The sequence below is a fragment of the Streptomyces sp. NPDC050636 genome (assembly GCF_040654775.1).
Lineage (GTDB): Bacteria > Actinomycetota > Actinomycetes > Streptomycetales > Streptomycetaceae > Streptomyces.
The window spans coordinates 1-57,671 of sequence record NZ_JBFAIP010000009.1; the positions used below are offsets into that span (position 1 = coordinate 1).

50 protein-coding genes and 1 pseudogene (1 of these 51 running past the window's edge) are annotated in these 57,671 nt (G+C 70.1%); 29 read left to right on the plus strand and 22 right to left on the minus strand.

Annotated features, from left to right (window positions below; translation table 11 throughout):
* Positions 1-361 precede the first annotated feature (361 nt).
* Positions 362-1,636 (plus strand): amidohydrolase family protein, encoded by a 1,275-nt coding sequence (locus tag AB0I10_RS11245; RefSeq protein ID WP_363152126.1) that lies wholly within the window; start codon positions 362-364, stop codon positions 1,634-1,636.
* A gap of 25 nt (positions 1,637-1,661) precedes the next feature.
* On the opposite strand, the gene AB0I10_RS11250 is transcribed toward AB0I10_RS11245, so the two are convergent.
* The 6 genes from AB0I10_RS11250 to AB0I10_RS11275 all read right to left on the minus strand — a co-directional run bounded on the left by AB0I10_RS11250 (position 1,662) and on the right by AB0I10_RS11275 (position 8,942).
* On the minus strand, positions 1,662-4,328 hold the full coding sequence (locus AB0I10_RS11250) for a SpoIIE family protein phosphatase (protein WP_363152258.1): 2,667 nt from the start codon (positions 4,326-4,328) through the stop codon (positions 1,662-1,664).
* Positions 4,329-4,498: 170 nt separating this feature from the next.
* A complete protein-coding gene (locus tag AB0I10_RS11255; RefSeq protein WP_363152259.1) occupies positions 4,499-4,885 on the minus strand; it encodes an ATP-binding protein in 387 nt (128 codons plus the stop codon).
* Positions 4,886-5,112: 227 nt separating this feature from the next.
* Entirely contained in the window at positions 5,113-5,535 is a 423-nt protein-coding gene (locus AB0I10_RS11260) for a (deoxy)nucleoside triphosphate pyrophosphohydrolase (RefSeq protein ID WP_363152127.1), read from the minus strand.
* A 181-nt stretch (positions 5,536-5,716) separates the two neighbouring features.
* A complete protein-coding gene (locus AB0I10_RS11265) occupies positions 5,717-5,896 on the minus strand; it encodes an SPOR domain-containing protein (RefSeq protein WP_363152128.1) in 180 nt (59 codons plus the stop codon).
* A 212-nt stretch (positions 5,897-6,108) separates the two neighbouring features.
* On the minus strand, positions 6,109-7,824 hold the full coding sequence (locus tag AB0I10_RS11270; protein ID WP_363152129.1) for an APC family permease: 1,716 nt from the start codon (positions 7,822-7,824) through the stop codon (positions 6,109-6,111).
* Between the two features lie 365 nt (positions 7,825-8,189).
* Positions 8,190-8,942, minus strand: coding sequence for a GntR family transcriptional regulator (locus AB0I10_RS11275; RefSeq protein ID WP_363152130.1), 753 nt, complete (start codon positions 8,940-8,942; stop codon positions 8,190-8,192).
* 279 nt (positions 8,943-9,221) lie between these two features.
* Here AB0I10_RS11275 and AB0I10_RS11280 point away from each other — a divergent pair, with 279 nt between their 5' ends.
* Complete coding sequence (locus tag AB0I10_RS11280; protein ID WP_363152131.1) at positions 9,222-9,989, plus strand: PIG-L deacetylase family protein; 768 nt, start codon at positions 9,222-9,224, stop codon at positions 9,987-9,989.
* Between the two features lie 135 nt (positions 9,990-10,124).
* The gene (locus tag AB0I10_RS11285; protein WP_363152132.1) at positions 10,125-10,700 is read left to right on the plus strand and encodes a carboxymuconolactone decarboxylase family protein; all 576 of its coding nucleotides are present in this window, start codon (positions 10,125-10,127) and stop codon (positions 10,698-10,700) included.
* A gap of 94 nt (positions 10,701-10,794) precedes the next feature.
* On the opposite strand, the gene AB0I10_RS11290 is transcribed toward AB0I10_RS11285, so the two are convergent.
* The 5 genes from AB0I10_RS11290 to ychF form a co-directional block, all read right to left on the minus strand.
* Entirely contained in the window at positions 10,795-11,802 is a 1,008-nt protein-coding gene (locus AB0I10_RS11290) for an alpha/beta hydrolase (protein WP_363152133.1), read from the minus strand.
* A 532-nt stretch (positions 11,803-12,334) separates the two neighbouring features.
* Entirely contained in the window at positions 12,335-13,702 is a 1,368-nt protein-coding gene (locus AB0I10_RS11295; protein ID WP_363152135.1) for a S8 family serine peptidase, read from the minus strand.
* Positions 13,703-13,792: 90 nt separating this feature from the next.
* A complete protein-coding gene (locus tag AB0I10_RS11300) occupies positions 13,793-15,373 on the minus strand; it encodes a hypothetical protein (protein ID WP_363152136.1) in 1,581 nt (526 codons plus the stop codon).
* A gap of 62 nt (positions 15,374-15,435) precedes the next feature.
* On the minus strand, positions 15,436-15,783 hold the full coding sequence (locus AB0I10_RS11305; RefSeq protein ID WP_363152137.1) for a hypothetical protein: 348 nt from the start codon (positions 15,781-15,783) through the stop codon (positions 15,436-15,438).
* Between the two features lie 386 nt (positions 15,784-16,169).
* A complete protein-coding gene (ychF, locus tag AB0I10_RS11310; RefSeq protein ID WP_363152138.1) occupies positions 16,170-17,258 on the minus strand; it encodes a redox-regulated ATPase YchF in 1,089 nt (362 codons plus the stop codon).
* A 495-nt stretch (positions 17,259-17,753) separates the two neighbouring features.
* On the opposite strand from ychF, the pseudogene AB0I10_RS11315 reads away from it, so the two are divergent.
* Positions 17,754-18,047, plus strand: a pseudogene (locus AB0I10_RS11315) (DUF6542 domain-containing protein); the annotation flags it as partial.
* A 58-nt stretch (positions 18,048-18,105) separates the two neighbouring features.
* Here AB0I10_RS11315 and ppgK read toward each other — a convergent pair.
* Positions 18,106-18,990, minus strand: a complete 885-nt coding sequence (gene ppgK, locus AB0I10_RS11320) for a polyphosphate--glucose phosphotransferase (protein WP_363152139.1) — start codon at positions 18,988-18,990, stop codon at positions 18,106-18,108.
* Positions 18,991-19,099: 109 nt separating this feature from the next.
* The gene (locus AB0I10_RS11325; RefSeq protein ID WP_363152140.1) at positions 19,100-20,101 is read right to left on the minus strand and encodes a 4-hydroxy-3-methylbut-2-enyl diphosphate reductase; all 1,002 of its coding nucleotides are present in this window, start codon (positions 20,099-20,101) and stop codon (positions 19,100-19,102) included.
* Between the two features lie 73 nt (positions 20,102-20,174).
* Between AB0I10_RS11325 and AB0I10_RS11330 the strand changes: the two genes are divergently transcribed.
* The 4 genes from AB0I10_RS11330 (at position 20,175) to AB0I10_RS11345 (ending at position 23,989) form a co-directional block, all read left to right on the plus strand.
* The gene (locus AB0I10_RS11330; RefSeq protein WP_363152141.1) at positions 20,175-21,587 is read left to right on the plus strand and encodes an APC family permease; all 1,413 of its coding nucleotides are present in this window, start codon (positions 20,175-20,177) and stop codon (positions 21,585-21,587) included.
* A 50-nt stretch (positions 21,588-21,637) separates the two neighbouring features.
* Positions 21,638-22,882, plus strand: a complete 1,245-nt coding sequence (xseA, locus tag AB0I10_RS11335) for an exodeoxyribonuclease VII large subunit (protein ID WP_363152142.1) — start codon at positions 21,638-21,640, stop codon at positions 22,880-22,882.
* A gap of 34 nt (positions 22,883-22,916) precedes the next feature.
* Positions 22,917-23,231: an exodeoxyribonuclease VII small subunit gene (locus AB0I10_RS11340; protein WP_363152260.1), complete on the plus strand. Its 315-nt coding sequence runs from the start codon at positions 22,917-22,919 to the stop codon at positions 23,229-23,231.
* Between the two features lie 164 nt (positions 23,232-23,395).
* Positions 23,396-23,989, plus strand: a complete 594-nt coding sequence (locus AB0I10_RS11345; protein ID WP_363152143.1) for a malonic semialdehyde reductase — start codon at positions 23,396-23,398, stop codon at positions 23,987-23,989.
* A gap of 104 nt (positions 23,990-24,093) precedes the next feature.
* Here AB0I10_RS11345 and AB0I10_RS11350 read toward each other — a convergent pair whose 3' ends face one another.
* Positions 24,094-24,648: a DUF4245 domain-containing protein gene (locus tag AB0I10_RS11350; protein ID WP_363152261.1), complete on the minus strand. Its 555-nt coding sequence runs from the start codon at positions 24,646-24,648 to the stop codon at positions 24,094-24,096.
* Between the two features lie 25 nt (positions 24,649-24,673).
* On the opposite strand from AB0I10_RS11350, the gene AB0I10_RS11355 reads away from it, so the two are divergent.
* Both AB0I10_RS11355 and glpX read left to right on the plus strand, forming a co-directional pair.
* Positions 24,674-24,865 carry a hypothetical protein gene (locus AB0I10_RS11355; protein WP_363152144.1) on the plus strand — a complete coding sequence of 64 codons (192 nt, stop codon included), beginning with the start codon at positions 24,674-24,676 and terminating at the stop codon, positions 24,863-24,865.
* Between the two features lie 133 nt (positions 24,866-24,998).
* Complete coding sequence (glpX, locus tag AB0I10_RS11360) at positions 24,999-26,030, plus strand: class II fructose-bisphosphatase (RefSeq protein ID WP_363152145.1); 1,032 nt, start codon at positions 24,999-25,001, stop codon at positions 26,028-26,030.
* A gap of 108 nt (positions 26,031-26,138) precedes the next feature.
* Here glpX and AB0I10_RS11365 read toward each other — a convergent pair whose 3' ends face one another.
* Complete coding sequence (locus AB0I10_RS11365; RefSeq protein WP_136743062.1) at positions 26,139-26,498, minus strand: WhiB family transcriptional regulator; 360 nt, start codon at positions 26,496-26,498, stop codon at positions 26,139-26,141.
* A gap of 265 nt (positions 26,499-26,763) precedes the next feature.
* On the minus strand, positions 26,764-27,438 hold the full coding sequence (locus AB0I10_RS11370; protein ID WP_363152262.1) for a DUF1707 domain-containing protein: 675 nt from the start codon (positions 27,436-27,438) through the stop codon (positions 26,764-26,766).
* A gap of 241 nt (positions 27,439-27,679) precedes the next feature.
* Here AB0I10_RS11370 and AB0I10_RS11375 point away from each other — a divergent pair, with 241 nt between their 5' ends.
* The gene (locus AB0I10_RS11375) at positions 27,680-29,374 is read left to right on the plus strand and encodes a fumarate hydratase (protein ID WP_363152146.1); all 1,695 of its coding nucleotides are present in this window, start codon (positions 27,680-27,682) and stop codon (positions 29,372-29,374) included.
* 123 nt (positions 29,375-29,497) lie between these two features.
* Here AB0I10_RS11375 and AB0I10_RS11380 read toward each other — a convergent pair whose 3' ends face one another.
* Together AB0I10_RS11380 and AB0I10_RS11385 are read right to left on the minus strand one after the other, a co-directional pair.
* Complete coding sequence (locus AB0I10_RS11380) at positions 29,498-29,692, minus strand: hypothetical protein (protein WP_363152147.1); 195 nt, start codon at positions 29,690-29,692, stop codon at positions 29,498-29,500.
* On the minus strand, positions 29,689-29,841 hold the full coding sequence (locus AB0I10_RS11385) for a hypothetical protein (protein ID WP_363152148.1): 153 nt from the start codon (positions 29,839-29,841) through the stop codon (positions 29,689-29,691). Before AB0I10_RS11385 ends, AB0I10_RS11380 begins: the two co-directional genes overlap by 4 nt.
* 280 nt (positions 29,842-30,121) lie before the next feature.
* Between AB0I10_RS11385 and AB0I10_RS11390 the strand changes: the two genes are divergently transcribed.
* The 3 genes from AB0I10_RS11390 to AB0I10_RS11400 all read left to right on the plus strand — a co-directional run bounded on the left by AB0I10_RS11390 (position 30,122) and on the right by AB0I10_RS11400 (position 31,444).
* Positions 30,122-31,066: a DUF5753 domain-containing protein gene (locus tag AB0I10_RS11390; RefSeq protein WP_363152149.1), complete on the plus strand. Its 945-nt coding sequence runs from the start codon at positions 30,122-30,124 to the stop codon at positions 31,064-31,066.
* Entirely contained in the window at positions 31,029-31,166 is a 138-nt protein-coding gene (locus tag AB0I10_RS11395) for a DUF397 domain-containing protein (RefSeq protein WP_363152150.1), read from the plus strand. Before AB0I10_RS11390 ends, AB0I10_RS11395 begins: the two co-directional genes overlap by 38 nt.
* 89 nt (positions 31,167-31,255) lie before the next feature.
* Positions 31,256-31,444 carry a DUF397 domain-containing protein gene (locus AB0I10_RS11400; protein WP_363152263.1) on the plus strand — a complete coding sequence of 63 codons (189 nt, stop codon included), beginning with the start codon at positions 31,256-31,258 and terminating at the stop codon, positions 31,442-31,444.
* A gap of 46 nt (positions 31,445-31,490) precedes the next feature.
* Here the strand turns inward: AB0I10_RS11400 and AB0I10_RS11405 are convergent, their stop codons facing one another.
* Both AB0I10_RS11405 and AB0I10_RS11410 read right to left on the minus strand, forming a co-directional pair.
* Positions 31,491-33,794, minus strand: coding sequence for a tetratricopeptide repeat protein (locus AB0I10_RS11405; RefSeq protein WP_363152151.1), 2,304 nt, complete (start codon positions 33,792-33,794; stop codon positions 31,491-31,493).
* The gene (locus AB0I10_RS11410) at positions 33,791-34,195 is read right to left on the minus strand and encodes a hypothetical protein (RefSeq protein ID WP_363152152.1); all 405 of its coding nucleotides are present in this window, start codon (positions 34,193-34,195) and stop codon (positions 33,791-33,793) included. Before AB0I10_RS11410 ends, AB0I10_RS11405 begins: the two co-directional genes overlap by 4 nt.
* A gap of 376 nt (positions 34,196-34,571) precedes the next feature.
* Here AB0I10_RS11410 and AB0I10_RS11415 point away from each other — a divergent pair, with 376 nt between their 5' ends.
* The 5 genes from AB0I10_RS11415 (at position 34,572) to AB0I10_RS11435 (ending at position 42,069) form a co-directional block, all read left to right on the plus strand.
* On the plus strand, positions 34,572-36,008 hold the full coding sequence (locus tag AB0I10_RS11415) for a class II fumarate hydratase (RefSeq protein ID WP_363152264.1): 1,437 nt from the start codon (positions 34,572-34,574) through the stop codon (positions 36,006-36,008).
* 131 nt (positions 36,009-36,139) lie between these two features.
* Positions 36,140-36,865 carry a DUF402 domain-containing protein gene (locus tag AB0I10_RS11420; RefSeq protein WP_363152153.1) on the plus strand — a complete coding sequence of 242 codons (726 nt, stop codon included), beginning with the start codon at positions 36,140-36,142 and terminating at the stop codon, positions 36,863-36,865.
* Positions 36,866-37,116: 251 nt separating this feature from the next.
* A complete protein-coding gene (locus AB0I10_RS11425) occupies positions 37,117-37,800 on the plus strand; it encodes a class I SAM-dependent methyltransferase (RefSeq protein ID WP_363152154.1) in 684 nt (227 codons plus the stop codon).
* A gap of 393 nt (positions 37,801-38,193) precedes the next feature.
* A complete protein-coding gene (locus tag AB0I10_RS11430) occupies positions 38,194-40,443 on the plus strand; it encodes a SpoIIE family protein phosphatase (RefSeq protein ID WP_363152265.1) in 2,250 nt (749 codons plus the stop codon).
* A 162-nt stretch (positions 40,444-40,605) separates the two neighbouring features.
* Positions 40,606-42,069 (plus strand): catalase, encoded by a 1,464-nt coding sequence (locus tag AB0I10_RS11435; RefSeq protein ID WP_363152155.1) that lies wholly within the window; start codon positions 40,606-40,608, stop codon positions 42,067-42,069.
* Between the two features lie 100 nt (positions 42,070-42,169).
* Here the strand turns inward: AB0I10_RS11435 and AB0I10_RS11440 are convergent, their stop codons facing one another.
* Entirely contained in the window at positions 42,170-44,449 is a 2,280-nt protein-coding gene (locus AB0I10_RS11440) for a transglycosylase domain-containing protein (protein WP_363152156.1), read from the minus strand.
* Between the two features lie 308 nt (positions 44,450-44,757).
* Between AB0I10_RS11440 and AB0I10_RS11445 the strand changes: the two genes are divergently transcribed.
* From AB0I10_RS11445 to AB0I10_RS11485, 9 genes are all read left to right on the plus strand, one after another.
* Positions 44,758-45,729 (plus strand): SPFH domain-containing protein, encoded by a 972-nt coding sequence (locus AB0I10_RS11445; RefSeq protein WP_363152157.1) that lies wholly within the window; start codon positions 44,758-44,760, stop codon positions 45,727-45,729.
* Entirely contained in the window at positions 45,726-46,001 is a 276-nt protein-coding gene (locus tag AB0I10_RS11450; protein WP_363152158.1) for a hypothetical protein, read from the plus strand. The genes AB0I10_RS11445 and AB0I10_RS11450 overlap by 4 nt, the downstream gene beginning before the upstream one ends.
* A 173-nt stretch (positions 46,002-46,174) precedes the next feature.
* A complete protein-coding gene (locus AB0I10_RS11455; protein WP_363152159.1) occupies positions 46,175-46,861 on the plus strand; it encodes an ABC transporter ATP-binding protein in 687 nt (228 codons plus the stop codon).
* Positions 46,858-49,275: an FtsX-like permease family protein gene (locus AB0I10_RS11460; RefSeq protein WP_363152160.1), complete on the plus strand. Its 2,418-nt coding sequence runs from the start codon at positions 46,858-46,860 to the stop codon at positions 49,273-49,275. The genes AB0I10_RS11455 and AB0I10_RS11460 overlap by 4 nt, the downstream gene beginning before the upstream one ends.
* Before the next feature lie 123 nt (positions 49,276-49,398).
* On the plus strand, positions 49,399-49,923 hold the full coding sequence (locus tag AB0I10_RS11465; protein ID WP_363152161.1) for a PadR family transcriptional regulator: 525 nt from the start codon (positions 49,399-49,401) through the stop codon (positions 49,921-49,923).
* Positions 49,920-50,609 carry an ABC transporter ATP-binding protein gene (locus AB0I10_RS11470; protein ID WP_363152162.1) on the plus strand — a complete coding sequence of 230 codons (690 nt, stop codon included), beginning with the start codon at positions 49,920-49,922 and terminating at the stop codon, positions 50,607-50,609. Before AB0I10_RS11465 ends, AB0I10_RS11470 begins: the two co-directional genes overlap by 4 nt.
* A complete protein-coding gene (locus tag AB0I10_RS11475) occupies positions 50,606-53,047 on the plus strand; it encodes an FtsX-like permease family protein (protein ID WP_363152163.1) in 2,442 nt (813 codons plus the stop codon). The genes AB0I10_RS11470 and AB0I10_RS11475 overlap by 4 nt, the downstream gene beginning before the upstream one ends.
* Positions 53,048-53,113: 66 nt before the next feature.
* Positions 53,114-55,513: an FtsX-like permease family protein gene (locus AB0I10_RS11480; RefSeq protein WP_363152165.1), complete on the plus strand. Its 2,400-nt coding sequence runs from the start codon at positions 53,114-53,116 to the stop codon at positions 55,511-55,513.
* 89 nt (positions 55,514-55,602) lie between these two features.
* Positions 55,603-56,178: a Uma2 family endonuclease gene (locus AB0I10_RS11485; protein WP_363152166.1), complete on the plus strand. Its 576-nt coding sequence runs from the start codon at positions 55,603-55,605 to the stop codon at positions 56,176-56,178.
* Between the two features lie 3 nt (positions 56,179-56,181).
* On the opposite strand, the gene AB0I10_RS11490 is transcribed toward AB0I10_RS11485, so the two are convergent.
* A complete protein-coding gene (locus tag AB0I10_RS11490; protein ID WP_363152167.1) occupies positions 56,182-57,141 on the minus strand; it encodes a hydrogen peroxide-inducible genes activator in 960 nt (319 codons plus the stop codon).
* 155 nt (positions 57,142-57,296) lie between these two features.
* Here AB0I10_RS11490 and AB0I10_RS11495 point away from each other — a divergent pair, with 155 nt between their 5' ends.
* A protein-coding gene (locus tag AB0I10_RS11495) for a peroxiredoxin (RefSeq protein ID WP_363152168.1) crosses the window boundary here: on the plus strand, positions 57,297-57,671 show its 5' portion. It continues 180 nt past the right edge of the window; the window shows 375 of its 555 coding nt (coding positions 1-375); the start codon lies at positions 57,297-57,299; the stop codon falls past the right edge of the window.

Here is a 57,671-nt window from a genome sequence, read left to right on the forward strand (position 1 = left end):
ATTCGAGGACGGTGCGGAGATACATCTCCGTGGTGTCGATCAGTCGGGACATCCCGTACGGGCCCGCAGCGCCCCACACCAATCCCTACCCGGAGGAATGAGATCGCTACCCGGAGGAGGATCCGGATTTCTTCGAAGCGGGTCCGGTTCAGCGATATGTGACGTTCCCTCAGTTGGCTTGAAGCCGCCTTGGGGCGTCGTCCCGAGGGCGCGGTATACAAACGGAATGAAGTTTCCGAGGATCAGCCGGCGCAAGGTGCTTGCGGGGATCGGGAGCGTTCCGTTGGCAGCGTGCGCGCCCGTCACGGGCCACGAGCGGCACGAGAGACCGGACCAGCCACCGGGCGGGAGACGAACGACGGTGCTCCGCGGTGCGGACCTCGTCCTCACCATGGACCCCGAGGTGGGCGCCGGGGAGCTGGGCACGTTGGAGGGCGGCGTCGATGTCCTGATGCGGGACGGCACCATCGCCGCCGTGGGACGCGGGCTGGCCGTGCCGCCCGGCGCCCGGGTGGTGGACGCCGGCGGCAAGCTCGTACTGCCGGGCTTCGTGGACCTGCACAACCACCTGTGGCAGTCCAGCATCCGCGGCGGCTGCTCCGCCCAGGACGTCAACGGCTGGCTGGCCGCCTGCAACCGTGCGAACCTGCCGAAGATCGACGCCCAGGACATGTACCGCTTCGTCCACCTCGCCGCCCTCGACGCCCTCCAGACGGGCGTCACCACCGTCGTCGACTGGGTGCACCCGGTCCCGTACGGCACCACCGAGCGCTATGTCCGCGCGCTGGACGACGCGGGGCTGCGGTTCGTCTACGCGATGGCGCAGAGCTCCGCCGACCGTGCCCTCGTCCCCCGGGCCAAGAAGGAGCTCCTGGACCCGCTGCCGCTGGCCTCGCTACAGGTGGCGGTGCATGCGGAGATGTCCACCGTCAAGCATCTGCGCCTGCTGTACGAGACCGCCCGCGACCTGGGCGTGATGCTCAACTCGCATGTCCTGGAACAGCGCGACGACCGCAAGGACGACCCGATCCGCGCGCTGCGCACCGTCGGCGCGTTCGGTCCCGGCCTGCTGATGAACCATGCGGTCCATCTCACCGACGACGAGATCGCGCTGACCGGCGAGCACGACGTACGGGTGGCGCACTGTCCGCTCAGCAATATGCGGCTGGCCTCCGGTATCGCGCCGCTGCCCGCGCTGCACCGGCGCGGGGTGCGGGCCGGGCTGGGCCACGACGGCGGGACGAACGACACCTCGGACATGTTCGGCCTGATGAAGGCGGCCGTCGGGCTCCAGCGGGCACGGCACGAGGACGCCGCGGTCCATCCGACGATCCCGGCGGTGCTGCGGATGGCGACGCTGGGCGGCGCGGAGTGCGTGGGGATGGCGGACCGGATCGGCTCGCTGACACCGGGCAAGCGCGCCGATGTCATCGTCCTCGACCCCGGCACCCTCAACTTCGCCCCGCGCTTCGACTGGACCAGTCAGATCGTGCTCAACGGCCAGCCGCCCAACGTGAGTGACGTCTTCGTCGACGGCCATGTGCGGAAGTCCCGCGGTGAGCTGGTGCATGTGGACACCGCGCGGGTGGTGCGCGAGGCGGAGCGGGCGGCGGCGCACCTGCGCGCCGCCGCCTGACCGGCCCCTGGGCGGGTGTCCCGCCTCAGAACATGCTCAGCAGCGCTTCCGCCGCGTCCACCGGCTCCGACTCGCCGTCCGGCAGGGCGAGTTCGAACCAGACGGTCTTGCCGCGCGGGGTGCGGCGGCTGCCCCAGCCCGCGCTGAGCAGACCGACCAGCTGAAGGCCGCGGCCGCCCTCGTCGGTGTCCCGGGCGCGGCGCCGGCGCGGCTGGGCGAGGTCGGCGTCCCACACCTCGCAGACCAGCGTCCGGTCCAGCAGCAGCCGCAGCCGGATCTCGCCGTGGCCGTGCCGCAGGGCATTGGTCACCAGCTCGCTGACCAGCAGTTCCGTGGTGTCGACCAACGCTTCCAGGCCCCAGTCGGTGAGCTGCTCACGGGCCAGCTCGCGGGCGCGGGAGACCGAGCGGGGCTCGGACACCAGGTTCCAGTCGCCCACCGCGTCCTTGGGCAGGCCGTGCACCCGGGCCATCAACAGCGCGATGTCGTCCTCGCCGTGCGAGGTGTCCAGGGCGCTGAGGACGTGGTCGCAGGCGTCCTCCAGAGGGCGGTCGGCGTCCGAGAGCGCCAGCCGGAACGCCTGCAGCCCCTCGTCCAGCGGATGGTCGCGGGACTCCACCAGGCCGTCGGTGTAGAGCGCGAGCAGCGCGCCGTCCGGCAGATCGACCTCGATCTCCTCGAAGGGTTCACCGCCGACGCCGAGCGGCATCCCCGGCGGTACGTCGAGCAGCAGCGCGTCCTCGCCGTCCTCGACCAGCACCGGCGGCAGATGCCCGGCATTGGCGAACGTACAGCGCCGGGTGACCGGGTCGTAGACGGCGTAGACGCAGGTGGCGAGGTAGACCTCGGAGAGGTCGGCGGTACGGGCCGAGCGGCCCGGCTCGGGGGGAGCGGCGGCGGCGCCGGGGCGGCTGCGCTGGCCCCGGGTCGTGCGGCCGTCGCCGGTGCCGCCGAGCCCGCGGGCGATCTCGTCCAGCGCCGAGAGCACCTCGGCGGGCTCCAGGTCCAGCAGCGCCAACGTCCTTACGGCGGTGCGGAGTTCGCCCATGGCGACGGCGGCGCGCAGTCCGCGGCCCATGACGTCGCCGACGACCAGCGCCGTGCGGTGGCCGGGCAGTTCGATGACGTCGAACCAGTCCCCGCCGACCTCGGTGGCGGTGGTGCCGGGCAGGTAGCGGCAGGCGATGTCGAGTCCGGCGGCCTCCGGGTCGCCGGGCGGGAGGAGGCTGCGCTGCAGGATCAGCGCGCGTTCGTGTTCGCGGCGGTAGAGGCGGGCGTTGTCGATGCAGACCGCGGCGCGCGCGGCCAGTTCGACGGCCAGCGCCGTGTCGCGCTCGCCGAACGGTTCGCTGCCCTTCGTGCGGGAGAACTGCACCAGGCCGACGACGGTGTCCCTGGCGACCATCGGGACGGCGAGGGTGGAGTGCACCACGGCGCCGAGCTCCGGTCCGTCGTCGCTCTCCCGGCCCGGGATTATCTGCGCCTGGGCGGTCCGGAGGGCGCCCGCGCAGGGGGAGTTGAAGGGGTAGCGGTGGACGGCGCCGACGGCGACGGGGCCCGGCCCGTCGTCGGGGACGCAGCAGGTGGAGGTGGCGAGCGGGGCGTCGGAGACGGCGCTGGCGAAGGCGACGCGGCGGAGCTCCGCGCTGCCGTCGGTCATGCCGGGCGGGGCTTCGTCGCCGGCCAGCAGGCCCTGGTAGAGGTCCACCGAGGCCAGGTCGCAGAACTGCGGGACGGCGACGTCCAGGAGGGTGCGGGCGGTGGTCTCCAGGTCGAGGGAGTTGCCTATCCGGGCGCCGGCCTCGTTGAGCAGCGCGAGGTTGCGGCGGGCGTTGGCGGCCTCGCGCTCGGCCCGGCGTCTGCCGGTCACGTCCGAGGCGAGGGCCGCGACGCCGATGGGGCGGCCGCTGGCGCCGTGCAGCCGGTAGAGCGACACGGACCAGCGGCGGCGGTCCTCCTCGTCGCCGGGCAGCAGACCGACCACCTGCATCTCGGTGACCGGCTGGCCGGTTTCCAGCACCCGGCGCAGCGCTGCGGTCATCCGCTCGGCCTCGGGGCGCGGCAGGAAGTCGTACGGGGTGCCGCCGCGGTACTTGGCGGCCGGGCCGCCGAAGACGGTGGCGAACCGTTCGTTGACGCGCAGCAGCTTCAGGTCCGTGCCGAACAGGGTGAATCCCATGGGGGATTGACCGAATACGGCCTGAGAGGCCGCCAGGTCGGTCTCGATGCCGCGCAGCGCCCGGACGTCGACGACGAGACAGACCGCGGCGCGCTCGCCGTCCTCCGTCTCGGACGGCATCACATAGATCTCGGCGAGTCCGTCGGCGGCGCCGCCCGCTTCCCTGCGGTAGGGCACCAGGCCGGTCCATTCCCGGCCGTCGAGGATCTCGGACACCTTGCGGCGTCCGGTCGCGCGGAGTTCACGGGGGACGAACGCCTCGATGGGGTCCTTGCCGATGGCGTAGCGGGCGGGGATGCCGAGCATCTCCGCGGCCCGCTCGCTCCATTGGTCGATCCGTCCGTCGGCGCCGAGCGAGAAGGAGGCGACGCGGATGTAGTCGTAGATCGATCCGGGCCGGCTGCTCTGCCAGACGGGCAGACCGTGCGGCCCGTGCGCGTTCCCTGGGTCACCAGGGCCGTCGGCACCGCCCTGACCATCGGACTGCGCGGGTCCTGCCCCGCCAGATGACATCTCGCTCACGAGCCCCGTCCCCTCCAGCTCATCGTGCCCGGACCGGACACGCCGAGTATCCAGCACCTCGGCTATCCGGAACACGGTCTTCACGATCACAGCACAGTCTCGATCGCAGTCCATCTACAAAATGTCGATGAAATGGCAACGATCAGGCCTCCACCCGTCTCCTAACCAGCCACCGACAGCTCGAACCACACTGTCTTGCCACTCTTTCCCCGGCGGGTGCCCCAGCGCCGCGAACTGCACGCCACCAGCTGCAATCCGCGGCCGCCCTCGTCATCGGGGGTGGCGTTACGTTCCTGCGGCGGATCGGGCAGCGGATCGGACACCTCGACGAGCAGCCCGCCGGTGCTGAGCAGCACCATACGGACGCCGATGGGGCCGCTGGCGTAGCGCAGGGAGTTGGTGACGAGTTCGCTGACGAGCAGGACGGCCACATCGACGGCGCCGTCGAGCCCCCAGTCGGACAGCACCTCGCGCACCCGGGAGCGGGCGGTGCGTACCGCGCCCGGATCGGCCGGAAAGCTCCATTCGGCGATGGGTGATCCGGAGATCCTGCCGCGCCGGCGGACTGCGCTGGAGGCCGACTCGGGGACCCCTGCCGCTGCGCTGTCGCTCACGCCGATCACTTCCCAGCCCGATGGGGTCCCCCGTCGATTAGCCGCTTCGAAAGGGGCTAATCAGGACATACCCGATAACGGGGCCCGAGTATCGCCTTCAAGCGTGCACTGTGGCACAAATGGAGCATCTCCGCGCTACGAGCGGTACAGGGCGGCGCGGCTCAGGGTCGCGCGCCCTCCACCCCCGCCGTCGCCGCCAGCCGGCGCATCACCTCGGCGACCGCCGGGCGGTCCTGATCGAGCCAGTCGACCTGCTGCTCCTCCTCGGGAAGCAGCCAGCGCAGCTCATCGTGATCCTGCAGCGGCCGCGGCACACCGGACACCAGCCGCGCCGTCCACACGCGCAGCACATAGCCGGGCCGCAGCACCCACTCCCCCGGAATCCGCTCCAGGGCTCCGGCTTCGACGCCCAGCTCCTCGCGCAGCTCGCGCACCAGCGCCTGCTCGGGCGTCTCCCCGTCCTCCACCTTGCCGCCGGGCAGTTCCCAGCGGCCGGCCAGGGCCGGCGGTGCGCTGCGCCGTGCGGCCAGCAGCCGCCCCCGGTCGAGCACCGCTCCGCCCACCACTACACGCATGGTCGTCATGCGCGGCAGCCTACGTCCCCCGCCCGCCTCGCGCTTCTCGCTCCCGGCCGCTCAGCCCGCCGGCCGACCGGCGCTCAACCCACCGCCCGGCGGCCTCAACCCACCACCCGGCAGCGCTCAACCCACCGCCCGACACCCCTCAACCCACCGCCCTACAGCCTCAACCCACCGCCCGACGGCCTCAACCCACCGCCCGCCCGACCTTCTCGACCACGTAAAGCTGCTGGTGGCTATGGGAATCCAGCCGGTCGGCCACCCGCTCCGCCTCCGCTCGGGTGGCATAACGGCCGACGCGGTAGCGGTTGCCGCCTTCGTCCTGGCGGATGACCAACCAGGGCAGGACGCCTCCACTGTCGGTCATCGGGCCCCTCCGTCCGCCGCGCAGCGCGCCGCTACGCGCCCTTCCTGTGCTGATGCCGAAATCGCAATCCGCATATGCCCGAGCGTACGCCCGACCTTCACTCACCGGATATGGATTTACACAAAGAGGTACTGAACCGGCCACCCGCGGAACCCGAATTACCGGGAGAGGCCCGCGAGTGGCCGGTTTGAAGCGGTTATGCGTCCGCCGGGTCAGGCCCCGACGGGTGCCTTGTCGTCGTCCGAGCGGCGGTCCGCCACCGGCTGCGCCGACTCGTCCGCGGCGTCGTCTGCGGCGGCCGCGATTTCCGCCTCGGCCTTGATCAGCGACGGGTTACGCCAGGAGCTGCGCACGCCCCAGTAGTAGAAGGCCAGGCCGATCAACGCGACCAGGAGGAGGTCCCAGCCCTGGGGCACATAGCCCCGGCCGCCGAACTCCTTGCCGCCCGCGTACGAAACAGCGGCCATGACCAGCAGATACGCCACCATCCAGGCACCGGCCTTGAGGTGCGGGGCCAGCTCGCCCCACGGCTTGCGGCCCTGGCTCAGCGGCTTGCCGATCTCGTACCAGGCCCAGACCGGCAGCCCGACGGCCATGATCAGGATGACCTTGCCGGTCAGCGGCCAGCGGCCCCAGTACAGGACCAGCGAACCGAAGATCATCGCGACCGGTGCGATGACCGGCATCGCCCGCAGCTTCACCGGGCGCTTGAGGTCCGGCGACAGCCGGCGCAGCGACATCACCGCGATCGGCCCGGTGATGTACGAGATCACCGTGGCGACCGAGACGATCTCGGCGAGCGAGCCCCAGCCGCGGAACACCGCGAGGAAGAGGAAGGCGATCGCGAGGTTGAGCAGCAGCGCCGGACGCGGCACACCGGTCTTCTTGTCGACGCGGCCGAAGACGCCGGGCAGATGGCCGTTCTCCTGCACACCGTGGATCATGCGCGAGGTGGTGGCGGCGTAGATCATGCCGGTGCCGGACGGCGAGACGAACGCGTCCGCGTACAGCAGCAGGGCCAGCCAGTTCAGGCCCCAGGCCACCGCGAGGTCGGCCAGCGGGGAGTTGTAGCCGAGCCCGGCCCAACCGGCGCTGCCCAGCTTGTCGCCGGGGACCGCCATCAGGAACGCGACCTGGAGGGCGACGTAGATGACCAGCGCGATCACGATCGACCAGATGACGGCCTTGGGCAGCGACTTGCCGGGGTTACGGGCCTCGCCGGCGAGGTTCAGCGGGGACTGGAAACCGTTGTAGGCCCAGACGATGCCGGAGACCGCGACGGCGGTGAAGACCGAGCTCCAGCCGTTGGGCGTGAAGCCGCCGTGGTCGGTGATGTTGCCGGTGTCGAAGTGCGCCAGCATCAGCGCGCCCGCGGTCATGACCGGGACGACGACCTTGAAGACCGTGATCGCGGTGTTGGTCTTCGCGAACAGCGAGATCGCGAACCAGTTCAGGAAGAAGTAGAAGACCAGCAGGACGCTGGCGAGTGCGACGCCGGTGCCGGTCAGCTCCTTGCCGTCGTACAGCTCCTGCGCCCAGCCGAACTTCCAGGAGCTCATGTACTGGACGGAGGCGGTGGCCTCGCCCGGGATGACCGAGACGATCGCGATCCAGTTGGCCCAGGCCGCGAGGTAGCCGGCCAGCGAGCCGTGCGAGTACTGGCCGTAGCGGACCATGCCGCCGGCCTTCGGGAACATCGAGCCGAGCTCGGTGTAGGTGAGCGCGATGGTGAGCGCGACCGCCGCGCCGATGACCCAGGCGAGGATCGCGGCCGGTCCGGCGATGGCGGCGGCCCGCTCGGCCCCGAAGAGCCAGCCGGAGCCGATGATGGACCCGAGACCCGTGGCGGTCAGGGCAATGGTCCCGAGGGACCGGCGGTAATTCGAATGCGAACCCTGCTCCGCATCCTGCGTTTTCGTCGTGCTCACGTGCTGGTCTCCTGGTCTTCCCCGGTCCGTGCACAAACTTCGCCATCGTAAGAGCGAATCCGAAGATCGCTTTCCCACCCGCGGCCAAAAGTCCCGCCCAGCTGAGGGTCTGTGAGGTTTCCAACATCAAGATCCGCATGCCATTCACGGAGAAATCCCCACAAATGGGACAGATGAGTGAGGGTTGCGATGGGTGCGGAATCATCCATACCGGGCGCGCAGAAGGCGGGGAGGTTGCCGGGATGGGGAGTTGGGGTGGCGGGTGGGAGACGACAGCGCGGCGCGTGGGAGACGAACGACCGCCGTACCCACTGCCGAGCGCCGGGCCCTCTCGGTTACCGGCTACGGACCGGCTACTCCACCGGCTACTTCACCGGCAGGTGATACGTCACCCGGTGGCGGTCCGCGAGCGTGACGACATCGGCCGTCTCGACGGGCCGTCCGCCGGCGAAGTACGTACGCGAGATGACCAGGACCGCATGCCCCGGCACCCCGCCCAGCGCCATGGCCTCCTCGGCCAGCCCGGGGCGCGCCCCGACCTCCTCGACGACGTTGTCCACCACGACATCGATGGCCGCCATCCGCTCGACCACCCCGCGCCCGGCCAGCGGCCCCTCCTCCGGCAGCATCACGGGGGTCCGCCCGGTGACCTCCAGCGGTTCCCAGGACGTGGAGAGCATCGACGGCTCACCCTCGGCGCGGAAGAGGTAGCGGGTGCGCATGACCCGGGCGCCCGCCGGGATGCGCAGCCGGGCCGCGAGCGCCGAACTGGCCGTCTCCTGCCCGCTGCTGGACTCCCAGGTGCCCTTCACCCGCTCGTCCGTCTGCTCCTGCCGGAACGGGGTGGAGGCGACGCCCGAGTGGTAGCCGGCGCGGGCGATACGGCGTGGGACGGGCTGGGCGCGTACGTAAGTACCGGAGCCCGAGCGGCCCTCGACCAGCCCTTCGGCCATCAGGACCTTGCGCGCTTCCAGGGCGACGGTGTCGGAGACGCCGTATTGCTCGCGGATGCGGGCCTGGGAGGGAAGGCGGGTGTGCGGTTGGAGCACCCCGTCGACGATCTTCTGACGCAGGTCGCCGGCGACGCGGAGGTACGCGGGCTGCTCACCGAAAGGCACGTGCCCCTCCCAACAGCTTGACAGTCAGCAACAGCGTGGCAACCGCGCGTTGTCGCCCGCAACCTTCGGCCAGTGATTCACCCGAAGTTACGAATCCCAGCTCAACCGATATACAGATCAAGGCAGGAGCGGGCGAAACCGCACCCGCCCCGCCCGCTCACGCCCCGCAGTCCGCGTTCCGTCCGCCCTCTGCGCCCCTTGCGCGCCCTTATGCGCCCTCGTATGCGCGGTCTTTCAGAACACCGGGTGTACGACCCGGGGACATGCCAAGATCGAAACATGCCCGAAGCATCCAGCACACCGCCGGCCGAGAGCCCGCTCTCCCCCATGCCCGAGGACTGGCAGCGCGCCCTCGCCGTCGTCGCCCACCCCGACGACCTCGAATACGGCGCCGCTGCGGCGATCGCCGAATGGACCGCCGCGGGGCGCGAGGTCAGCTATCTCCTGGTCACCCGCGGCGAAGCCGGCATCGACGGGCTCGCCCCCGCCGAGTGCGCCCCGATCCGCGAAGCCGAGCAGGTGGCCGGCTCGGCGCTCGTCGGCGTCGATACCGTCGAGTTCCTCGACCACCACGACGGCGTCATCGAGGCCGGTCCGGCGCTGCGCCGGGATCTCTCCGCGGCCATCCGCCGCCACCGCCCCGAGCTGCTGATCACCCTCAACCACCACGACACGTGGGGCGGCGTCAGCTGGAACAGCCCCGACCACCGGGCGGTCGGCCGCGCCGTCCTGGACGCGGCGGGCGACGCGGGCAACCGCTGGATCTTCCCCGAGCTCACCGACGAGCAGGGCCTGGAGCCCTGGAACGGCGTCCGCTGGGTGGCCGTGGCCGGCTCCCCCTACCCCACGCACGCCGCCGAGGTCGGCCCGGGAATCGACCGCGCGGTCGCCTCGCTCGCCGCGCACGAGGCGTACATCAAGGGCCTGGGCGCCGCCGAGCAGGACCCGCACACCTACGCCCGCAACTTCATCGAGCCGATGCTGCGGGCCGGCGGCGAACGCTACCGGGGACGCCCCGCCACGCTCTTCCAGCTCTTCCCCCGCTAGGGCCCCGCTAGGGCCTTTCCGATGGGTCGGGGCCGGGTCCGCGGCGCCGATGTCACATCTGTCGGTGCCTGCTCGTCAAGGGAGTGAGGCGGCTACCGAAGCCGCTCCGACCTGCTTGTACGAGGAGGCACTGCCATGGCACGGATTTCTCTCACCCCGCGGCGCACACTCACCCTGCGACTGGGGGAGTGGTATTCCCGCCGGGCGTACGGGAAGGTCATGGAGCCCGCGCTGGTGCTCGCTCACCACCCGAAGATTCTGCGGGCGTACTTCGCCTTCGAGATGAAGGTGGGGCGGTGGAAGGCGCTGGACCCGACGCTGAAGCATCTGGCGCAGATGGTTTCGGCGGCGAAGATCGGCTGCTCGTGGTGCATGGACTTCGGCCACTGGGAGGCGGACCGGCTCGGGCTGCCGTTGGAGAAGATCAGCAAAGTGCCCGAGTGGCGCTCGCACAAGGAGTCGTTCACCGAGGTGGAGCGGCTCGTCATGGAGTACGCAGAGGCCATGACGGAAACGCCCCCCGCGGTCACCGACGAACTGGCCGAGAGTCTGCGGAGCCGGCTGGGCGATGCGGCGTTCGTCGAGCTGACGACGATGGTGGCGGTGGAGAATCTGCGGTCGCGGCTGAACAGCGCGATGGGCCTGCGCAGCCAGGGGTTCTCCGATACGTGCGCGATTCCGCCGACCACGGCCGGCCAGGGCCTGTCCTAGGGCCGGTCCGGCGAATCAGGTGACCAGGCCACGGCACGACGAGGGCTCGGTACGCGGGGTGCGCGTACCGGGCCCATGGGTCGGTGTTTCGTTGTCAGGCAGGCACGTCCCCCGCCACGAACTCGTCCTCCGCCACGAACTCGCCTCCCGCCACGAACTCGCCTCCCGCCACGAACTCGTCCCCCGCCACGAATCCAGCCACCAGAGCGGCTATCTCCTCCGGCCGCTCCATCACCATCGCGTGGGTGCCGTCCACCCCCGCGACGGTGATGTGCGACTGCGTCCGCGCCAGTTCGCCGAGATCCCGTCGGAGCCCCGCCACATACGCCGCCATCAGCTCGTCGAACCACTCCGGCATGCCGGGCACCAACGGATTGGGGCGCAACGCCCGCGCGATCAGCAGGGGACGGGAGACCCGCCGGTAGAGCGCGAAGAGGTCGAGGCCCGCGATGGCCGCCTGCATCTCCTGTGCGTGCTGCCGCCCCGGCCGCAGGTACAGCTGCCCGTCCGCCGTCTCCCCCAGTGACCGTCGCGCCCCGGCCTCCATCAGGGCCATCGGTATCCCCAACTGCTCCGCCATGGCCGCCTGGTAGCCCAGCACTCCGTCCAACGCCTCGGCGGCAAAGGTCCGCCCGCCCGCCTCCTCAGCGAACTCCCTTGCCTCCGCGAGGCGTTGTTCGACATATGTACGGTCCAGCCCCAGGTACTGATCGGGCCGCCCCATCCCGTGGCCGTCCAGATTCACCGCCGCGGGCGTGCGTTCGTTGTGCTCCAGGCACAGGGCGGCGATCATCCCTCCCAGCGAGTGCCCGACCACGACGGCGTCCGGGATCCCCTGCCGCTCCAGTACCGCCGTGACGTCCCCGAGCACGGCGTCGAAGGTCCACGGCCCGTCCCCGGACCGCCCGTGCCCCCGCAGATCCATCGCCACCACCCGGTGCCGCTCGGCAAGCAGGGGCGCGACCAGCTCCCAATCCATCAGCGTCCGTCCGGCACCGTGCAGCAACAACACCGCGGCGCCGTCCCCGCCGTGATCCCGGACGGCCAGCTCCACGCCGTCGCCCGCCTCACACACCACGTCTTTGCCCGTATTTCCCGTCATGCCTAAACGCTAGGGCCACAAATCCCTTTCAAGATCGTCCGCGAAGCGGATGCGGGCGGCCCCCGATCTGCCGGATAATGAACTAACGCCTTCTCCCGACCGCCAGGTGTCCGTGGCGGGATTCGTGCGGCTGAACGTGCGACGGCCGGCACCCCGCCGGACACGCCGGGCACAGGCGGGAGCATCATGGGGCCATGGCAAATACCCCGGGAGCAAAGGCCGTTGTCCTCGGAATCGGCGCGCTCGGCGCGGTCGCGGCGCTCGCCGTGCTGTGGGTCGTCAGCTACTTCGCTCTCGTCGCGTTCGGCTGACCGCCCCTGGTGCCTGAACCGGCCGGCGAGTTCCCGTTGCCCCGGCTGCTCGGCGCCCTCGGATCTCGGCTTGGCGTCAGCCCCCCGTTCCTCCGTGACGCCCCGTTCCTCCTCCGCGCCCCGCTCGTCCTCGACGTCTCGCTCCTCTTCTTGGACAGCAAGAACCCGCGGTTCGGGACGTCGGTCCCGGACCGCGGGTCTCAGTTCACGGAGGGTGCCGACTACCGTCCCGGGGGCTGGGTCGGGGGGCCGGGCGGGTAGTAGCCGGGGGAAGTGGGGGGCTGCTGGTAGAGGTTGGGCTGGGGCGGGTAGCCGGGGGTGACACCGGGAGGCGGGAAGCTGCCGGGGGCACCGGGGGGCGGGAAGGCACTGGGGGGCGGGCCGTTGCCGTCGTTCTTACGCTTGGAAGCCACGACGAGGCCGATGACGAGAGCGGCGACGGCGAGGACGCCCACGGCGATGGAAACGATGACGACGGGGCTCAGGCCCTCGTCCTTACTCCCGGCCTGCTGATTGCCGTTGCCAGGGGTGTTGGCACCGTCGGAGCCGTTGGAGTCGGCGGGTACATCCGTTTCCGGGGAGGACGGCGCGCCCTCAGGCATCGTGAGCGGCCCGTTCTTCGGGCCGGCCGGGATGCTCTCCTTCAGGGCGCGGAGCGGGCGGATGAGGCCGTAGCCGTAATGCTCGTCCGGGACTTTGGCGACGCCTGAACCTGGGGGAAGGAGCGCCGTCTTCGTCAGACGATTCGTCACCTGACCTGCAGACAGTTTAGGGAACTTCGCGCGGATCAGGGCTGCGGCGCCGGAGACATAGGCGGCTGCATCGGACGTACCGTCCCCATAGCCGTACGGGGAGGTGACACCTGCCGACCGGATGCGCACTCCGGGTGCCGTCAAAAGAACCTGCGGGCCGTAATTGGACTTCTCCCAGACCTTCCCGTCCGACCCTACAGCGCCCACGGTAAGGACGCCGGGGGCGGAGGCAGGGTAGCCAAGGCTGGTGTCGCCTTCGTTACCCGCGGCCGCCACGAGAAGAACATCGTGTTTTACCGCGTAGGCGATCGCCTCCTTCTCCTCGTCGGTAATACTCGGACCACCAAACGACATGTTGACGATCTTCGCTCCGTGGTCCACGGCATATCGCAAAGGTTCGGCATAGGAATCAGAATCCGCCGATTCGCCACCGTTCATGTCCGACCATTTAAGGGGGAGAATCTTCGCACTTGGAGCCAGCCCCTTGATGCCCGAAGAGCCACCCGGCCCATGCCCGTGCCCAGCGATGGCCCCACTCATCGACGTACCGTGATTATTCTTTGATTCCTCGTCAGCAGGTCCGTCGCTAGTGAAGTCCTTTCCCGGTAGAACGTTTCCCTCAAGATCTGGGTGACTACCATTCACGCCGTCATCAATGACGGCAACGGTTATGCCTTTCCCCGTGGATATCTTCGCCATCTCTTCGGATTTGAAGGCCTTCAGGGGCCACTGTGCGTCTCTGACCTGGTCTGCCGAAGCAACCGGCGCGGTTCCGAAGAGCAGCGCTCCGACCAAAACCGTGCCGCCCAACGCACGCAGCCTGCACGCGAAGCTCATGCTCTAACTACCTCTCCCCAAAAGATTGGGGCCCGCAGCCCGAAGACTGCGGGCCCCAAGTCGTTTCCACCGACTGCACTCGGCAGCTAACTACTCGATGACACGAGGAGCCACATTACGTTGCTTTATCCATGTCTCCTCTTCTTCCACGAGGTAGTCAGGGCGATTACCGCCGCCGTTCGCGTTTTTTCTGCCGTTCGCGGCAGGCGCGCCCGGAGCCCCCGCCATTCCGCCACGACCACTTGACTTGCCGGCCTGGGTGCCTCCCCGGCTGCGATGCAGTCCCGAACCGCCCTGCGCTCCAGCCCCGGGCGCTCCCTTCGCAGCGCCTGCGACTCCGCCACGCTGGCGAGCCATTGCACTGCCACGGCCGGCGCCACCGGCCTTTCCTGCACCGGCGCCGGCTCCTGCGCCTCCGCCCATTCCGGACATGCCGCCGCGACCGGTTCCTGCCCCGGCCCCTGCCCCGGCTCCCATCCCGCCCGGCATCCCAGGCGTTCCAGAACCTCCGCCGCTGCCACCTCCAGGGCCACCAGACCCCGCGCCTACCGAGCCACCGCCCAGTCCGGCGCCGCCGCCTCCACCGCCTGCACCGAGGCCGCCACCGCCGGTGAGTCCCTCAAGGCCGGTCCTCACCGACGGCATGGCCGGTCCTGCCGGTTGGGGACGGGTGCTGCCGCCACCACCGTTGATACCGCCCGGATTGGGTGCGGGAAGCGGCACTGGAGAGGTGTAGCCCGGACCCTTCCCACCAGGTGTTACACCACCCGGAGTCGTGGGCCGGGGGCTGGTGATGGACGGGGGCAGCGGAGGATGGACCCCTCCAGGCGGCCTTCCGTCGCCGTCGGGCCGATCCCCACCCCAGTCGTCCCGTCTTTTCTCAGGCCCCCCAGGCCTCCCAGGCGTAGGCACAGTAGGCATCGACTTGCCCACCGTGTTGTACGCCGCCCCCAGGTACTCCATCGCAATCGCGCCGCGGAGTTGCGCCTCCCGGCCCGCCGACAACGAACTGCCGGTGTTCTCCAGTACCTTGCTCGTCGATATGCCCTGTTCGAGCGAGGCTAGAGCGACCGAGTCATCTCGTGCGTCACCGCCGCCGAAGAAGGATTTCACCTCGTCACCGACCCGGTCCGTGCCGCTGTCCCAGCCGCTCGGCTCCTCGATGGACATGACGTACGGGCCGTAGGCCTCCAGCGCATCACCGGCCGAGACCAGGGTATTGCCGGCTGCGCGCGCCCACTCCGCGGCGTGGGAGATGTTCTTGCTGATTTCGCGAGCCCTGGCTTCAAACATCTGGGCCGCCTTGCCGTCCCAGTGTTCCCGGACTTCTGCGATGGCACGGTCGAACGTGCCCTTGATTCCGCCGCCGGAACCCATCGACTTAAGGACGGACTCGACCACGCCCTCTGTCATTTGGTCTATGAAGCCGTTTGAACCGCCGTCCAGGTCGTGACCCACGTCGATCCATGCCTCACCCACGCTCCGCACGGTAGAGGGGCTGGACCCCGCCACCATGGCCTTGAGCTCGGGGAGCGTCTTCTTCCAGAACTTGCTGGTGTGCTGCTCTGTGGACGGCTGCTCCGACGCGTATTGGGCGACCTTTAGCTTTGAGTTGAACTCAGCATTTACGCCGATCCCGTCTTTCATATTGTTGATCGCTATTTGATTCATTTCCGACACTGTCGGCTACCCCCGATTCCGCATCCCACTGTTCCTGACACTTCGCCACCCGCTCAACTCATGTTGAGGGGCGCGTCGTGACGGCGGCCCTGTTTCATGGCGTTGGCCGTCTCTTGCTCCTTGTCCTGGTAACGGCCGTGGGTTGCAGCTGTCTTCTTGGTGAGGTCCTTGATGAAGGACTCAAGCTTCTTGAGGATCTGATTCTCTATGTAGTCCTTCAGGGCCTCATGCTTCTGCCGAAGCTCATCTTCTTCGTCGAACTTCTCGCCGAGCGCCCCGCGGGGCAAATACGTGTTGCTCGTCGCCTTGCCCTTCGTGCACTGCATGTCATTGGTGATGCCGTTGAGCTTCCTCACCACCTCATCCAGCCGGTCGAGATCGACCTTGTACTCGTCAGCCATTGATGGCTTTACCCCCTGAGTTTGCGTGAAGTGTTGCGGAACGGGTCGCGGTGGCAACAGCCGGGCCCACGGCCATGCCGACTGCGAGCAGGTCGCCCGCCATGATCATTAGCCTACCGAGTGCATCTCTGCTGAGTGAGGCGTGGTTCGCAGTGTGGGCGGGGAGCGGGTCGGTATAAGTGCGGGTGGGCTGATTCGACGTCTTCTCCCCCGTGCCGACAGGGGTGTTGGGGATGAGCGAGCCGCGGCGGATGGCGAATCTGAAGGCGTTGATGGCGCGCAAAAGCCGTTGATGGCGCGCAAAAACTCAGGGGCCCACCCCCGGAGGAGTGGACCCCTTCTGACCTGTATTCCGCTAGATCAGCGAAGTGGCGCTACGGCACCGGCTACACGTTGAACCGGAACTCGACCACATCCCCGTCCTGCATCACATACTCCTTGCCCTCCATGCGCGCCTTGCCCGCCGCGCGGGCGTCGGCCACCGAGCCGGTTTCGACGAGGTCGGCGAAGGAGATGACCTCGGCCTTGATGAAGCCCTTCTGGAAGTCGGTGTGGATGACACCGGCGGCCTCGGGGGCGGTGGCGCCCTTCTTGATGGTCCAGGCACGGGTTTCCTTGGGGCCGGCCGTCAGATACGTCTGCAGGCCGAGGGTGTTGAAGCCGACGTGGGCGAGGGTCGCCAGGCCCGGCTCGTCCTGGCCGACGGACTGGAGCAGCTCCAGGGCCTCGTCGTCGTCGAGCTCGGCGAGGTCCGCTTCCAGCTTGGCGTTGAGGAAGATCGCCTCGGCGGGGGCGACCAGGGAGCGCTGCTCGGCCTTGAAGTCGTCGTCCGTCAGCTCGTCCTCGTCGACGTTGAAGACGTAGAGGAAGGGCTTGGTCGTCAGGAGGTGGAGGTCGTGCAGGAGCTCTTCGTTGCCGGAGCCCTGGACGATGCCCGCCGAGAAGAGCGTGTCGCCCTTCTCCAGGATCTCCTTGGCCGCCTCGACGGCCGCCACCTTGGGCGCGATGTCCTTCTTGATGCGCGACTCCTTCTGGAGGCGCGGCAGGACCTTCTCGATCGTCTGGAGGTCGGCGAGGATCAGCTCGGTGTTGATGGTCTCGATGTCGTCCTTGGGCGAGACCTTGCCGTCGACGTGGACCACGTTCTCGTCCTTGAAGGCGCGGATTACCTGGCAGATCGCGTCGGACTCGCGGATGTTCGCGAGGAACTTGTTGCCCAGGCCCTCGCCCTCGGAGGCGCCGCGGACGATGCCCGCGATGTCCACGAAGTCGACGGTCGCGGGGAGGATCTTCTGCGAGCCGAAGATCCCGGCGAGGGTGGCCAGACGCGGGTCCGGGACGCCGACGACGCCGACGTTCGGCTCGATGGTGGCGAACGGGTAGTTGGCCGCCAGCACGTCGTTCTTGGTCAGGGCATTGAACAGGGTCGACTTGCCGACATTCGGCAGACCGACGATTCCGATCGTGAGCGACACGGTGGCGACTTCCCGGAGCGAGGTGGTGGACGGCGGAGGGCGGCTCCATCCGGTCCGTCCTGTTGAGGAAAGAAGAGAAACAGGAGAGGACCTGAGGGCCGATCCACCAGTCTACGGGGAGGGGACGGAAAGGCCTCGCCGGGCGGCGGGGCGCAACACGCCACCCCGTACACCGAACGGAGCCTCAAGCTCACCCAAAGCGCGTGTCCTGCGACCTATTAATCCCACTTAGCGGCCTACCGTTGGCGAGTGGAGCAACACGAAGCGCGCACGCCCCAGTACAGTCCGTCGCCGAAAGGCAGTCCGGCGGCGGACCGGAACTCCCGGCTCCCGCGCCCCGCGGAGGCCGCCGCCCCCGACGGCGTCGAGCGGACGCCCTGGCCGGGGCCGTACGCGGGTCTGGTCCGCGGCGAGACGGCGACCGTGTACCGCGCCCGGAAGCGGCCGCGCCCGCTGCCCGCCGCGCCGGCCTGCGTGGCCCGTCTGCTGCACCGGATGCCGGCCGCCAAACTGACCGGCCTCGGCTGCTGGCTGCTCGGCACCCTCGCGCTGCTCGCGTTCGCGTTCCTGGACCGGCTGCTGCTCGGCGGCGCGCAGACCCCGTACGGCGTGTTCTTCCTGCTGGTCAGCGTGTGCGCGGCGGTGTGGGTACGGCCGTACGACCTGATCACCGCGCCGATCGCGCTGCCGATCGCGTTCGCCCTCGGGGCGCTGCCGATCCACCGCGGCACGGAGGGGTTCGACGGAATGCTGATGGGGCTCTTCACGGTCCTCGCGCTGAACGCGGACTGGCTCTACGCCGGCACCCTGGTGTGCGCGCTGTTCGCGCTGTTCCGCAAGGCGGTGCTCAGCTCGCAGCGTCGGGCCATCCCACAGGTGAGTCCACCACTGAGCGCGCGCCCCGGGCCGTCACGGAACCGGGCTGCGGCGCAGGCGCGGCAGCCGGCGGGGAACCGTCCGCGGTCGGCGGCCCACCCGCCCGAGCGGCCTGGGCAGCCATCGCGGCACCCACAATCCCCGCGTTGTTCTGAAGCTGCGCCGGCACGATCTCGGCCCTGATGCCCTCGATCAGCGGCAGGAACTTGTGCGCCTTGCGGCTCACCCCGCCGCCGATCACGAACAGCTCGGGCGAGAAGAGCATCTCCACATGGGCGAGGTACTTCCGGACCCGGTGCGCCCACTGCTGCCAGCTCAGGTCCTCGTCCTCTTTGGCCCTGGTCGAGGCGCGCTTCTCGGCGTCGTGACCGTGCAGTTCCAGGTGGCCGAGCTCGGTGTTGGGGACCAGCCGGCCGCCGGTGAAGACGGCGCTGCCGATGCCGGTGCCGAAGGTGAGCATGATGACGGTGCCGGTGCGGCCGCGGCCCGCGCCGAAGCGCATTTCGGCCAGGCCGGCCGCGTCCGCGTCGTTGAGGAGCGTCACCGGACGGCGGCCCGATCCGCCGCCGAGCCGGGTGGTGAGCAACGCGCCGGCGGCCGTGTCGATCCAGTGCTTGTCGACATTGGCGGCCGTGCGGGTCGTACCGTCGGTGACCACGCCGGGGAACGTCACACCGACCGGCCCGGACCACCCGAAGTGGTCCACGACCTGCTTGACGCAGTCCGCGACCGCATCCGGGGTGGCCGGCTGCGGGGTCAGCACCTTGTAGCGGTCGTCGGCGAGGTCGCCGCGTTCCAGATCCACCGGGGCACCTTTGATGCCCGATCCGCCGATGTCCACACCGAAGACCCTCATGGGAAAAGGCTAGGCGGCGACCCGGCCGATCGCCCCCGGGATGCCCACTTCTCCCGGCTCCCCGCCCCGTCCTCTTCCCGTCCTCGTCGCTGCCTCGGTCCTCGACGGGTCAGCCCTCGACGGCTGCCTTCGCCTCGGCGCGCAGGTCGCGGCGGAGTTCCTTCGGCAGCGAGAAGGCGATGGACTCCTCGGCGGCCGTGATGGTCTCGACGTCCTCGTAGCCGCGCTGGGCGAGCCAGTCCAGGACGCCGTGGACGAGGATCTCCGGGACGGACGCGCCGGAGGTGACGCCGACCGTGCCGACGCCCTCCAGCCAGGCCTCGTCGATCTCCTCGGCGTAGTCGACCAGGTGGGCGTCACGCGCGCCGGCACCGAGGGCGACCTCGACGAGGCGGACCGAGTTCGAGGAGTTCTTGGAGCCGACGACGATGACGAGATCGGCCTCGGCGCCCATCTGCTTCACCGCGATCTGGCGGTTCTGGGTGGCGTAGCAGATGTCGTCGCTCGGCGGCGAGAGGAGGTTGGGGTAGCGGCCCTTGAGGGCGTCGACGGTCTCCATGGTCTCGTCGACGGAGAGCGTGGTCTGGGAGAGCCAGACGACCTTGTCCGGGTCGCGGACCTCGACATTGGCGACGTCCTCGGGGCCGTCGACCAGGGTGATGTGGTCGGGGGCCTCGCCGCTGGTGCCGATGACCTCTTCGTGGCCCTCGTGGCCGATCAGGAGGATGTCATAGTCCTCGTTGGCGAACCGGACGGCTTCCTTGTGGACCTTGGTGACCAGCGGGCAGGTGGCGTCGATGGTGGCGAGCTTGCCGCGCTTGGCCTCGTCGTGGACGACGGGGGCGACGCCGTGCGCCGAGAAGATGACGATGTTGCCCTCGGGCACCTCTTCCGTCTCGTCGACGAAGATCGCGCCCTTCTTCTCCAGGGTTTTCACGACGTACTTGTTGTGCACGATCTCGTGCCGTACGTACACGGGCGCGCCGTACTGCTCCAGGGCTTTCTCGACGGCGATCACGGCACGGTCCACGCCCGCGCAGTAGCCACGGGGGGCTGCGAGCAGGACCTTGCGGGCGGTGGCGGGCGACGGGTGGGCAGTCATGCGTCCCATCGTAAGGCCGCGCCCGGACGTCCAAAGATCGCCCGGTGACCCAGACTGTTGAAGAACGTACGAAGGAGGCGGAATGCCGGGGACGGTCGGCGCAACAGGCACAACGGATGGCGGCACGGTGGGCGGCGGGGGCGGAAGCACCGCCGCAGACGCCGGATCGCTGCGGCGGACGCTGACATTCCGGGATCTGATCGTCTACGGGCTGCTGTTCATCGCCCCGATGGCGCCGGTCGGCATCTTCGGGACGCTGGAGGCGAAGTCGCACGGCGCGATCGCGACCGTCTACATCGTCGCGACCCTCGCCATGGCCTTCACCGCGTACTCGTATGCGCAGATGGTGCGGGTCGCGCCGCAGGCCGGTTCGGTCTTCACCTACGCCAGGGTGGGCCTGGGCGAGGGCGCGGGCTTTGTCGCGGGCTGGATGGCGATGCTCGACTATCTGCTGATCCCGGCCGTCGCCTATCTCTTCTCGGGGATCGCGCTGCACTCCCTGGTGCCGTCGGTGCACCAGTGGGTGTGGACGGTGATCGCGGTCGTCGTCACCACGCTGCTGAACCTGTGGGGCGTACGGACCGCGGCCGTGGTGGGCTTCCTGGTGCTGGCCATGGAGATCGCGGTGCTCGTGGTGTTCGTCGTGGCGGCGGTGTGCGTGCTGGTCACGGACGGGGCCCAGCGGGGCTGGGCGACGCCGCTCACGGGTGAGGGCGCCTTCTCGATGACCGCGGTGCTGGCGGCGGTGTCGGTCGCGGTGCTCTCGTTCCTGGGCTTCGACGCGATCGCGTCGTTCGCGGAGGAGTCGGCCGGAGGTTCGCAGCGGGTGGCGCGCGCCGTCATCACCTGCCTGGTGGTGGCCGGTGTGCTGTTCGTCGTCCAGTCGTATCTGGCGGCGCTGCTGGCGCCGATGTCGGCGGCGGAGCTGGCGGCCCAGCCGGGCGGGCAGGGCGACGCCTTCTATACGACGGCCGACGACGCCGTGGGTGAGTGGCTGCAGAAGCTGGTCGCGGCGAGCAAGGCGATCGGGGCGGCGTTCGCGGCGCTGGCCGGACAGGCCGCGGCCGGGCGACTGCTCTTCGCGATGGCACGGGACCGGCGGCTGCCCGGGGCGATGTCGAAGGTCGACGCGGGGAGCGGGGTGCCGCGGCGGGCGCTGCTGGGCGCGGCCCTGGTGACGCTCGTCGCGGCCGTCTGGGCGGCGCGCCGGGACGACGGCCTGGACCAGCTGTCCTCGATCGTGAACGTCGGCGCGCTGACCGCCTTCGGCCTGCTGCACGCCTCGGTGATCGGCTGGTTCCGGATCCGCGGGCACGCCGAGTCGCCGAACCTACTGGCCCATGTGATCGTCCCGCTGCTGGGCCTGGCGGTGGTCGTGGCCGTCATCGTGGCGGCCTCACCCACCGCCCAGGTGATCGGCGCGGTCTGGCTGGTCGTCGGCCTGGCTGTACTGGCACTTCAGTACCGGGCGCGGCGGGCCGGCACGCCGGACTGAGGTCCGGCGTCCGGCGGGCACTGTCGGTGCCCGCCGATACCCTCGCTCGTATGGCTGTCTCAACGTCCCCGGAAACGCCGATCCCGGTCGGCGAGGTGTCCCGGCTCATCGGCGGGTGGATCGACCGTCTCGGCGCGGTATGGGTCGAGGGGCAGATCACCCAGCTCTCGCGGCGGCCCGGCGCGGGCGTGGTCTTTCTGACGCTGCGTGATCCGTCGTACGACATCTCGGTGAGCGTGACGTGCTACCGCCAGGTCTTCGACAAGGTCGCCGAGGTGGTGGGCGAGGGCGCCCGGGTGGTGGTGCACGCCAAGCCGGAGTGGTACGCCCCGCGCGGCCAGCTGTCACTGCGGGCCGCCGAGATCAAACCGGTCGGGGTCGGTGAACTCCTCGCCAGACTGGAGCAGTTGAAGAAGTCGCTGGCGGCGGAGGGGCTGTTCGCGGCGGACCGCAAGAAGCCGCTGCCGTTCCTGCCGCAGCTGATCGGGCTGGTCTGCGGCCGTGCGAGCGCCGCGGAGCGGGACGTACTGGAGAACGCCCGGCACCGCTGGCCGGCCGTCCGCTTCGAGGTGCGCAATGTGCCGGTGCAGGGAGTGCATGCGGTGCCGAAGGTGATCGAGGCGGTCCAGGAGCTGGACGCGCTGCCCGAGGTCGACGTGATCATCGTGGCCCGCGGCGGCGGCAGTGTGGAGGATCTGCTGCCGTTCTCGGACGAGCAGCTCGTACGGGCCGTCGGGGCGGCGCGTACGCCCGTCGTCTCCGCGATCGGCCATGAGCCGGACTCCCCGCTGCTGGATCTCGTCGCCGACCTGCGGGCTTCGACGCCCACGGACGCCGCGAAGAAGGTCGTGCCGGACGTGGGCGAGGAGCTGGCCCGGGTCCAGCAGCTGCGGGAGCGGGCGCGGCGCGCGGTCAGCGGCTTCCTGGAGCGGGAGGAGCGCGGGCTGGCAGCAGCGCTGCACCGCCCGTCGATACAGCGGCCGCAGCGGATGGTGGAGGAGCGCGAGGAGCAGATCACGGCGCTGCTGGAGCGCGGCCGGCGGACGCTGGGGCATCTGCTCGACCGGGCGGATTCGGAGCTGACGCACACCCTCGCGCGGGTGGTCGCGCTGTCCCCCAAGGCGACGCTGGAGCGCGGCTATGCGGTGCTGCAGAAGCCGGACGGGGCGGCGGTGCGCTCACCGGAAGAGGTCAGCGGGGACGAGGAGTTGCGGGCCAGGGTGGCCGAGGGCGAGTTCCGGGTGCGGGTGGACGGGGGGCCGGGACGGCCCGGCGCTGTCACACCCCCCGCTTAGGGTGGGAGATATGGCGAAGGCGAAGACGGACGGCATGGCGGACGCGGAGCGCGGGACGGCGGCCGGGGTGGCCGGCGACACGGAGACCGCCGCGGAAGCCGCCGCGGAGACGGGAGTGACGCCGGTGGACTCCACGCTCGGCTATGAGCAGGCGCGGGACGAGCTGATCGAGGTCGTCCGCAGCCTGGAGGCGGGCGGCACGACGCTGGAGGAGTCGCTCGCCCTGTGGGAGCGCGGTGAGCAGCTGGCGAAGGTCTGCCGCCGCTGGCTGGAGGGCGCGCGGGCGCGGCTGGACGCGGCGCTGGCGGAGCCGCAGGAGGGGCCGGACGCGGTGGCGGGGCGCGCGTAGGCGCGGACATTCCATGTGAAGCGCGGTGAAGCACTGTGAAGCGGCTCACATCGCCCCGCATTTAGTTGAAAGTTAATACACTTCCGCTACTGTGGATCTCGTAGTCACAGCAGTGACGCTCCGCAGTACCCCCGCGATAGCCCCGCCGACCACGAGGTGCCCCTATGTCTCTCGCCCTTGACGCCGCCGCTCAGGACCTCCTCTTCCGTGAGGCCCAGACCGCCAACACGTTCACGGACGAGCCGGTGACGGACGAGCAGGTCCAGGCCATCTACGACCTGGTGAAGTACGCCCCGACCGCCTTCAACCAGTCGCCGCTGCGGATCACCCTGGTCCGTTCCGAGGACGCCCGCCGGCGTCTGGTCAACCACGCCATGGGCGCCAACGGCCCGAAGACGCAGTCCGCACCGCTGACCGTCATCCTCTCCGTCGACCTGGACTTCCACGAGAAGCTGCCGCGGCTCTTCCCGGCGATGCCGACCGTGAAGGACGCCTTCTTCTCCGAGCTCGCCGCCCGCGAGGCCGCCGGCACCCAGAACGCCACCCTGCAGGCCGGCTACTTCATCCTCGGTATCCGCGCCGCCGGCCTGGCCGCCGGCCCCATGACCGGCTTCGACTTCACCGGCATCGACAAGGAATTCTTCGGCGACGGCAAGCAGAAGTCCTTCCTCGTCATCAACCTCGGCAAGCCGGGCACCGACGCCTTCTTCCCGCGCTCGCCGCGCCTGGAGTTCGACGAGGCCGCCACCACCGTCTGAGCCACACCGTCCGCGCCGGCGCCGAGCCGGCCCCCGTACGACGACGAGGCCGCCGCACCCATCCCGGGTGCGGCGGCCTCGTCGCGAATTCCGCCCTGCGGGCCTCAGCCCTTCTTCTCTTCCGGGCCCTTCTTCGTCTCCAGCGAGGCGGCCAGCTCCGCGAGCCGGCCGAACGGCGCGGTGCCGGTGACGACCGTCGTCACCCCCGACTCCTCGCGGACCAGGGCGTTGTACGTGTCGCCCTTGTACCGGTCCCACTTCTTGCTGGCGACCGCCTGCTTGCCCTCGGCCTTCGCCGCGCCCAGCGTCACGTCCTTGATGAACTCGCGCGCGGGCGCATCGCTCTGCTCGACCGCCGCGTACTCCTGCTCCGGGTCGAGCATGCCCAGATGCCAGGCGCCGCCCTTGCCGTCGTTGCTCGCCTTGTACGAGACGGAGGTCGCGCGCCAGGTCTTCGGCAGCCCCTTGGGCACGGCCACCGGGTACGGCGCCGCGCGCCGGGCCATGGTGGCCTCCAGCCGGTAGTCGACCGTCTTGACCGCGTTCCTCTCGGCGCTCCGGCTGTCGTCGTGCGGGATGAACACATAGATCGCCCCGACGAGAACGCCGATCACCGCCAGCGACAGGACCATGTCCCGCACCGTTTGCCTGCCTCGCATACCTGCCACGCCCCTATGGTCCCCCATGCCCGCCGCGGCCCCGACGGACCCCCCGGTGACGGCGGTCACCCACCGCGCCGCGACCGGGCCGCCGGCCGGCACGCAGCTCCACGAGCGGCCGTTACGAAGCTTCGCCGACCGGCCCGTACCAGCCAATGCCACCGACCCGCGCAAGCTCCTCACCAGCGCATTCACCTCCGCCGACGGCAATCTTTGACGCTGCTCATGCGAAGGGCCCCCTGCTCATCTTCGCGACGTACCGATACTGTGAACGTCTGGGGGAACACCCGCGAACCCCCGCACAGCCACCCTCAGCCTTCCGGCCGTCGCCGTACAGAAAGGTGCGCTCGATGACCGAGCACCATCTCCCGTCCCCCCTTGAGGTCAGCCCCGAAGCCCCCGACCGCAACCTCGCCCTGGAGCTGGTCCGGGTCACCGAGGCCGGTGCCATGGCGTCGGGCCGCTGGGTCGGACGGGGTGACAAGAACGGCGCGGACGGCGCGGCGGTCAAGGCCATGCGCGCTCTGATCCACACCGTGTCGATGAACGGCGTCGTGGTCATCGGGGAGGGCGAGAAGGACAACGCCCCGATGCTCTACAACGGCGAGCGCGTCGGCGACGGCACCGGCCCCGAGTGCGACGTGGCCGTGGACCCCGTGGACGGCACCACGCTCACCGCCAAGGGCATGGCCAACGCCGTGTCCGTCATGGCCGTCGCCGAGCGCGGCTCGATGTTCGACCCGTCCGCCGTCTTCTACATGGACAAGCTCGCCACCGGCCCCGAGGCCGCCGACTTCGTCGACATCAACGCCCCGGTGGCCGTCAACATCCGCCGGATCGCCAAGGCGAAGAAGTCCGCCGTCGAGGACGTCACCGTCGTCATCCTGGACCGGCCCCGCCACGACGGCCTGGTCAAGGAGGTCCGCGAGGCCGGCGCCCGGATCAAGTTCATCTCCGACGGCGATGTCGCCGGCGCGATCATGGCGGCCCGCGAGGGCACCGGCGTCGACCTGCTGCTGGGCATCGGCGGCACCCCCGAGGGCATCATCGCCGCGTGCGCCCTCAAGTGCATGGGCGGCACCATCCAGGCCAAGCTGTGGCCCAAGGACGACGACGAGCGGCAGCGCGCCCTCGACGCCGGCCACGACCTGGACAAGGTCCTGCAGATCGAGGACCTGGTCCAAGGCGACAACGTCTTCTTCGTCGCCACCGGCATCACGGACGGCGAGCTGCTGCGCGGTGTGCGCTACCGCGCGGAGACCGCCTACACCCAGTCGCTGGTGATGCGCTCCAAGTCCGGCACCATCCGCCAGATCGACTCCGAGCACCGGCTCTCCAAGCTCCGCGCGTACAGCTCGGTGGACTTCGAGCGCCCCAGCTAGTCCGCGCTCCAGCCGGTCGGGCAACTGGCCGGCGGCCACACGCACTTCGCCCCCGCCGGAGAGTCTCCGGCGGGGGCGAAGCGGCCCATATGTCCCGTTGTCCGGTACTCAGCCCGCCGCAGGCATATGGGCGGCGCGCTGGAGCTCGGACTCCCGCCGACGACGGCGGGCCAGCACGACCCGGCGCTCCGCGGCGGTCAGCCCACCCCAGACGCCGTACGGCTCCGGTTGGAGCAGCGCATGCTCCCGGCACTCGACCATCACCGGGCAGCGGGCACACACCCGCTTTGCGGCCTCCTCCCTGGCCAGCCGCGCGGCGGTCGGCTCCTTGGACGGGGCGAAGAACAGCCCGGCTTCGTCCCGGCGGCACACCGCCTCCGAATGCCAGGGGCCGGCCTCGTCGCGAGCGGTCAATCGCTGGGACGGAACGACAGCGGCATCCTGCAGGGGCTGATGCGGTAGCAGCACGGTCTACTCCTGACGACGGCTTCGGCGAAGAAATCACCCTTGCCCGTCTCGCTGCGCACGGCTATTCGCACCCCGCAGCCGTACGAGAGACGATGCACCAGCCCTACCCGCTGTACGCGCGCTTATGCACACGGTGGCGATCGTGGCCGCACCCCCGCAACAGCCGCCCCGGAAAGCCGCACTCACCGAACCCGTCACACGCAATCGCCGGACCCGTTACGGCCATTCATGCCCGCCGGACCGCTACGGCCACCCACCATGGGTCTTACGTGAGCCGGTCCCGGCGCTCGCGGCGCTCGGCCCGCAGCCGATGGCGCAGATCGTGGATCCAGGCGCCGCGCTTGGGCTTGGCCTCGACGCTGCCCAGCACGGCATAGCCGTTGACCAGGACCTGCGGGGCGTCATCGTCCACCGCGTCGTTCGTCTCCACCTCGAAGGCGCCCAGGACGCCGGAGCCACTGCTGCGCAGCGTGATGTTCTCCGGGACCCGGATCTCCACGCTGCCGAGGATGGCGGTGACATTGATCTGGATCTGCTGCTGCGGAAAGACCGCCTCGGTCAGATCGATCTCCACACTGCCGAAGATCGCGACGGCGTTGATCCGCGCCGGCACCCGCCAACGGCCCTTGCGGGTCGAGGCGCTGAAGATCGCCACCAGATTCTGGTCCGGCAGCGGGGCGCCGCTCGCGGACGGGTATGCGCCGGGGCTGAACTGCGGACGGCCGGCGCCCGCCACGGGCAGATCCCGCACCATCGGCGCCAGCTCACCCATGGTCTTGGCGCGATAGACCAGATCGATCCGCTCGGCGTGCTCCTCGGCGTCCAGCCGGCCCTCCGCGAGCGCCTCCCGGAGGATCTCGGCGACCCGGTCGCGGTCCGCGTCAGACGCGCGGATATCGGCCTCGGCGGGCGGGGCCGTTGCGGGCTTGGTCAGTTTCACGGGCTCGGCGGGCCGCTGCGCGGGCTCGGGGGGCCGCGAACCGCTGTCGTCTGGTGCGTCCGGTACGTCCACACCAGCAGCGTAGCGAAACGCGATAGATCGCGACCAGGGAACGGGGGCAGGCGGGCGGTCCGGCCACTGAGCCTTACCTCACACCGACACCGGGTCACCGGGGTTCTACGCTGTTCAGGCGCTGCCGTTGATGTCAGCCGAAGCCATCGTCGAGTAAGGATTGGCCGCGATGCCTGCCTCTTCCCGCCCGCCCCTCCCGGCATTTGCCTACACCGACCTTCTGCCCACGGGCGAGGACAACACCCCGTACCGCCTGGTGACCGCCGAGGGTGTGAGCACCTTCGAGGCGGATGGCCGTACGTTCCTCAAGGTCGAGCCGGAGGCGCTGCGCAAGCTGGCCGCCGAGGCGATGCACGACATCTCGCACTATCTGCGCCCGACCCACCTCGCCCAGCTCCGCAAGATCCTGGACGACCCCGAGGCCAGCCCCAACGACCGTTTCGTCGCGCTGGACCTGCTGAAGAACGCCAATATCGCGGCGGCCGGCGTGCTCCCGATGTGCCAGGACACCGGTACCGCGATCGTCATGGGCAAGCGCGGCCAGCACGTGCTGACCGAGGGCGGCGACGAGGCGGCCCTCTCCCGCGGCATCTACGACGCGTACACGCAGCTCAACCTGCGCTACTCGCAGATGGCCCCGCTGACGATGTGGGAGGAGAAGAACACCGGTTCCAACCTCCCGGCGCAGATCGAGCTGTACGCGACCGACGGCGGCGCCTACAAGTTCCTCTTCATGGCCAAGGGCGGCGGCAGCGCCAACAAGTCCTTCCTCTTCCAGGAGACCAAGGCGGTCCTCAACGAGGCCTCCATGATGAAGTTCCTGGAGCAGAAGATCCGCTCGCTGGGTACGGCCGCCTGCCCGCCGTACCACCTGGCGATCGTGGTCGGCGGTACGAGTGCCGAGTACGCGCTCAAGACGGCCAAGTACGCCTCCGCGCACTACCTGGACGAGCTGCCGGCGGAGGGCTCCCCCACCGGCCACGGCTTCCGCGACAAGGACCTTGAGGAGAAGGTCTTCGAGCTGACGCAGAAGATCGGCATCGGCGCGCAGTTCGGCGGCAAGTACTTCTGCCATGACGTCCGCGTGGTCCGCCTCCCGCGGCACGGCGCGTCCTGCCCGGTCGCCATCGCGGTCTCCTGTTCCGCGGACCGCCAGGCCGTCGCGAAGATCACCGCCGAGGGCGTCTTCCTGGAGCAGCTGGAGACGGACCCCGCCCGCTTCCTCCCGGAGACCACCGACGAGGAACTGACGAAGGGCGCGGGCCCGGACCTCGACGCGATCGCCATCGACCTCAACCGCCCGATGGACGACATCCTCGCCGAGCTGACCAAGCACCCGGTCAAGACCCGGCTGTCGCTGACCGGCACGCTGGTCGTCGCCCGCGACATCGCGCACGCCAAGATCAAGGAACGCCTGGACGCGGGCGAGGGCATGCCGGAGTACCTGAAGAACCACCCGGTCTACTACGCCGGCCCGGCCAAGACCCCCGAGGGCTACGCGTCCGGCTCCTTCGGCCCGACGACCGCGGGCCGTATGGACGCCTATGTCGAGCAGTTCCAGGCGGCCGGCGGCTCCAAGGTCATGCTCGCCAAGGGCAACCGCTCCCAGCAGGTCACCGACGCCTGCGGCACGCACGGCGGCTTCTACCTCGGCTCCATCGGCGGCCCGGCCGCCCGCCTGGCCCAGGACTGCATCAAGAAGGTCGAGGTCCTGGAGTACGAGGAGCTGGGCATGGAGGCGGTCTGGAAGATCGAGGTCGAGGACTTCCCGGCGTTCATCGTGGTGGACGACAAGGGCAACGACTTCTTCCAGGACCCGGCGCCGGCGCCTACGTTCACGTCGATCCCGGTACGCTCGTCCTGACTTTGGCAGCCGCCCGCGAGCGGCTGAGGATCACAACACCAGCATTCCGGTGCGGTCGGGAAGCTGACGCGCGCCTCGAAGCGACCTGTGGAGCCCCTGGCCAATGGCCAGGGGCTCCATCCCTTACTGCCCCCGATGGCGGGGGCAGGCGCACGGCGGCCAGGCCTGGCTGAGGCCGTACACGTTGGCTCTGTCCCCGGCCAGTACGTGGACCCGCGCGCGCTCCTCCCGTACGGCACCGTCCGGCCTCGCGGTGTAGGCGCGCAGGGTCATCAACGACTGCCGGGACGTACGCGATTGCTTTTCATCGGCACTCACCAGACCACCTCGACGGGCTGCGGCTGCTGCTCGTACGCGACGTAGTAGGGGCGGACGATGGGTGTGCTGCACCGTCTACTGATGGCTCGACTGTGCGCGGCTTGCAGGGGCGCGCTGCGACGGGCGTTTGCGGCGGATTCCAGGGCCACACAAGGACCGTACGGACGGTCACGGGGCAAGTGTGTGTTGCGGGGATGGCGCGATGGCGCCCCGAAGCGCGGGGAATAAGTAATTCCCGCACCCAATCAAGGCAACGGGCAATAAGGTGAGTCATGTTGACGCTCCTTGTAAGCGTTGACCATGCCCCGGGGCCGTCGCTAGCGGCCGCCGGGGTCTTTCACATTCCGTACTCACATGGTTGCCGTGCGGCATAGGCTTCGGAAGGGAGCAGGACCTTATTCCTGCAGGCTTCAGGGCGGAAGTGAGGCTATGGCCAAAGAAATTGACCCTTCGGAATCCATGGCGGCGCTGTTCGGGAGGCGTCTTCGCAGACTCCGTTTGACGGCTGGGCTGACCCAGTCCGCACTGGGCGTGCTGGCACGCACGCACAGCACACGCATCAACCAGATCGAGCGGGCGACGGGCGCCAAGCCGACGCTGGAGTTGGCGAAGACCTTGGACGAGGCCGTGGGCGCGGACGAGTTGCTCGTTGAGCTGTGGGCCTACGTCCATCGAGAGTCGTTCCCGGACTGGGCGCGGGCGTACATCGCACTCTCGGAACGGGCCGTGGACATCAAGCAGTACGCGGCTGCCTTCGTTCCCGGTCTTCTTCAGACAGAGGACTACGCCCGCGCCGTGTTGAGTCTTGGCCGAACGCTCGATTCCGTCGAGCAGTTGGAGGATCGAGTGTCCGCGCGGCTCGGGCGTCAGGCGAGACTCGACGAGCCCAATGGCCCCCAGCTGTGGATCATCCTCGACGAGTCCGTGCTTATGCGTCCCATCGGCGGTCCAGTGGTGACGCAGACCCAGCTCGCCCGGCTCCTGGAGGCGGCGGAGCACCCCCGCATCACGCTCCAGGTGCTGCCGTTCAGTAGCGGTGGGCACGCAGTCACCGGTCGGTCCCTCACGCTCTTGACCATGCCGGACGGCTCCAAATCGGCCTACATCGACGCCCCAGGCTTTGGCCAACTCTTCGACGAGCCAGGGGAGGTGGCGTCCTTTTCGGTAATTTACGATCGGGTGCGGGCTATGGCCCTGCCGCAGAACATGTCACTCGACATGATCCGATCCGTGATGGAGGGCACCTACCGTGCTGAGCGCATCCCGTCCCGATCTGAGCGCCGCCGCCTGGCGCAAGTCCAGCTACAGCGATCAGGAGGGCGGGGACTGCATCGAGGTGGCCGACGGCTACCCGAGCCTCGTCCCCGTCCGTGACTCCAAAAATCCGCACAGCCCCGCCCTGCTCATACCCGACAGAGCCTGGACCACGTTCATAACGAGCGTGAAATCCGGCGACTTCCCGGCCACCACCTGAACACACAACGGCGCCCGCTTCGGCGGGCGCCGTGGCATAGGAAACACCCACCATTCCGCGCGCATTCCCATCCCGATCTCAGTGCAGCCATCTGGCGTAAGAGCAGCTACTGCGGTAGCAACGAGGGCAGCTGCGTCGAGGTCGCCGACAACTACCCCGCCGTCATCTCCGTACGTGACTCCAAAGACCCCCACGGCTCAGCACTGCTCATACCCGACAGAGCCTGGACCACGTTCATAACGAGCGTGAAAGCCGGGGACTTCCCGGCCAGCGACTGAACACATAGCGGCGCCCGCTTCGGCGGGCGCCGTTGGCGTCGTACGTCTACCCGCGCGCGCTGTCCAGCGCTGCGACGCATTGGCGAGTAGTCCGGTGCTCGGGGCCCAGGGTCCTCAGGGCATCGGCGTGTGCCCGCTCTGCCAGCTGAGCCGCTTCGGCCTTGGCGCCGCTGAGGCTCAGTAGCCGCGCGAGGTCGGCAGCGTCCGCGATGGCGAATGGATGATCTTCTCCCAGCTCCGCACTACGGGACGCCAGCACCCGACGCAATTCGTCTATCGCCCTGTCCTTGTGGCCGAGCTCCCACAACACGAGGGCCAGGTTGGACCGCGCTGAGACAGTACGGATATGGGTGGAGCCGAAGTGTCTGATGTGCGCCTGAAGAGCTTCCTGGGCTCGCTCCCCCGCTTCGGCCCATGTGAGCCTCTGTACCTCATCACCTGGAACCTGATCGGACGTTCGAGACACGATGAGGGCGTGTCGCATCACAGCTGCGCGCATGAGCTGAGAAAGAGCGGCGACCTCTTCCCTGCGTTCGCCGTGCAGCCTCGGAAGAAGGTCGATCAACTCTCGCGACAAGGTAAGTGCCTCACCGAAGCGCCCCATGAGGTACAGGCTGCCCACCTGCAGGCGAATGACATCTGCCGTGTCGGCATGGGTCGTTCCCAGGACCCGCTTCCGGATCGCTGCCGCCTTGAGCCTGAGCTCATATTCCTCGGCGTACTCGCCGAGCATGCCCTTCGTGAACGCAGTGTGTGCGTACGCGTCGGCCAGGAGCAGCGGTGCCTGATCTGCCATCTCCTTGGCTCGGTCCAGCGCGTCACACAGCACGGTCACAGCCGTGGAGAGATCGCCACCCTGATACATGATCTTTCCGAGCGCGATGGCGTCAGCCACCACGGTGGCGGGATCGGCCGTCCTGGATCGCTCACTGTGCTGCGCAACGCCCGCAGCCAAATGCGCCGCGTCCGACCACCGGCCCGCGTCATCGTGTGCCGTGCGTATCTGCCGTGCTGCGTCGAGCAGTTCTTCGTCGGCGCTGTCGGATGTCAGAAGCCTCAGGAGATGAGGCTCAACCAGGGTGCTTTCGCCACCCGCCTCGCGAACGGCCCGGCTCACCAGCTTGGCCGCCACCTCGGTGAGCTGCTCACGCTCGTCGGCCGGGAGGGCGGCAGCCACCGTCTCCAGCAGTAGGCCATGTGCTTTCACGCAGCGCGTATGCGGCCGTCCTTGGCCGGTGGACACCTCGACCAGGTCGACCAGTGACGCCGAGATCAACCCGTGCAGGCCGGCCTCGACCCGTTCCGCCGACAGGCCGGGCACCTGGACGGTGAGCAACGCGGTGGGGGCGAGCAGCAGCAGGGGCACGGGGGCGTCCGCGAAGCAGGACAGCAGCCGCAGGGTGGCCATCGCCTCGGGGACACCGCGCTCGGCGAGGGCGTCCAGTGACAGCTGCCAGGTCAGGCTCAGCCGCTGGCGTGCTCCGCCGTCCAGGCCGGCGCCACGATCCAGCAGGCTGACCGGATTCTCTTCCAACCGCTCCAGGTATTCCTCCACCGTCCAGCTCTCCAAGAGCTGTTGGGCAAGGAAGCCTCCTGCCAGGGTCAGAGCCAGGGGGTGGCAGCCGAGCCTCTGTGCGAGACGTAGGGCTGCCTCCGGCTGCTGTTCTCCCGGCGCCAGATCGTGGAGCAGACGAGCCGCCTCCAGCGCGGGCAGCACATCCACCCGATGCGGGCTGGCCCGCACCGCCATCCATGCCGGGTCAACGGCCTGCCGTGAGGTCACCACGACGGTTCCCCGGGCTGACCGGCGCAACCACCCGTCTCTCAGCAGCCTGGGGTCGTCCGCGTTGTCCAGGATGAGCAGCCAGGGCTCGGGGGAGGCGTCCAGGTGCTGCCACACCAGGTCCGCGGCGGCCCGTCGGCCCTCCTGGGCGGCCTGGACCTCTTGTGGCGTCGCGCCACGGTCGGCGGCGACGGCGAGCATGCCGCCTCGTAACTGTGACTCGGTGGTGGCTTCCACCCACATGGCCACCGTCGAGGGCGCTGCCTGCTCGAAGAGCCAGCGAGCCAACGCGGTCTTGCCGCACCCGCCGAATCCGTGCAGGACGTGCACCTCGCCGTGCGTCCGCAGGGACGACAGGAGTTCCTCGCGCAGTTCCTCGCGGTCGTGCAGCCCTGCCCGCAAAGGCGCTGCCAGCGGTACCCGCACCGAGGCCGGGCCGCTTCCGAATCCCGGTGTTCCATGATGGTGGTGCTCGGTGATCTGGATGTCGCGCTCGGACTGGAAGATGCGGCCCTGTCCGTAGGCGGCGGCCCCGAATCCAGCCCCCTCGATGCCGTCCGGGCTCATGCCCGGCCTCCGGAGAGGTGTATGTCCCTGCCCGCTTGGAACACCCGTCCGTGCCCCTCGGCCCGGGCCTGCATCCGCACCGATGGCCGCGCCTCTTCCGGCACAGCACCGCGCGCGTCATCCAGGATGCGCTGCAGCTCCGCTGCGGCCTCGGGCTCGTCACGCAGCACGCGCCGCAACCGCGCCTGCCACTCGGCAGCCAAGTCCTGGCGCACCTGCTCCGCGTCACCGTCCTGCTCGGCCTGGACCAATTCCGTCCGGGCTTCCTCCAGTTCCTCCTCCACCCTGTCTTCCTGGCCGGGCCGGATCCGCCGCCATACCGCGACGACCCCCTCCCGGGCCTGCTCCCAGGCAGCCGTCACCATCAGCGTCACCAGCGCCGTACCCGCCTCGTCCAACACCGCTCCCCCACCCCGCGATCCCGGTCTGTGTGCCAACTGACGTAACTCTTGGTCGAGTTGTCTCGTAGGCATTCAGAGCAATGAGCCGCCCTGAGTCTTGTAGAGACTAATCTCTGGTCACCCACGGGCACCGGTCGTGGTCCTTGCGAGCGCTCCGGCCAGGGCCGGCAGGATCGGCTCGATCATCACCCACTCGTACGCGGCTCCAAGCACCCGAACGGGTTCGTGACGCGGTGACGCCGCGGCATCGCCGCTGAGCGGTGCGGACAGGCGGGCCCGGCTCTTCGGAGTCGGGCCCTCGTCCGTACGTGTGCCGATCGGTGAGCCGGTGCCCGCATCCGGGAACATAATCGCGGCCTCGGGTACTGAATCAGATATGAGCGAGAACAACGACTTCGGCAACCTCGGCACCCCCGGCGTCGGCGGCACCCCCGCCTTTCGCACCGAGCACGACTCCATGGGCGAGGTGCGGGTGCCCGCGCACGCCAAGTGGCGGGCGCAGACGCAGCGCGCGGTGGAGAATTTCCCGATCTCGGGGCAGCGGCTGGAGCGGGCGCATATCGAGGCGCTGGCACGGATCAAGGCTGCGGCGGCCAAGGTCAATGCCGAGCTGGGGGTGGTCGACAAGGATGTGGCGGGGGCGATCCAGGAGGCGGCCGGGGAGGTCGCCGACGGGAAGTGGGACGAGCACTTTCCGATCGACGTGTTTCAGACGGGGTCCGGGACGTCGTCGAATATGAATACGAATGAGGTCATCGCGACGCTGGCGAGCGAGCGGCTGGGACGGGACGTGCATCCCAATGACCATGTGAACGCCAGTCAGTCGTCCAATGACGTCTTTCCGTCCTCGATTCATATCGCGGCCACGGCGGCGGTCACCCGTGATCTGGTTCCGGCGCTCGACCACCTCGCCGCCTCGCTGGAGCGTAAGGCGGCGGAATTCGCGGCGGTGGTGAAGTCGGGGCGGACGCATCTGATGGATGCCACGCCCGTGACGCTGGGTCAGGAATTCGGCGGGTACGCGGCGCAGATCAGGTACGGCGTGGAGCGGCTGCGCGCCTCGTTGCCGCGGCTGGCCGAACTTCCGTTGGGCGGGACGGCCGTGGGGACGGGGATCAATACTCCGCCCGGTTTCTCGGCGGCGGTGATCGAGGAGGTGGCGCGGGCGACGGGGCTGCCGCTGACGGAGGCTCGGGACCATTTCGAGGCGCAGGGTGCGCGCGACGGGATTGTGGAGATCAGCGGGCAGTTGCGCACCATCGGGGTGGGGCTGACGAAGATTTCCAATGATCTGCGGTGGATGGCTTCGGGGCCGCGTACCGGGCTTGCCGAGATTGCGCTGCCCGATCTTCAGCCGGGGTCTTCGATCATGCCGGGGAAGGTGAATCCGGTGATCCCGGAGGCGGTGTTGATGGTCGCGGCGCAGGTCACCGGGAATGACGCCACGGTCGCTGCGGCCGGGGCGGCCGGGAACTTCGAGTTGAATGTGATGCTGCCGGTGATCGCCAGGAACGTACTGGAATCGGTGCGGCTGCTGGCGAATGTCTCGCGGCTGCTGGCGGACCGGACCGTGGACGGGATCACCGCGAATGCCGAACGGGCGCGTGAGTACGCGGAGTCGTCGCCGTCGGTGGTTACGCCGCTGAATAAGTACCTCGGGTATGAGGAGGCGGCGAAGGTCGCCAAGAAGTCGCTGGCGGAGCGGAAGACCATTCGGCAAGTGGTCATCGAGGGGGGATATGTCGAGCGTGGGCTGGTGACGGAAGAGCAGCTTGACCAGGCGCTCGACGTACTGCGGATGACGCATCCGTAATGGTGGTGCGCGTCACATCCCGGATGACGATTCCGTGACGGCAGTACGACTCCGGTCACAGATGACGCATCCGTAACGGCGGTGCGGCTCAGGTCACGGCGGGCGTAACGCCGCGCCCCTAAGATCTGCGCATGACAGCGGACATGGTGGATACGACGGAAGGCGAGACGACGACCGGCACCCGCGCGGCGGCCGGTGGCGCGCGGCGGGCGCGCTGGGCGCCGGGCGACCACATTCTGTGGCGCTACCGGGACAATGCCGAGCCCGATCGCATCCATATCTGCCGGCCCATGACCGTTGTGCAGGACACCGACGAGCTGCTCGCGGTGTGGATGGCTCCGGGCACCGCCTGTGTCCGGCCGGTGCTCGCCGACGGAACGCCCGTACACCGCGAGCCGCTGGCCACCCGCTACACGAAGCCGCGGCGTACGGCCCGCGACCACTGGTTCGGCACGGGGGTGCTGAAGCTGGCCAGGCCCGGCGATCCGTGGTCGGTGTGGCTGTTCTGGGAGCGGGGCTGGCAGTTCAAGAACTGGTACGTCAATTTGGAGGAGCCGCGACGCCGTTGGGCGGGCGGTATCGACTCGCAGGACCATTTTCTTGACATCTGCGTCTACCCGGACCGGCACTGGGAGTGGCGGGACGAGGACGAGTTCGCGCAGGCGCGGCGGGACGGGCTGATGACGGCGGAGCAGGCCGCCGAGGTGCGGTCGGCGGGCCGGGCCGCGGTCGCGCACATCGGGGCGTGGGGCAGGCCGTTCGCGGACGGCTGGGAGAACTGGCGGCCCGATCCGGGATGGCCGGTGCCCCGGCTTCCGGAGGACTGGGACCGCGCACCGGGGCATTTGCGGTCGTGAGCGAGTGAAGTAAAGCCAAGCGGAGGGAGTGAAGGGGGCGAACGTGGAAAGGTGCGTCTATGAGCAAGGGCCACTCGCGTTTGGGCAAGAGGGATTCGCGTGGCCTGGCGGAGTACCTTCCACAAGTCACCCCCGAGCCCCCTTGCTGTGCACCCGGGCTTCAAACGTAGGATCGTCCTCCGCAAGACTGCACAGGCGCAACTCCAGAACTGGAAACCGAACTTGACCGCGGTCGCAGGAGGGGCAAGGTCGTGAGCGCTGCCAGCTACGACAGTTATGAGGGCCTGAACCGGTTAGCACTTGACCGGGCCGGCCAGGCCGAGGCGTTCGACGCGATCGGCGACCGCTACGACGATGCTTTCCCGCACAAGGAAGGCCAGCTCGCGGCGGGTTCTTGGCTTGCCGAAACACTGCCGGCGGCTTCGCGCGTCCTGGACATCGGGTGCGGTACGGGAGTACCGACCGCCCGTCAGCTGTCCGATGCCGGGCATCGTGTGGTGGGGGTGGATTTCTCCCCCGCGATGATCAAACTGGCCCGGGACAACGTCCCGGCCGCGGAATTCCACCGGCTGGACATCGCCGATCTGCGGAACGGACGGCTCGGCGGTTCCGGTTCCTTCGACGGAATTGCCGCTTTTTTCTCGCTGCTGATGCTGCCACGTGCGGAAATCCCTTACGCACTGGGCATGCTGCATGATCTGCTACGACCTGACGGGCTGCTAGCTCTGTCGATGGTCGAGGCGGATGTTGACGACTTCACCATTCCGTTCCTGGGCAACTCGATCCGGGTATCGGGTTACCTGCGGGACGACCTGCGCCGGATCGTGCACGACGCGGGTTTCGACGTCACCGGGGAGGACTCGTTCGCGTATGCCCCGGCGAGTACGGACGTACCACCCGAGATCCAGCTCTTTCTGCACCTGCGACGCGCCTGAGACGCAGCGTCAGGCGCGTCCGCACCGGCGACGCGCTTGAAACGCGGCGCGTCGGGCGCGCAGCCCCGGACGGATGGAATCCCACGCGTGACGGAGCACCCCACCTCCCAGGAATCGCGGCAGTCGGCCCCGACCGCCGCGCCCTCGGCGTCCCCTTTGCGGGGGCCGGCCGGGGCGGCGCCGCTGGGCGCGGTCCCCGACCCGCGCAGCGCCCTGCACCAGCCCGCGGCGCCCGGCTTCGCGCCGGTGCCCGGCACCGGCTTCGCCGTGCGCGGCGGTGACGACATCGGCATCGGCGGCACCGTCGGCGATGGTGTGTACCGCGGTGCGGGGGCGTGTGGCGGGCCGGCTGACGGCGCATACGGCGAGGCGTACGACGGCTCGGAGGGCGGCCTGTACGGCGCCCCGGAAGGCGCCGGTTCACCCGGGTTCGCCGGGCCTGCCGTCGCGGCCTCCGTGGGGCCGGCCGGCCGGGGCGATGACGAGCCGGTGGCGGACCACGGCGCGGCGGGGCGAGCTGAGACGGCCCAGGAGGCCGCGAGCCGGGGAAGGGAGCACGGCGCGGCCGCGGCGGTCTCCCGGGCCGTCCAGGCGACGGCCGGCGGGCCGCACGGCGGCGAGGTCGCCGGGCGCCCGGAGCCCGATCAGCACACCGGCCGGTACGCCGCACGGGCGGCGGTCGGCAGCGCGGAGACGCCCGAGCCGGGCGAGGGTCAGCGCCCTGGCGAAAACGCGCGCCCCGGCGAAGGCCTCGGCCGACCGCGCGAGGGTGGGCAGCCGGCTTCCGCCGGCGGCCGCGGCGGCGACGCGGGCAGGTCCACGGGGGCGCCGGTGCCCCCGCAGGCGCCCCCGCCGGAACCCACCGCACCCGCTCGTTCCGCGCATCCCCCGCAGCCCGGTGACGGCGAGGTGGCGGCCCGGCAGGCGAGCGGCGACCGGCTGCGGTTCATCGGCGCGGCGACCCGGCGGATCGCCCGCGGCATAGACCTCGACGAGATCGTGCTCGGCCTGTGCCGGGCGACGGTGCCGACCTTCGCCGACGCGATCCTCGTCTATCTGCGCGATCCGCTGCCGGTCGGCGACGAGCGCCCGACCGGTCCGGTGGTGCTGCGGCTGCGCCGTACCGACCGGATCCCGGAGGAGCCGGACACCAACGGCACCCGGCTGCCGGTGCTGCCCGCGCAGCCGGACCTCGGGCCCGCGATGGGCGGCAGCGCGGCCGAGCTGGCCGAGGTGCGGCCCGGCGGCCCGCTGGCGGAGGTGCTCCGGGGTGTGCGGCCGTTGTTCGGCGAGGCGCAGGCGGCGCGTACCGCGCTGCCCGAGCTGCTGGGGCCGGACACCCGGCTGCCCAGCGGCCACCGGGTGGTCCTGGCGCCGCTGCGCGGCCGGCGGCGGGTGATCGGCGCGGCGGTGTTCCTGCGCCGCCCGGACCGTCCGGCGTTCGAGCCGGACGATCTGCTGGTGGCGGCCCAGCTGGCGACGCACACCGCGCTGGGTGTGGACAAGGCGGTGCTCTACGGCCGCGAGGCGTACATCGCCGATGCGCTGCAGCGCACGATGCTGCCGGACTCGCTGCCGCAGCCGACCGGTGTTCGGCTGGCCAGCCGTTATCTGCCGGCCGCCGAGACGGCCCGGGTGGGCGGCGACTGGTACGACGCGATCCCGCTGCCGGGCAGCCGGGTGGCGCTGGTGGTCGGCGATGTCATGGGGCACTCGATGACGTCCGCCGCGATCATGGGGCAGTTGCGGACGACGGCGCAGACGCTGGCGGGGCTGGATCTGCCGCCGCAGGAGGTGCTGCACCATCTCGACGAGCAGGCGCAGCGGCTGGGCTCGGACCGGATGGCGACCTGCCTGTACGCGGTGTACGACCCGGTGGCGCACCGGATCATCATCGCGAACGCGGGGCATCCGCCGCCCGTGATGCTGCACCGCGGCGGCCGGGCGGAGGTGCTGCGGGTGCCGCCGGGCGCGCCGATCGGCGTCGGCGGGGTGGACTTCGAGGCGGTGGAGCTGGACGCCCCGGCGGGCGCCACGCTGGTGCTCTACACCGATGGGCTGGTGGAGTCGCGGATCCGGGACGTGTGGACCGGGATCGAGCAGCTGCGGGAGCGGCTGACGGAGACGGCCCGGCTGACGGGTCCCAATCCGCCCCCGCTGGAGCCGCTGTGCGACGAGGTGCTGGACATGCTGGGTCCCGGCGACCGCGATGACGACATCGCGCTGCTGGCGGCCCGGTTCGACGGGATCGCGCCGAGCGATGTCGCGTACTGGTATCTGGACCCGAAGGCGCAGACGGCGGGGCAGGCGCGCCGGCTGGCCCGCCGAGCGCTGGCGCGCTGGGGTCTGGACGAGCTGACCGACCAGGTGGAGCTGCTGGTCAGCGAGGTGGTGACCAATGCGGTGCGGTATGCGGAGCGGCCGGTGACGCTGCGGTTGCTGCGGACGGACGTCCTGCGCTGCGAGGTCGGGGACGATGTTCCGCAGCTGCCGCGGCTGCGTCAGGCCCGGCCGTCCGACGAGGGCGGGCGGGGTCTCTACCTGGTCAACCGGATGGCGCGGCGCTGGGGTGCGACCCGGCTGAGCATGGGAAAGGTCGTCTGGTTCGAGCTGTCGATGCCGGCGGGAGCGGCCCGCGGCTGATCCCCGCGCGACCTCCGTCCCACATATTGGACCCCGTCTGAGACCGGACGGGGTCCAACTCTTGCCCACATGCCATCGGAGGAGTTGACTACGTGAGTGGACAAATAGGATAAACCGCCCCTATGGCCCCGCTTCAGTCGTCAACCGGGAGGCATCCCTCCAATGACCAGCACCTCGCAGAATGTCCCGCGCACCACGAACAACGCCGGCATTCCGGTGGAGAGCGACGAGCACTCGCTGACGGTGGGCCCGGACGGCCCCATCCTGCTCCATGATCACTACCTCATCGAGAAGATGGCCCAGTTCAACCGCGAACGGGTCCCCGAGCGGGTGGTGCACGCCAAGGGCAGCGGCGCGTACGGATTCTTCCAAGTCACCAATGACGTCAGCCAGTTCACCAAGGCGGATCTCTTCCAACCGGGCAAGACCACCGACATGCTGGCCCGCTTCTCGACCGTCGCGGGCGAGCAGGGCTCCCCCGACACCTGGCGCGACCCGCGTGGCTTCGCCCTGAAGTTCTACACCGAGCACGGCAACTACGACCTGGTGGGCAACAACACCCCGATCTTCTTCGTCCGTGACACGATCAAGTTCCAGGACTTCATCCGCTCGCAGAAGCGGCAGCCGGACAGCGGGCTGCGCGACAACGACATGCAGTGGGACTTCTGGACGCTGTCGCCGGAGTCGGCGCACATGGTCACCTGGCTGATGGGCGACCGCGGCATCCCCAAGACCTACCGGAACATGAACGGCTACGGCTCGCACACCTACATGTGGATCAACGCCGGCGGCGAGAAGTTCTGGATCAAGTACCACTTCAAGACCGACCAGGGCATCGACTTCCTCACCCAGGAGGACGCGGACCGGCTGGCCGGCGAGGACGCCGACTGCCACCGCCGCGATCTGCATGACGCCATCGAGGGCGGCAACGCCCCCTCGTGGACGCTGTATGTGCAGGTCATGCCGTTCGGGGACGCCCCGGACTACCGCTTCAACCCGTTCGACCTGACCAAGGTGTGGCCGCACGGCGACTACCCGCTGATCGAGGTCGGGCGGATGACGCTCAACAAGAACCCGGATGATTTCTTCGTCCACATCGAGCAGGCGGCCTTCGAGCCGTCCAACATGGTGCCGGGCGTCGGCCCGTCACCGGACAAGATGCTGCTGGGCCGGATGTTCTCCTACCCGGACACCCACCGGTACCGCATCGGCCCGAACTACGCGCAGTTGCCGCCCAACCGGTCGCATGTCCCCGTCCACGCGTACGCCAAGGACGGCCCGATGCGCTTCGACCCGGCCCGGGTGGGGCGGGTGTACGCCCCGAACTCGTACGGCGGCCCGTCCGCGGACACCGCGCAGTTCGGTGAGCCGGCGGGCTGGGAGACCAGCGGCGAGATGGTGCGTACGGCGTACACGCTGCGCCGCGACGACGATGACTGGGGGCAGCCGGGCACGATGGTGCGCGAGGTCCTCGACGACGCGGCCCGCGACCGGCTGGTCGGCAATGTCTCCGGCCATCTGCTGAACGGCGTGAGCCGTCGGGTACTGGACCGCGCGCTGCAGTACTGGCGCAACATCGACAAGAACGTGGGCGACCGGATCGCCAAGAAGATCAACGGCGGCTGACCCTCCCCATGTCTTGAGGGCATGAAGCAGCCCCCGACCGCACCGCGGCCCCCGCCTTGAGGCAGGGGCCGCGGTGCTGATGGGGGCTGCTGAACGGGCGTTACTCGAAGCCGTACAGGGTGCTGTCGCCCTTTTTGTTGGGGCGGCCGCCGGTGCCCCCGGTATCGCCGTCGGTGCCGTCCGTCGTGCCGCCGTCCGGCGGGAAGGGGCCGCCGGTCGGGGTCGAGGTGGGCGGGCCGGTCGGCGTACCGGTCCCGGATTCCGTCGGGGTCTGCGACGGCGTATCGCTGGGGGTCTGCGACGGCGTACCGCTCGGCGTCGGCGTCGGCGTCGGGGTGGCGCTGGGGGTGCGGGTCGGCGTCGGGGCGACGGTCGGGGGCACCCCGGCACCGAGGTCGGTTTCGAGGTCGAAGTCGGCCCCGGTGTTGCCGCCGAGCGCGGCCGAGGTGTAGTCGGCCCACACCCTCGCCGGATAGCCGCCGCCGTTGACGCGGCCGCCGCCACCGGTGCCCTTCAGGGTGACCTGGGCGCCGCCCTTGGGGGACTCGCCGAACATGCCGACCGCGGTGACCAGCTTGGGCGTGTAGCCCACGAACCACGCCGACTTGTTGTCGTCGGAGGTGCCGGTCTTGCCCGCCGCCTTGTAGTCGGTGTTCTTCACCGCGTCCGAAGCCGTGCCGTCGTTGACCACGCCCGTGAGGACGGAGGTGAGGGTGTCGGCGGTCTCACGGCTGAGGACCTGGTCGCCGATGGGGTCCTTCATCGGGAGTTCCGTCTCGGCGCCGTTGGCGTTGTGCACGGCCTTGGTGACGAGGGTCGGGGTGACCTTCTTGCCGTGGTTGTCGAGCGTGGCGTACGCCCCGGCCATCTGGAGCGGGCTGGCGCCCATGGTGCCCAGTGTCATGGCGGGCTTGACGTCCATCTTGGCGCCGTCCATGCCCAGTTCGACCGCGGTCTTCTTGACCTCGTCCAGGCCGACGTCCTGGCCCATCTGCGCGAAGACCGCGTTGACGGAGTTGTTCGTCGCCGTCTGGACGCTGATCTTCCCGTACTCGTGCTCGTCCTCGTTGGGCGGCGCGAAGGGGATGGTGCCGCCGACGACCGGGCGGCGGTTACGGCCGTCGTAGATCGTGTCCGGGGTGATCGGCAGTCTGCCCTGGGTCTTCGCTCGGTTCTCCAGCGCCGATGCGAGGATCAGCGGCTTGAAGGTGGAGGCGGGCTGGTAGTCGGTGCGCGTCGAGTTGTTGGTGTAGTGCTTCGGGTAGCCCGCGCCGCCGTACATCGCGACGATATGGCCGGTCTTGGGGTCCACGGAGGTGGCGCCGAGCTGCGCATCGCCGTCGACCGGTCGCCTCTTCGCATTGAGGTCGTCGGTCAGCTTGCGCTTGACGGCCTTCTCCAGCGCGTTCTGCTTGCCCTTGTTGATGCCGAGGGTGACCGTCCAGCCGCCGGCTTCGAAGTTCTTCTCGTCGACGCCCTGGGCGAAGAGTTCCTTCTTCGCCTGGTCGATGATGTAGCTGGCCTGGCCGGTCACGCCGGGCAGGCCCTTGGGGGCCTTGGGTATCTGGAACGTCTGCTTGGCCCGATCCTCCGGGGAGAGCTCGTGCATCTCGACCATGTTGTCGAGGGTGTACGCCCAGCGCTCCTTGACCCGCTTCTGGCCGGCTGCGGTCGCGGAGGTCCAGTCGTACTGGCTCGGCGCCTGGAGCAGCGAGGCGAGGTAGGCGCCCTGCGAGACGGTGAGCTTCTCGACGTCCACGCCGTAATAGGCCTGGGCGGCGGCCTGGATGCCGTACGCGCCGCGGCCGTAGTAGCTGGTGTTGATGTAGCCGGCGAGGATCTCTCGCTTGCTGAACTTGTTGTCCACCTTGAGGGAGATGACGATCTCCTGGAGCTTGCGGGAGACCGTCTGCTCCTGGCTCAGGTAGTAGTTCTTGACGTACTGCTGGGTGATCGTCGAGCCGCCCTGCTTGCCCTCGCCCATGAGGGTCTTGAGGATGCCGCGGGCTGTGCCCTTCAGATCGACGCCGGAGTCCTGGAAGAAGGTCTTGTTCTCGGCGGCGACGAAGGTGTACTGGACGGCCTTCGGTATCCGGCTGAGCGGGACGTTCTCGCGGTTGACGCCGCCCCGGGCCAGGATCTTGCCGTCGGCGTACTTGAAGACGTTGCCCTGCGCGGTCGCGTTCTCGTTGCCGTCCTCGGGGACGTCCACATACAGGTACAGCCCGATGAAGCCGGCGATGCCCAGCAGGCATACGCCGAGGAAGGTCCCGAGGATCTTCTTCCAGGTGAAGAGGCGGCGTATGCCGCTCTTCCGCTGTTTCGGTTTGGCCCGGCGGGCGCTCCCCTGTCGCGCCCGTCTCGCGTCCGCTCGGCCCATCTCTCCAGCAACTCCAGTCGTTCCGCCCCCAGAAAACTCAGCCATCGAAGCTAACACCGCATCTGTCAGCAAATGCTCATCGATCTCGGCTTTTCCCGACGTGACAAACAGCACCCGGCATGCGGGGAACGGGGGCCCGGCGTTGCCCATCGGCCCGCGTTCCCGCTGGACGGCCGGGGTGCGGCCGGTTAAAGTGATAGCAGTTTGCTAGAACGATGCCATCACACACAGCGGTGCACATCACAGCGATGGGACACCGCTCGGTGCGGTGGACATCACGCACCGCACCAGGAGAAACGGGGACCCCTATGTCCGACCAGATGCCGGCCGACCTCGCCACCGACCCCGGCGGTGAGCTCGCCGTCGACGCTCCCGACATGCCCGAGCCCGAGGTCCGCGAGACGCCGGCACACAGCATCCCGGGCGGCGTCGCCCTGCTGTTGACCGTGCTCGGGGTCTTCCTCGGCATCGCGGTCATGATCGCCGGTGGGGTGCTCGGCTCAGACGGGAACAACGCGGCCGGCGTACCGATGTTCATCGTCGGCATCCTGCTGCTGATCGGCTCGATCTTCTGCATGACCGGCGTGAAGATGGTCGCCCCCGGCGAGGCCCGGGTCATCCAGCTCTTCGGCCGGTACGTCGGCACCATCCGTACCGACGGTCTGCGCTGGGTCAACCCGCTCACCAGCGCCCAGAAGATCTCCACCCGGGTGCGCAACCACGAGACCGCGGTACTGAAGGTCAACGACGCCTACGGCAACCCGATCGAGCTGGCCTCGATCGTCGTCTGGAAGGTCGACGACACCGCGCAGGCGCTCTTCGAGGTCGACGACTTCCTGGAGTTCGTCGCCACCCAGACCGAGGCGGCCGTCCGGCACATTGCGATCGAGTACCCCTATGACGCGCACGACGAGGACGGTCTGTCGCTGCGCGGCAACGCCGAGGAGATCACCGAGAAGCTCGCCGTCGAACTGACCGCCCGGGTCCAGGCCGCCGGCGTACGGATCATCGAGTCCCGCTTCAGCCACCTCGCCTACGCACCCGAGATCGCCTCCGCGATGCTCCAGCGGCAGCAGGCCGGCGCGGTCGTCGCGGCCCGCCAGCAGATCGTCGAGGGCGCGGTCGGCATGGTCGAGCAGGCGCTGGCGCGGATCAACGAGCAGGGCATCGTCGAGCTGGACGAGGAGCGCAAGGCCGCCATGGTCAGCAACCTGATGGTGGTGCTGTGCGGCGACCGGGCGGCCCAGCCCGTCCTGAACACCGGGTCCCTCTACCAGTGAGCCCCGAGACCCCCGGCGCCGAGGGCGAGCAGCCCCCCGCGCGACGGCCGCAGCAGCGCAAGCAGGTGCTGCTGCGGCTGGACCCGCTGATCCACGACGCTCTCTCGCGCTGGGCCAACGACGAACTGCGCAGCGCCAACGCGCAGATCGAGTTCCTGCTTCGCAAGGCGCTGTCGGATGCGGGGCGGCTGCCCCGGGGCGCGGGGGCGATCCCACGGCGGGGGCGGCCACCGAAGGAGCCTCCGGCGCCGGAGCCGTCGGACGGCGGCTGACCGCAGGCCCGGCCATGACCCACCGGGCAGGCCCTGTGCCCGCCCGGTGGTCCCGCCCTCCCGGCCGGATCATTTAGCTATACACCACGCGTATACACCTCATGTAGAGTGCTCGGCATGCCCCTCGCACGTACAGGGCGACGCCCCCTGCCCGCACTCCCGGAGGCCCGCGCATGACCCCGGCCGGTTCCCTGCTCGAAGCCAGCGCGCTGCGCAAGGCGTACGGCTCCACGCCCGCCCTCGACGGCGCGGACTTCTCCATCCATCCCGGTGAGGTCGTCGCCGTCATGGGCCCCTCCGGGTCCGGCAAATCGACGCTGCTGCACTGCCTCGCCGGGATCATCCGGCCGGACTCCGGCAGCGTCCGCTACGGCAACCGCGATCTCACCGAGCTGAGCGACGCCGGGCGCAGTGCGCTGCGCCGTGCGGACTTCGGCTTCGTCTTCCAGTTCGGGCAGCTGGTGCCCGAACTGACCTGCGTCGAGAACGTCGCGATGCCGCTGCGGCTGAACGGCGTCAAGCGCAAGGAGGCCGAGGTCCGCTCCCTGGAGTGGCTGGAGCGGCTGGAGGTGGGCGAGGTCGCGGCCAAGCGCCCCGGCGAGGTCTCCGGCGGACAGGGGCAGCGCGTGGCGGTCGCCCGTGCGCTGGCCGCCCGGCCGCGCGTCATCTTCGCCGACGAGCCGACCGGCGCCCTGGACTCCCTCAACGGCGAGCGGGTGATGACCCTGCTGACCGACGCAGCCCGGGACACCAACGCCGCCGTCGTCCTGGTCACCCATGAATCCCGGGTCGCCGCCTACTCCGACCGCGAGGTCATGGTCCGGGACGGCGTGGCACAGGAAATGGCGGGCACGGTATGAGCGTCGCCGATGACCGGACGGGCCGGCGCGGCCCGGACCGCGCATCCGCACCGGACATCACATCGCCTTCCCGCATGGGCAGTTGGGCCCGCGACCTCACGATGGGCATGCGGTTCGCGGCCGGCGGCGGACGCGAGGGCTGGATCCGTACGATCCTGACGGGCGTCGGCGTCGGGCTGGGCGTCGTACTGCTGCTCGGAGCCGCGTCCATCCCGCACATCTTGGAGAGCCGGCAGCAGCGCGGCGACGACCGCGCCGTCGTCGCCGACGAGAAGCCGGTCGAACCGTCCGGCAAGACCCTGCTCTATGCGGGCGCCGGCACCTCCTTCCGCGGCGACGTCGTCAACGGCACGCTGCTCCGTCCCGACGGACCGGACGCGCCCGCCCCGCCCGGTGTGGCCGCACTGCCGGGGGCGGGCGAGATGGTGGTCTCCCCCGCCCTCAAGGACCTGCTGGCGTCGGCGGACGGAAAGCTGCTGCGTGAGCGGCTGCCGTACCGGATCGTCGGCACCATCGCCGAGCCCGGCCTGGTCGGCCCCGGCGAGCTCACCTATTACGCGAACAGCGCCACTCTCTCCGCAGGGAACGGCCGCCACATCGCCGAATTCGGCGCTCCGCACGAGTCCCGGCCGCTGGACCCGCTGCTCGTGACGCTGATCATCGTGGCGTGTGTGGTGCTGCTGATGCCGGTGGCCATCTTCATCGCCACCGCCGTCCGGTTCGGCAGTGAGCGCCGCGACCGGCGGCTGGCCGCGCTCCGCCTGGTCGGCGCCGACATCCCGACGACCCGCCGGATGGCGGCCGGAGAGGCCCTGTTCGGCTCGCTCTTCGGGTTGCTGCTGGGCGCCGTGCTGTTCCTGGGCGCGCGGCAGCTGATCGGCTCGGTCACCATCTGGGACATCAACGCCTTCCCCTCCGACGTGACCCCGGTCCCGGCGCTGGCGGCGCTGGTCCTCCTGGCCGTCCCGCTCTCGGCCGTCCTCGTCACCCTCTTCGCGCTGCGCGGCGTCACCATCGAACCGCTGGGGGTCGTACGCAGCGCCACGGACCGACGCCGACGGCTGTGGTGGCGGCTGCCGCTGCCCGTCGCGGGCCTGGCGACGCTGTTCTTCAACGGCCGTGTCGACGCCGGCGACGCCGTGGTCAACCCGTATGTGATCGCGGGCGGCGCGGTGCTGGTCCTCCTCGGCATCACCCTGCTGCTGCCGTGGCTGGTCGAGGCGGTCGTGGCACGCTTCCGGGGCGGGCCGGTGCCCTGGCAACTGGCCACCCGCCGCCTCCAGTCGAGCAGCGGCGCGGCCGCCCGCGCGGTCAGCGGCATCACCGTCGCGGTCGCCGGGGCCATCGCGCTCCAGCTGTTCTTCTCCGCGATCCAGACCGACTTCATGACGACCACGGGCCAGGACTCCGGCCGGGCGCAGATGGATATCGCACTGCCCTCGAAGGACATCGGGACGACCCGGAAGATGATCGGGGAGTTCCGCGCGACGGAGGGCGTACGCGGCATCATCGCGGCCGTCCACAGCAGCGCCTCCCGGCCCGGACCGCAGCGCAAGGGCGAGGACTTCGTCCCGAGCACCGAGGTCACCGTCGGCGACTGCCCCTCCCTGAGCGAGCTGGCGCACACCGGCTCCTGCAAGGACGGCGATGTCTTCATCGTCAAGGACAGCAACGGCATGGTCGAGGACAGCTACCTCTTCGAGACCGCCCGGCCCGGTGCCCGGGTGCTCCTCAACCGGGACGTGGTGACCGGCAGGCCGCAGGGTGAGCCGCGGCTGTGGACCATCCCGAAGCCGGCCCGTACGGTCGCCTCCCGCAAGGACCCGTCGGGCCGGATGGCCTTCGGCATCTTCGCCACTCCCGGCGCCCTGGACACCGCGACCCTGGACGATCCCCAGGCACAGGCCATGATCAAGATCGATCCGAAGCTGCCGGACGCCCAGGAGTACGTCCGTAACACCGCGGCCCGCATCGATCCGCAGATGCGTGTCTTCACGCTGCAGAACATCGAGCGCGACAAGCAGTTCACCAGCGTGCGCACCGGCCTGCTGGTCGCCTCCACGGCAACCCTGGCGCTGATCGCCGCCAGCATGCTCGTCTCCATGCTGGAGCAGCTGCGCGAGCGGCGGCGGCTGCTGTCGGTCCTGGTGGCGTTCGGGACCCGGCGCGGCACGCTCGGCTGGTCCGTGCTGTGGCAGACCGCCGTCCCGGTGGCGCTGGGGCTGGCCCTCGCCGTCGCGGGCGGCCTGGGGCTCGGCCTCGCGCTGCTGAACATGGCCGGCAAGAGCAGCCTCGACTGGTCGGTGGTCTGGCCGCTGCCCGCGACCGGCGCGGCGCTGGTGCTGCTCGTCACGCTCCTCAGCCTGCCGCCGCTGTGGCGGATGATGCGGCCGGACGGACTGCGTACGGAGTGATCACCGCGGAGCGGTCATCGCGCCTCCCGGGGCCCGCACCACCGGGCGCCGGGGGGCGCCTCCTTGCGCGCTATACAGCATGCGTATACACCAGCGATACACCCACGACGTAAGGTGGTCGGCATGTCAATCGGTCATACGCTGCTGGGCCTCCTGGAGTCCGGCCCCCGCCATGGCTACGACCTCAAGCGGGCCTTCGACGAACACTTCGGCCACGACCGCCCGCTGCACTACGGGCAGGTCTACTCCACCATGTCCCGGCTGCTGAAGAACGGCCTGGTCGAGGTGGACGCCGTGGAGGCCGGCGCGGGCCCGGAACGCAAGCGGTACGCGATCACCGACGCCGGTATCACCGATGTCGCCCAGTGGCTCGCCCGGCCCGAGAAGCCCGAGCCCTACCTCCAGTCGACGCTCTACACCAAGGTCGTCCTCGCGCTGCTGACCGACCGCAACGCCGCCGAGCTGCTGGACACCCAGCGCACCGAGCATCTGCGGCTGATGCGCGGCCTGACCGAGCGCAAGCGCGGCGGCGACCTCGCCGACCAGCTGATCTGCGACCATGCGCTGTTCCACCTCGAAGCCGATCTGCGCTGGCTGGAGCTGACCGCCGCACGGCTGGACCGGCTGGCAGAAACGGTCCGCGCATGACGCCGGAGGGATCCCTGCTGTCGGCCGAGGGGCTGCACAAGACGTACGGGGTGACGCCGGCGCTGGACGGCGCGGACTTCTCCATCCACCCCGGTGAGGTCGTCGCCGTCATGGGCCCCTCCGGCTCCGGCAAGTCCACACTGCTGCACTGCCTCGCCGGGATCATCCGGCCGGACACCGGCAGCGTCCGCTACGGCCCGCACCGCCTCACCGAGCTGAACGACGCCCAGCGCAGCGCCCTGCGCCGTACCGACTTCGGCTTCGTCTTCCAGTTCGGCCAGCTCGTCCCGGAGCTGACGTGCCTGGAGAACGTCGCGCTGCCGCTGCGGCTGAACGGCACCAAGCGCAAGGAGGCCGAGCGGCAGGCCCGCGAGTGGATGGAGCGGCTGGAGGTCGACACCGTCGGCGGGCAGCGGCCCGGCGAGATCTCCGGCGGCCAGGGCCAGCGGATCGCGGTCGCCCGCGCCCTGGCCACCCGGCCGCGGGTGGTCTTCGCGGACGAGCCGACCGGCGCCCTGGACTCCCTCAACGGCGAGCGGGTGCTGACCCTGCTGACCGACGCGGCCCGGGACACCAACGCCGCCGTCGTCCTGGTCACCCATGAATCCCGGGTCGCCGCCTACTCCGACCGCGAGATCGTCGTCCGCGACGGCAAAGTGAAGGACATGCTGGCGGGCTTGAAATGAGCCGGTTCCGCTCGCCCGCCGGCGGCGGCGGGCGCGGCGGCACGGGCGGCGTCACGGACGGCTCCACCGCGCCCGCGCCCCACGACCCGCCCGCCGTCCCGCGCACCGGACCGGCCACCTGGGCACGCGACCTCACCATGGGCATGCGGTTCGCGGCCGGCGGCGGCCGCGAGGGCTGGATCCGTACCGCCCTGACGGCGGCGGGCGTCACCCTGGGCGTGGCGGTCCTGCTCCTCGGGGCGTCCGTACCGTCCCTGATGGACTCCTGGCACGGCCGGGAGAAGGCGCGCGAGAACCTCGGCCAGCAGCACGACCCGAAGCCCGCCGACGACACCCTGCTCTACACGTCGGTGGACACCGTCTACCGCGGTGCGCAGATCCGCGGCCGCCTGGTGCGCCCGGACGGCGCGCATCCGCCCATACCGCCCGGTATCCGCCGGCTCCCCGGCCCCGGCCGGATGCTGGTCTCGCCCGCCCTCAAGGAGCTGCTGGACTCCCCCGACGGCGCGCTGCTGCGCGACCGGCTGGACTACCCGGTGGCCGGCGTCATCGGCGACGACGGACTGCTCGGCCCGCAGGAACTCACCTACTTCGCACAGAGCGCCACCCTGCGCGCACCCAACGGCTACCGCATCGACCACTTCGGCAAGAGCTGGGATCCGCAGCCCATGCGGGCGCCCGCCGTGCTCCTCGTGATCATGACGTGTGTGGCGCTGATGATGCCGGTGATGGTCTTCATCGGCACGTCCGTACGCTTCGGCAACGAGCGCCGCGAGCGCCGTCTCGCCGCGCTGCGGCTGGTGGGCTCCGACATCCGGACGACGCGGCGGATCGCCGCCGGCGAGGCGCTGTTCGGCTCGCTGCTGGGGCTGGCCGGGGGCGCCGCGCTGTTCCTGGGCGGGCGGCAGTTCGCGTCGGTGATCACCCTGTGGGATGTGAACGTCTTCCCGTCAGACGTGGCCCCGGGGCCGCTCGCCGCGGCGCTGGTCGCCGTCCTCGTCCCGACGGCGGCGGTGCTGGTCACGCTGTTCGCACAGCGCGGTGTGACGATCGAGCCGCTGGGCATCGTCCGCAACCGGCCGGCCGTCCGCCGTCGCCTGTGGTGGCGCGTGGCGCTGCCCGCCGTGGGGGCCCTGCTGCTGCTTCCGCTGGCCTGGGAGCAGCCGTGGACCGACACCGCGCCGAACACCATCCGGCTCGCGGCCGGCTCGATGCTGCTGCTCTTCGGCGTCACGGCGCTGCTGCCCTGGCTGGTCGACGCGGTGGTACGGCGGCTGCACGGCGGCCCGGTGCCCTGGCAACTGGCCATCCGCCGCCTCCAGTTGAGCAGCGGCTCGGCCACCCGCGCGGTCAGCGGCATCACCGTCGCGGTGGCCGGCGCCATCGCGATCCATATGCTGCTGACCGGGATGCAGACCGGCTATGCGCAGGCGTACGCGGAGTCCGGCAAGCTCCCGCGGATCGGCCTGTGGGGCGGCGCCGACGGCTGGCCGCAGGCCCAGCGGGCGCTCACCGCGCTGCGCGCCACCCCCGGCGTGACGTCGGCCCGCGGCACGATCGACGCGAACGTCGGCCGGCTGCCGGCGCCGGGCCGCGCCCCTGCCGACGACACCCATGCGACGGTCGCCGTCGGCAGCTGCGCCGAGCTGCGCATACTGGCCCGGGTGCCGTCCTGCCGGGACGGCGATGTCTTCGTCACCGACGCCCGGGACGTCGACTCCCCCGTCAGGCCCGGCGCGACCATCGATCTCAACCCCCCGCTCGGCCCGGACGACCGGCTGACTCCCCGCCCGTGGAAGGTCCCCGAGACGGCCCGCGCCACCCGGCTGCTCTCCCCCGGCGTCGGCCCCGGCCGCTTCTCGTACGACCTCCTGGTCACACCGTCGGCGCTCGACATCACCCGCCTCAAGGACCCGGACATGGAGCTCCAGGTCGACTTCGACCGCGGTACTCCGGACGCGGTGGAGCACATCCGCAACACCGCGGCCCACATCAACCCGACGATGAACGAGTTCTCCGTCGTCGACAATCCGCATGACGAGCAGCTCGGCAGCGTCCGCGACGGCCTGTTCGCCGGCGCCGTCATCACCCTGCTGCTGATCGGCGCCGGCCTGATCATCTCCACCGTCGAGCAGCTCCACGAGCGCCGCCGGCTGCTGTCCACCCTCGACGCCTACGGCACCCGCCGCGCCACGCTCGGCTGGTCGGTCCTGTGGCAGACCACCGTCCCGGTCGTCCTCGGCCTGGGCCTCGCGCTGGGCTGCGGGCTCGGGCTGGGATCGCTGCTGCTGACCATGATCGACACCGCGGTTACGGTGGACTGGCCGGTGGTGGCGGGAATGACCGGCATCGGCGCCGGAGTGATCCTTTTCGTCACGGCGCTGAGCCTGCCCCCGCTGTGGCGCATGATGCGGCCCGACGGCCTGCGGACGGAGTGACGGGGGCGAAATGACGGGGACGGAGCGGCGGAGACGGAGTGACGGAGTGACGGAGTGAGCGCACCGATGTCCGACCCTCGGGGACGCCCCGCCGTCCGCTTTTCCCGCGACCTCGTCATGGGCGCGCGGTTCGCCGTCACCGGCGGCCGCCACGGCTGGATACGTACCGCCCTGACCGCGCTCGGTGTCGGCCTGGGCGTCGCCGTACTGCTGCTCGCGGCCGCCGTCCCGATCGCGCTGACCGCTTCCAAGAGCCGCAGCGACGCACGCACCACGGTGTCTGTCGGCCCGGAGGGCTCCGGGCCGACAGACCGCAGCCTGCTGATCGCCCCGGTGGACAGCGGGTACCGCGATATGGCGGTGCACGGCCTGGTGGTGCGGGCGGAGGGGCCGCACGCCCCCGTCCCGCCGGGGCTGTCCCGGTTGCCCGCCCCCGGCGAGCTGGCCGTCTCGCCCGCCCTCGCCGATCTGTTGGCCTCCCCCGACGGCGCGCTCCTCAAGGAACGCTTCCCGCAGCTGCGGATCACCGCCCGGATCGGTGACGCGGGGCTGATCAACCCCGACGAACTCCTCTACTACCAGGGCAGCGACGCCCTACGGCAGCCCGGCGGCGACATCGACCGGATCACCGAGTTCGGCGCCCCCAGCTTCCCGGTGAAGCCCGAACCCGTAGTGGTGCTGGCGATCATCGTGGGCTGTGTCGCGCTGCTCGTGCCGGTCACCGTCTTCGTCGCAACGGCGGTACGGCTCGGCGGGGAGCGCCGCGACCGGCGGCTGGCCGCACTGCGGCTGATCGGCGCCGACCGGGGCACCACCCGCCGGATCGCCGCCGGCGAGGCGCTGGCCGGCTCGCTGCTCGGCCTGCTCACCGGCGCCGCGATCTTCCTCGCCGGCCGGATCCCACTCTCCTCCTTCACCGTGTTCGGCCTCGGCGCCTTCCCGTCCGACGTCGTACCGGACCCCCTTCTGGCCGCCGTCATCGCGCTGGCCGTCCCGGTCGGCGCGGTCGGTGTCGCGCTGTTCACCATGCGGCGGGTCACCGTCGAACCGCTGGGCGTGACCCGTAAGGCACCCACGCTCCGCCGCCGGCTGTGGTGGCGGCCGCTGCTGCCGGCCGTCGGGGTGGCACTGCTGCTGCCGCAGGCGATCGGCGGGATGCAGAGCGGTGACACCGCCAGCGCCCAAGTGCTCGTGGGCACTTCACTTCTCCTTCTGGGCGTCGCGGTGTTTCTGCCCTGGCTGCTGGACGCCGTGGTGGGGTGGCTGGGCCGCGGCGTCCTCGGCCGACGCGGCGGCCAGGCCTGGCATCTGGCGGTACGGCGGCTGCAGTTGACGAGCGGTACGGCCAGCCGGTCGATCAGCGGGATCACGGTGGCGGTGGCCGGCGCCATCGCCGTACAGGCGCTGCTGACCGGTGCGGAGGACGGGCTCACCGGCACGCCCCGTGGCACCACCCCGTGGGCCATGGCCGAAGCGTGGGCGGTCACGGCACCCGCCGACCACGCCCAGCGGTTGCACGCCCGCCTCGACACGGCCGAGGGCGTCCGCACCTCACACGTCATGATCTCCGGCTACGCGGACTCGGCCGCGCACCAGCGGGCACTGGAACGGGGCACAGCAAGCGCGGACGACGCCCCCGAGTCCTACCCGGTGACCGTCGCCGACTGCGGCACCCTGCGCCACCTGGCCCGCATCACCTCCTGCTCCGACGGCGACGTCTTCCTCTCCGAGGACCCCAGCGACATCCTCCCGCTACCGCACCGCGGTGAGCGGCTGGTCCTCGACCCGACCGGCAGCGAGGAGGCGGGCCGGGCGCCCGCCACATGGACGGTGCCGGCCACCGCCCGCCACACCGACCCGGGCCGCGACATCCCGCCGGGCCTCGAACCGGTCGGCCTGCTCGCCACCCCCAAAGCGCTGGACCCCGGCCGATTCCACCAGTCCGCCGTCAGGGCCATGCTGCGGCTCGACCCGGACCGCCCCGACACCCTCGAAAACGTCCGCAACATCGCCGCCCAGGCCGATCTGCGGGCCGAACTGACGGCCTTCGACGAGACCGACACCTCCGACGCCCTCACCACCACCCGCGGCGCCCTGACCGCCGGCGCCGTCGCCGTCCTGCTGCTGATCGGCGCCGGCCTGCTGATCACCACCCTGGAACAACTCCGCGAACGCGCCCGCCTGTTGTCCGCCCTGGACGCCCTGGGCACCCCCCGCGCCGTCCTCGGCCTCTCCGTCCTCTGGCAGACGGCCATCCCGGTGATCCTCGGCCTGGCCCTCGCCGTCGCCTGCGGCCTGGGCCTCGGCACCCTCCTCCTGCACATGGTCGACAGCCTGCTCCAGCCGGACTGGCCCGCCATCCTGACCCTCACGGGCACGGCGGCCGGGGTCATCCTGGGCGTGACGGCGCTGAGCCTGCCGCTGCTGTGGCGGCTGATGCGGCCGGAGGGGCTTCGTACGGAGTGATGCACGGATGGGTGAACTCGGCCGTACACGGAGCAGGCGGGCGTTCCATGCGGTGACGATGCGCTGACGTCGACATCAGGAGGCCCCGCATGCCCGCCCGCAAGCCGACTCTGCTCGACCAGGTCGACTGGCTCATGGAGCGGGTGCCCGGCGCCCGGTTCGAGGTGATCGGGGGAGAGATCTGCGTGACTCCGCTCCCGGACGGGCCTCATCAAGCAGTACTGACCGATCTGCTGCTTCGCTTCATGGCCGCGGGCCTGCACAACGATACGTCGGAAGTCCTCCAGAAGATCGCCGTCTGGCTGCCCGGAGGCCCATCCGACTTCGCCATCCCCGATCTCTCCCTCGTCGAGCCCTTCGACGACCGCATGATCGAGTTCAACTGCTACGACCCGGCGATCTTCCGCCTGGTCCTGGAGGTGACCGCGAACAATTACGGCAACGAGCTGCGGTCAAAGGTGGCCGCCTACGCACTCGCCAAGATCCCGGTGTACGTGATCGTCAACCGCTGGGACGACCGCATCCACGTCCTCACCGATCCATCCGGCGACACATATCGTGACCACCGTGTGCACGCCTCCGGCGAGCGGATCTCCCTGCCCGAGTCCATCGGCGCAGAGGTGACCCTCGACGTCGAGGCGATCCTCGACGCGGCCCGCCCCTGACCCTCACCCCTCCACCACCCGCACCGGCAACAACCTCATAGCCTCCCGCAACGCCCCCGCGAACTCCTCGAACTCCCGCTGGCGCGCCGTCCCGCTGCGCATCGCCAGAGCGATCCGCCGCGACGGGGCCGGATCCGCGAAGTACCCGGTCGTCAGCAGGTCGTTGCGCGCCGTCTCCACCCGCAGCGCCGTACGCGGCAGCAGCGTCACGCCCAGACCGCCGGCCACCAGCTGCACCAGCGTCGACAGCCCGGCCGCGCTCGTCGTCACCGGGGCCCCCTCCTCGCGTCCCGCCTCGCGGCAGATGTCCAGCGCCTGATCGCGCAGGCAGTGACCCTGGTCGAGGAGCAGCAGATCCAGCTCCTTGAGCGCCTGGCGCGGGATGTCGCCACGTCCGCCCAGCCAGTGCTCCTTGGGCGCGACCAGCACGAAGTCCTCGTCGAAGAGCGGGAGTTCGGTGACCTGGGGGACGCCGAGGGGGACGGCCAGGAGCAGCAGGTCGAGGCGGCCGTGGGCCAGGCCGTCCAGCAGCGACGCCGTCTGCTCCTCGTGCACCTGGAGGTCCAGATCCGGATACGACCGGTGCACCAGCCGCAGCACGGCCGGCAGCAGATACGGCGCGACGGTCGGGATGACGCCGAGCCGCAGCACACCCGTGAACGGGGCGCGGGCCGCCTCCGCCTCCTCCATCAGGTCCCCGACCGCGTCCAGGACCACCCGCGCGCGGGCGGCCACCCGCTCCCCCGCCGGAGAGAGCAGTACCTTGCGCGTCGTACGCTCCAGGAGCTGCACCCCGAGCGTTTCCTCCAGCGCGGAGACGGCGCCGGACAGCGCGGGCTGGCTCATGCCGATCTCAGCCGCCGCCTCGCGGAAATGCAGATACTCGGCCACTGCGGCGAATGCCCGCAGCTGGGCCAGGCTGGGCTGGCGGGCCCGGCCGCCGGGGCTTGCAGGGGAAGCCACTGATAACCACCTCCGATCAACATCAACCAGTCTAGCTATTTCCCTGATCAATGCCTGCTGTGGCACTGTGTGACCCGTCCAAGCCCCACGGAAGACCCCCGAATCCCCAAAAAGGTAATTCGTGCTGGGTTTTCCTCCCTCTGCAAGGAGAGCGCGTGCTCACTGTCGGTGATAAGTTCCCCGAGTTCGATCTGACCGCCTGCGTCTCGCTTGAGTCCGGCAAGGAATTCGAGCAGATCAACCACAAGACCTACGAGGGCAAGTGGAAGATCGTCTTCGCGTGGCCCAAGGACTTCACCTTCGTGTGCCCGACCGAGATCGCCGCCTTCGGCAAGCTGAACGAGGAGTTCGCCGACCGCGACGCGCAGATCCTCGGTTTCTCCGGTGACTCCGAGTTCGTGCACCACGCCTGGCGCAAGGACCACCCGGACCTGACCGACCTGCCCTTCCCGATGCTCGCCGACTCCCGGCACGAGCTCATGCGCGACCTGGGCATCGAGGGCGAGGACGGCTTCGCGCAGCGCGCCGTC

Bases quoted from the DNA above. Each gene is read 5' to 3' on its own strand.
- AB0I10_RS11405 (WP_363152151.1), bottom strand. From the start codon at position 33,794: ATGAGCCCGGACGGCATCGAGGGGGCTGGATTCGGGGCCGCCGCCTAC.
- AB0I10_RS11480 (WP_363152165.1), top strand. From the start codon at position 53,114: ATGTCCGACCCTCGGGGACGCCCCGCCGTCCGCTTTTCCCGCGACCTC.
- AB0I10_RS11355 (WP_363152144.1), top strand. From the start codon at position 24,674: ATGCCCGCCGCGGCCCCGACGGACCCCCCGGTGACGGCGGTCACCCAC.
- glpX (WP_363152145.1), top strand. From the start codon at position 24,999: ATGACCGAGCACCATCTCCCGTCCCCCCTTGAGGTCAGCCCCGAAGCC.
- AB0I10_RS11455 (WP_363152159.1), top strand. From the start codon at position 46,175: ATGACCCCGGCCGGTTCCCTGCTCGAAGCCAGCGCGCTGCGCAAGGCG.
- AB0I10_RS11465 (WP_363152161.1), top strand. From the start codon at position 49,399: ATGTCAATCGGTCATACGCTGCTGGGCCTCCTGGAGTCCGGCCCCCGC.
- AB0I10_RS11295 (WP_363152135.1), bottom strand. From the start codon at position 13,702: ATGAGCTTCGCGTGCAGGCTGCGTGCGTTGGGCGGCACGGTTTTGGTC.
- AB0I10_RS11280 (WP_363152131.1), top strand. From the start codon at position 9,222: ATGCCCGAAGCATCCAGCACACCGCCGGCCGAGAGCCCGCTCTCCCCC.
- AB0I10_RS11475 (WP_363152163.1), top strand. From the start codon at position 50,606: ATGAGCCGGTTCCGCTCGCCCGCCGGCGGCGGCGGGCGCGGCGGCACG.
- AB0I10_RS11375 (WP_363152146.1), top strand. From the start codon at position 27,680: ATGCCTGCCTCTTCCCGCCCGCCCCTCCCGGCATTTGCCTACACCGAC.
- AB0I10_RS11285 (WP_363152132.1), top strand. From the start codon at position 10,125: ATGGCACGGATTTCTCTCACCCCGCGGCGCACACTCACCCTGCGACTG.
- AB0I10_RS11305 (WP_363152137.1), bottom strand. From the start codon at position 15,783: ATGGCTGACGAGTACAAGGTCGATCTCGACCGGCTGGATGAGGTGGTG.
- AB0I10_RS11265 (WP_363152128.1), bottom strand. From the start codon at position 5,896: ATGACCGACAGTGGAGGCGTCCTGCCCTGGTTGGTCATCCGCCAGGAC.
- AB0I10_RS11350 (WP_363152261.1), bottom strand. From the start codon at position 24,648: ATGCGAGGCAGGCAAACGGTGCGGGACATGGTCCTGTCGCTGGCGGTG.
- AB0I10_RS11420 (WP_363152153.1), top strand. From the start codon at position 36,140: ATGACAGCGGACATGGTGGATACGACGGAAGGCGAGACGACGACCGGC.
- AB0I10_RS11440 (WP_363152156.1), bottom strand. From the start codon at position 44,449: ATGGGCCGAGCGGACGCGAGACGGGCGCGACAGGGGAGCGCCCGCCGG.
- AB0I10_RS11435 (WP_363152155.1), top strand. From the start codon at position 40,606: ATGACCAGCACCTCGCAGAATGTCCCGCGCACCACGAACAACGCCGGC.
- AB0I10_RS11345 (WP_363152143.1), top strand. From the start codon at position 23,396: ATGTCTCTCGCCCTTGACGCCGCCGCTCAGGACCTCCTCTTCCGTGAG.
- AB0I10_RS11250 (WP_363152258.1), bottom strand. From the start codon at position 4,328: ATGTCATCTGGCGGGGCAGGACCCGCGCAGTCCGATGGTCAGGGCGGT.
- AB0I10_RS11460 (WP_363152160.1), top strand. From the start codon at position 46,858: ATGAGCGTCGCCGATGACCGGACGGGCCGGCGCGGCCCGGACCGCGCA.
- xseA (WP_363152142.1), top strand. From the start codon at position 21,638: ATGGCTGTCTCAACGTCCCCGGAAACGCCGATCCCGGTCGGCGAGGTG.
- AB0I10_RS11470 (WP_363152162.1), top strand. From the start codon at position 49,920: ATGACGCCGGAGGGATCCCTGCTGTCGGCCGAGGGGCTGCACAAGACG.
- AB0I10_RS11260 (WP_363152127.1), bottom strand. From the start codon at position 5,535: ATGACGACCATGCGTGTAGTGGTGGGCGGAGCGGTGCTCGACCGGGGG.
- AB0I10_RS11445 (WP_363152157.1), top strand. From the start codon at position 44,758: ATGTCCGACCAGATGCCGGCCGACCTCGCCACCGACCCCGGCGGTGAG.
- AB0I10_RS11330 (WP_363152141.1), top strand. From the start codon at position 20,175: ATGCCGGGGACGGTCGGCGCAACAGGCACAACGGATGGCGGCACGGTG.
- AB0I10_RS11290 (WP_363152133.1), bottom strand. From the start codon at position 11,802: ATGACGGGAAATACGGGCAAAGACGTGGTGTGTGAGGCGGGCGACGGC.
- AB0I10_RS11300 (WP_363152136.1), bottom strand. From the start codon at position 15,373: ATGAATCAAATAGCGATCAACAATATGAAAGACGGGATCGGCGTAAAT.
- AB0I10_RS11485 (WP_363152166.1), top strand. From the start codon at position 55,603: ATGCCCGCCCGCAAGCCGACTCTGCTCGACCAGGTCGACTGGCTCATG.
- AB0I10_RS11390 (WP_363152149.1), top strand. From the start codon at position 30,122: ATGGCCAAAGAAATTGACCCTTCGGAATCCATGGCGGCGCTGTTCGGG.
- AB0I10_RS11340 (WP_363152260.1), top strand. From the start codon at position 22,917: ATGGCGGACGCGGAGCGCGGGACGGCGGCCGGGGTGGCCGGCGACACG.
- AB0I10_RS11415 (WP_363152264.1), top strand. From the start codon at position 34,572: ATGAGCGAGAACAACGACTTCGGCAACCTCGGCACCCCCGGCGTCGGC.
- ppgK (WP_363152139.1), bottom strand. From the start codon at position 18,990: ATGAGGGTCTTCGGTGTGGACATCGGCGGATCGGGCATCAAAGGTGCC.
- AB0I10_RS11325 (WP_363152140.1), bottom strand. From the start codon at position 20,101: ATGGGACGCATGACTGCCCACCCGTCGCCCGCCACCGCCCGCAAGGTC.